Source organism: Iodidimonas nitroreducens, assembly GCA_000710935.1.
GTDB lineage: Bacteria > Pseudomonadota > Alphaproteobacteria > Sphingomonadales > Rhodothalassiaceae > Iodidimonas > Iodidimonas nitroreducens.
This window is the reverse complement of record BAYV01000109.1, coordinates 173015-230165: the sequence shown is the minus strand read 5'-3', so window position 1 is coordinate 230165 and position 57151 is coordinate 173015. Positions and strand designations below refer to the sequence as shown.

The 57151-nt window shown below is 58.7% G+C and carries 55 protein-coding genes and 1 tRNA gene (1 of these 56 only partly in view); 22 read left to right on the top strand and 34 right to left on the bottom strand.

Going from position 1 to position 57151, the window contains the following annotated elements:
* The 4 genes in view from AQ1_RS14095 to AQ1_RS14080 are tightly spaced (each overlapping or abutting the next) and all read right to left on the bottom strand, a layout consistent with a single transcriptional unit that may run on beyond the window.
* Window positions 1–429, bottom strand: partial view of an SAM-dependent methyltransferase gene (locus AQ1_RS14095; protein WP_081837360.1) — the start only. It extends 828 nt beyond the left edge of the window; the window shows 429 of its 1257 coding nt (coding positions 1–429); it begins with the start codon at window positions 427–429; its stop codon lies beyond the left edge, outside the window.
* Window positions 426–1232, bottom strand: a complete 807-nt coding sequence (locus tag AQ1_RS14090) for a DUF1365 domain-containing protein (protein WP_052371317.1) — start codon at window positions 1230–1232, stop codon at window positions 426–428. Before AQ1_RS14090 ends, AQ1_RS14095 begins: the two co-directional genes overlap by 4 nt.
* Window positions 1232–2605: an NAD(P)/FAD-dependent oxidoreductase gene (locus tag AQ1_RS14085; protein WP_042088340.1), complete on the bottom strand. Its 1374-nt coding sequence runs from the start codon at window positions 2603–2605 to the stop codon at window positions 1232–1234. Before AQ1_RS14085 ends, AQ1_RS14090 begins: the two co-directional genes overlap by 1 nt.
* Complete coding sequence (locus tag AQ1_RS14080; RefSeq protein ID WP_042088338.1) at window positions 2602–4092, bottom strand: cryptochrome/photolyase family protein; 1491 nt, start codon at window positions 4090–4092, stop codon at window positions 2602–2604. The genes AQ1_RS14085 and AQ1_RS14080 overlap by 4 nt, the downstream gene beginning before the upstream one ends.
* Window positions 4093–4186: 94 nt before the next feature.
* On the opposite strand from AQ1_RS14080, the gene AQ1_RS14075 reads away from it, so the two are divergent.
* On the top strand, window positions 4187–4525 hold the full coding sequence (locus tag AQ1_RS14075; RefSeq protein ID WP_042088337.1) for a DUF1491 family protein: 339 nt from the start codon (window positions 4187–4189) through the stop codon (window positions 4523–4525).
* A gap of 21 nt (window positions 4526–4546) precedes the next feature.
* Here AQ1_RS14075 and purH read toward each other — a convergent pair whose 3' ends face one another.
* The 5 genes from purH to htpX all read right to left on the bottom strand — a co-directional run bounded on the left by purH (window position 4547) and on the right by htpX (window position 11489).
* Complete coding sequence (purH, locus tag AQ1_RS14070; RefSeq protein WP_042088336.1) at window positions 4547–6136, bottom strand: bifunctional phosphoribosylaminoimidazolecarboxamide formyltransferase/IMP cyclohydrolase; 1590 nt, start codon at window positions 6134–6136, stop codon at window positions 4547–4549.
* Between the two features lie 19 nt (window positions 6137–6155).
* Window positions 6156–8162, bottom strand: a complete 2007-nt coding sequence (locus tag AQ1_RS14065; RefSeq protein ID WP_161760638.1) for a heparinase II/III domain-containing protein — start codon at window positions 8160–8162, stop codon at window positions 6156–6158.
* Between the two features lie 66 nt (window positions 8163–8228).
* A complete protein-coding gene (gene rpe, locus AQ1_RS14060; RefSeq protein WP_042088333.1) occupies window positions 8229–8894 on the bottom strand; it encodes a ribulose-phosphate 3-epimerase in 666 nt (221 codons plus the stop codon).
* Between the two features lie 144 nt (window positions 8895–9038).
* On the bottom strand, window positions 9039–10403 hold the full coding sequence (locus AQ1_RS14055) for an RsmB/NOP family class I SAM-dependent RNA methyltransferase (RefSeq protein ID WP_042088331.1): 1365 nt from the start codon (window positions 10401–10403) through the stop codon (window positions 9039–9041).
* An 81-nt stretch (window positions 10404–10484) separates the two neighbouring features.
* A complete protein-coding gene (gene htpX, locus AQ1_RS14050; protein ID WP_042088328.1) occupies window positions 10485–11489 on the bottom strand; it encodes a zinc metalloprotease HtpX in 1005 nt (334 codons plus the stop codon).
* A gap of 146 nt (window positions 11490–11635) precedes the next feature.
* On the opposite strand from htpX, the gene AQ1_RS14045 reads away from it, so the two are divergent.
* Complete coding sequence (locus tag AQ1_RS14045; protein ID WP_150006651.1) at window positions 11636–11806, top strand: DUF1674 domain-containing protein; 171 nt, start codon at window positions 11636–11638, stop codon at window positions 11804–11806.
* Window positions 11807–11848: 42 nt separating this feature from the next.
* On the opposite strand, the gene AQ1_RS14040 is transcribed toward AQ1_RS14045, so the two are convergent.
* The 6 genes from AQ1_RS14040 to hemC all read right to left on the bottom strand — a co-directional run bounded on the left by AQ1_RS14040 (window position 11849) and on the right by hemC (window position 17464).
* Window positions 11849–12682: an ABC transporter substrate-binding protein gene (locus AQ1_RS14040; protein WP_161760636.1), complete on the bottom strand. Its 834-nt coding sequence runs from the start codon at window positions 12680–12682 to the stop codon at window positions 11849–11851.
* Window positions 12683–12831: 149 nt separating this feature from the next.
* A tRNA-Thr gene (locus AQ1_RS14035) sits at window positions 12832–12907 on the bottom strand.
* 81 nt (window positions 12908–12988) lie between these two features.
* Entirely contained in the window at window positions 12989–14362 is a 1374-nt protein-coding gene (locus AQ1_RS14030) for a heme biosynthesis HemY N-terminal domain-containing protein (RefSeq protein WP_462687154.1), read from the bottom strand.
* A 58-nt stretch (window positions 14363–14420) separates the two neighbouring features.
* Window positions 14421–15680, bottom strand: a complete 1260-nt coding sequence (locus AQ1_RS15595; RefSeq protein ID WP_042088319.1) for a COG4223 family protein — start codon at window positions 15678–15680, stop codon at window positions 14421–14423.
* An 18-nt stretch (window positions 15681–15698) separates the two neighbouring features.
* Complete coding sequence (locus AQ1_RS14020) at window positions 15699–16490, bottom strand: uroporphyrinogen-III synthase (RefSeq protein ID WP_052371316.1); 792 nt, start codon at window positions 16488–16490, stop codon at window positions 15699–15701.
* A gap of 5 nt (window positions 16491–16495) precedes the next feature.
* Complete coding sequence (hemC, locus tag AQ1_RS14015) at window positions 16496–17464, bottom strand: hydroxymethylbilane synthase (RefSeq protein WP_042088316.1); 969 nt, start codon at window positions 17462–17464, stop codon at window positions 16496–16498.
* 90 nt (window positions 17465–17554) lie between these two features.
* On the opposite strand from hemC, the gene tsaD reads away from it, so the two are divergent.
* From tsaD to gcvA, 9 genes are all read left to right on the top strand, one after another.
* Window positions 17555–18661: a tRNA (adenosine(37)-N6)-threonylcarbamoyltransferase complex transferase subunit TsaD gene (gene tsaD / locus AQ1_RS14010; protein ID WP_042088314.1), complete on the top strand. Its 1107-nt coding sequence runs from the start codon at window positions 17555–17557 to the stop codon at window positions 18659–18661.
* A gap of 61 nt (window positions 18662–18722) precedes the next feature.
* Entirely contained in the window at window positions 18723–19724 is a 1002-nt protein-coding gene (locus tag AQ1_RS14005; RefSeq protein WP_042088490.1) for an NAD(P)H-dependent glycerol-3-phosphate dehydrogenase, read from the top strand.
* 4 nt (window positions 19725–19728) lie between these two features.
* Complete coding sequence (locus tag AQ1_RS14000) at window positions 19729–20025, top strand: YciI family protein (RefSeq protein WP_042088487.1); 297 nt, start codon at window positions 19729–19731, stop codon at window positions 20023–20025.
* Between the two features lie 166 nt (window positions 20026–20191).
* A complete protein-coding gene (gene cysG / locus AQ1_RS13995; protein WP_081837357.1) occupies window positions 20192–21664 on the top strand; it encodes a siroheme synthase CysG in 1473 nt (490 codons plus the stop codon).
* Window positions 21665–21675: 11 nt separating this feature from the next.
* On the top strand, window positions 21676–22005 hold the full coding sequence (locus tag AQ1_RS13990) for a DUF2849 domain-containing protein (RefSeq protein WP_042088313.1): 330 nt from the start codon (window positions 21676–21678) through the stop codon (window positions 22003–22005).
* Window positions 22006–22034: 29 nt separating this feature from the next.
* Complete coding sequence (locus AQ1_RS13985) at window positions 22035–23690, top strand: nitrite/sulfite reductase (protein ID WP_042088311.1); 1656 nt, start codon at window positions 22035–22037, stop codon at window positions 23688–23690.
* Window positions 23677–24198, top strand: a complete 522-nt coding sequence (locus AQ1_RS13980; protein WP_042088309.1) for a DUF934 domain-containing protein — start codon at window positions 23677–23679, stop codon at window positions 24196–24198. Before AQ1_RS13985 ends, AQ1_RS13980 begins: the two co-directional genes overlap by 14 nt.
* Complete coding sequence (locus AQ1_RS13975; RefSeq protein ID WP_042088307.1) at window positions 24195–24929, top strand: phosphoadenylyl-sulfate reductase; 735 nt, start codon at window positions 24195–24197, stop codon at window positions 24927–24929. Before AQ1_RS13980 ends, AQ1_RS13975 begins: the two co-directional genes overlap by 4 nt.
* 103 nt (window positions 24930–25032) lie before the next feature.
* Window positions 25033–25992 carry a transcriptional regulator GcvA gene (gcvA, locus tag AQ1_RS13970; protein ID WP_042088483.1) on the top strand — a complete coding sequence of 320 codons (960 nt, stop codon included), beginning with the start codon at window positions 25033–25035 and terminating at the stop codon, window positions 25990–25992.
* Between the two features lie 16 nt (window positions 25993–26008).
* Here the strand turns inward: gcvA and AQ1_RS13965 are convergent, their stop codons facing one another.
* The 8 genes from AQ1_RS13965 to AQ1_RS13930 form a co-directional block, all read right to left on the bottom strand.
* Window positions 26009–27922, bottom strand: a complete 1914-nt coding sequence (locus AQ1_RS13965) for an N-acyl-D-amino-acid deacylase family protein (protein ID WP_042088304.1) — start codon at window positions 27920–27922, stop codon at window positions 26009–26011.
* Window positions 27919–28884 (bottom strand): alpha/beta fold hydrolase, encoded by a 966-nt coding sequence (locus tag AQ1_RS13960; protein WP_042088302.1) that lies wholly within the window; start codon window positions 28882–28884, stop codon window positions 27919–27921. Before AQ1_RS13960 ends, AQ1_RS13965 begins: the two co-directional genes overlap by 4 nt.
* A 91-nt stretch (window positions 28885–28975) precedes the next feature.
* Entirely contained in the window at window positions 28976–29509 is a 534-nt protein-coding gene (locus tag AQ1_RS13955; RefSeq protein ID WP_081837356.1) for an RNA pyrophosphohydrolase, read from the bottom strand.
* 9 nt (window positions 29510–29518) lie between these two features.
* Window positions 29519–30709, bottom strand: a complete 1191-nt coding sequence (locus tag AQ1_RS13950; protein ID WP_052371314.1) for a divergent polysaccharide deacetylase family protein — start codon at window positions 30707–30709, stop codon at window positions 29519–29521.
* A gap of 73 nt (window positions 30710–30782) precedes the next feature.
* On the bottom strand, window positions 30783–32261 hold the full coding sequence (locus tag AQ1_RS13945) for a S41 family peptidase (RefSeq protein ID WP_042088300.1): 1479 nt from the start codon (window positions 32259–32261) through the stop codon (window positions 30783–30785).
* 2 nt (window positions 32262–32263) lie between these two features.
* Window positions 32264–33574, bottom strand: a complete 1311-nt coding sequence (locus tag AQ1_RS14780) for a murein hydrolase activator EnvC family protein (protein ID WP_161760631.1) — start codon at window positions 33572–33574, stop codon at window positions 32264–32266.
* An 8-nt stretch (window positions 33575–33582) separates the two neighbouring features.
* Window positions 33583–34038 carry a 23S rRNA (pseudouridine(1915)-N(3))-methyltransferase RlmH gene (locus tag AQ1_RS13935; protein ID WP_042088298.1) on the bottom strand — a complete coding sequence of 152 codons (456 nt, stop codon included), beginning with the start codon at window positions 34036–34038 and terminating at the stop codon, window positions 33583–33585.
* Between the two features lie 40 nt (window positions 34039–34078).
* On the bottom strand, window positions 34079–35773 hold the full coding sequence (locus AQ1_RS13930; protein ID WP_313977933.1) for an acyl-CoA dehydrogenase family protein: 1695 nt from the start codon (window positions 35771–35773) through the stop codon (window positions 34079–34081).
* A 197-nt stretch (window positions 35774–35970) separates the two neighbouring features.
* Here AQ1_RS13930 and AQ1_RS13925 point away from each other — a divergent pair, with 197 nt between their 5' ends.
* Entirely contained in the window at window positions 35971–36813 is an 843-nt protein-coding gene (locus tag AQ1_RS13925; RefSeq protein WP_042088294.1) for an SDR family NAD(P)-dependent oxidoreductase, read from the top strand.
* Between the two features lie 19 nt (window positions 36814–36832).
* On the opposite strand, the gene AQ1_RS13920 is transcribed toward AQ1_RS13925, so the two are convergent.
* Together AQ1_RS13920 and AQ1_RS13915 are read right to left on the bottom strand one after the other, a co-directional pair.
* Window positions 36833–38311: a glycine betaine ABC transporter substrate-binding protein gene (locus AQ1_RS13920; RefSeq protein ID WP_042088475.1), complete on the bottom strand. Its 1479-nt coding sequence runs from the start codon at window positions 38309–38311 to the stop codon at window positions 36833–36835.
* A gap of 14 nt (window positions 38312–38325) precedes the next feature.
* Window positions 38326–39093, bottom strand: coding sequence for an ATP-binding cassette domain-containing protein (locus AQ1_RS13915; protein WP_042088292.1), 768 nt, complete (start codon window positions 39091–39093; stop codon window positions 38326–38328).
* A gap of 59 nt (window positions 39094–39152) precedes the next feature.
* Between AQ1_RS13915 and AQ1_RS13910 the strand changes: the two genes are divergently transcribed.
* From AQ1_RS13910 to AQ1_RS13880, 7 genes are all read left to right on the top strand, one after another.
* Entirely contained in the window at window positions 39153–40067 is a 915-nt protein-coding gene (locus AQ1_RS13910; RefSeq protein ID WP_462687152.1) for a sterol desaturase family protein, read from the top strand.
* Window positions 40064–40594 (top strand): SixA phosphatase family protein, encoded by a 531-nt coding sequence (locus AQ1_RS13905; protein ID WP_042088291.1) that lies wholly within the window; start codon window positions 40064–40066, stop codon window positions 40592–40594. Before AQ1_RS13910 ends, AQ1_RS13905 begins: the two co-directional genes overlap by 4 nt.
* 96 nt (window positions 40595–40690) lie before the next feature.
* Window positions 40691–41209, top strand: coding sequence for a peptide deformylase (def, locus tag AQ1_RS13900; RefSeq protein ID WP_042088289.1), 519 nt, complete (start codon window positions 40691–40693; stop codon window positions 41207–41209).
* 13 nt (window positions 41210–41222) lie between these two features.
* Window positions 41223–42221, top strand: coding sequence for a methionyl-tRNA formyltransferase (gene fmt, locus AQ1_RS13895; RefSeq protein WP_042088471.1), 999 nt, complete (start codon window positions 41223–41225; stop codon window positions 42219–42221).
* A 2-nt stretch (window positions 42222–42223) separates the two neighbouring features.
* Window positions 42224–42964 carry a tRNA pseudouridine(38-40) synthase TruA gene (gene truA, locus AQ1_RS13890; protein WP_042088287.1) on the top strand — a complete coding sequence of 247 codons (741 nt, stop codon included), beginning with the start codon at window positions 42224–42226 and terminating at the stop codon, window positions 42962–42964.
* 201 nt (window positions 42965–43165) lie between these two features.
* Entirely contained in the window at window positions 43166–44305 is a 1140-nt protein-coding gene (locus AQ1_RS14775) for a DUF2336 domain-containing protein (protein ID WP_081837354.1), read from the top strand.
* Window positions 44306–44400: 95 nt separating this feature from the next.
* Complete coding sequence (locus AQ1_RS13880) at window positions 44401–45471, top strand: ferritin-like domain-containing protein (RefSeq protein WP_042088468.1); 1071 nt, start codon at window positions 44401–44403, stop codon at window positions 45469–45471.
* A gap of 21 nt (window positions 45472–45492) precedes the next feature.
* On the opposite strand, the gene holA is transcribed toward AQ1_RS13880, so the two are convergent.
* From holA to AQ1_RS13860, 4 genes are all read right to left on the bottom strand, one after another.
* Window positions 45493–46524: a DNA polymerase III subunit delta gene (gene holA / locus AQ1_RS13875; protein ID WP_042088285.1), complete on the bottom strand. Its 1032-nt coding sequence runs from the start codon at window positions 46522–46524 to the stop codon at window positions 45493–45495.
* Window positions 46525–46595: 71 nt separating this feature from the next.
* Entirely contained in the window at window positions 46596–47126 is a 531-nt protein-coding gene (locus AQ1_RS13870; RefSeq protein WP_042088283.1) for an LPS assembly lipoprotein LptE, read from the bottom strand.
* A gap of 19 nt (window positions 47127–47145) precedes the next feature.
* A complete protein-coding gene (leuS, locus tag AQ1_RS13865; protein ID WP_042088281.1) occupies window positions 47146–49707 on the bottom strand; it encodes a leucine--tRNA ligase in 2562 nt (853 codons plus the stop codon).
* A gap of 130 nt (window positions 49708–49837) precedes the next feature.
* On the bottom strand, window positions 49838–50275 hold the full coding sequence (locus AQ1_RS13860; RefSeq protein ID WP_042088279.1) for a DUF3576 domain-containing protein: 438 nt from the start codon (window positions 50273–50275) through the stop codon (window positions 49838–49840).
* A gap of 359 nt (window positions 50276–50634) precedes the next feature.
* On the opposite strand from AQ1_RS13860, the gene AQ1_RS13855 reads away from it, so the two are divergent.
* A complete protein-coding gene (locus AQ1_RS13855) occupies window positions 50635–51573 on the top strand; it encodes a porin (protein WP_152550444.1) in 939 nt (312 codons plus the stop codon).
* A gap of 22 nt (window positions 51574–51595) precedes the next feature.
* Here AQ1_RS13855 and AQ1_RS13850 read toward each other — a convergent pair whose 3' ends face one another.
* Window positions 51596–52213, bottom strand: a complete 618-nt coding sequence (locus AQ1_RS13850) for a thiamine phosphate synthase (RefSeq protein WP_052371311.1) — start codon at window positions 52211–52213, stop codon at window positions 51596–51598.
* 88 nt (window positions 52214–52301) lie between these two features.
* Between AQ1_RS13850 and AQ1_RS13845 the strand changes: the two genes are divergently transcribed.
* Window positions 52302–52997, top strand: a complete 696-nt coding sequence (locus AQ1_RS13845) for a YggS family pyridoxal phosphate-dependent enzyme (RefSeq protein WP_313977979.1) — start codon at window positions 52302–52304, stop codon at window positions 52995–52997.
* 9 nt (window positions 52998–53006) lie between these two features.
* Here the strand turns inward: AQ1_RS13845 and AQ1_RS13840 are convergent, their stop codons facing one another.
* Both AQ1_RS13840 and ribA read right to left on the bottom strand, forming a co-directional pair.
* The gene (locus AQ1_RS13840) at window positions 53007–53540 is read right to left on the bottom strand and encodes a L,D-transpeptidase family protein (protein WP_042088276.1); all 534 of its coding nucleotides are present in this window, start codon (window positions 53538–53540) and stop codon (window positions 53007–53009) included.
* Complete coding sequence (ribA, locus tag AQ1_RS13835) at window positions 53537–54685, bottom strand: GTP cyclohydrolase II (protein WP_042088274.1); 1149 nt, start codon at window positions 54683–54685, stop codon at window positions 53537–53539. Before ribA ends, AQ1_RS13840 begins: the two co-directional genes overlap by 4 nt.
* 117 nt (window positions 54686–54802) lie before the next feature.
* On the opposite strand from ribA, the gene AQ1_RS13830 reads away from it, so the two are divergent.
* The gene (locus tag AQ1_RS13830; RefSeq protein WP_042088272.1) at window positions 54803–55501 is read left to right on the top strand and encodes a response regulator transcription factor; all 699 of its coding nucleotides are present in this window, start codon (window positions 54803–54805) and stop codon (window positions 55499–55501) included.
* Between the two features lie 23 nt (window positions 55502–55524).
* On the opposite strand, the gene AQ1_RS13825 is transcribed toward AQ1_RS13830, so the two are convergent.
* Both AQ1_RS13825 and AQ1_RS13820 read right to left on the bottom strand, forming a co-directional pair.
* Window positions 55525–56370 (bottom strand): exodeoxyribonuclease III, encoded by an 846-nt coding sequence (locus tag AQ1_RS13825; RefSeq protein WP_042088270.1) that lies wholly within the window; start codon window positions 56368–56370, stop codon window positions 55525–55527.
* A 49-nt stretch (window positions 56371–56419) separates the two neighbouring features.
* Window positions 56420–57037, bottom strand: coding sequence for a hypothetical protein (locus tag AQ1_RS13820; RefSeq protein WP_042088268.1), 618 nt, complete (start codon window positions 57035–57037; stop codon window positions 56420–56422).
* Between the last annotated feature and the right edge of the window lie 114 nt (window positions 57038–57151).

Sequence of the window (57151 nt, the reverse complement as noted above, 5' to 3'; positions counted from 1 at the left end):
CGCCCGGCTGCGGCTGTTGGCCCGCAAAAGATGCCGCATCCGATCCAAGAGGCGCAGCGCCAAAGAGCCGCGCAAATGATGGGCCATACTATCACGATTGACCGAGGCAAGCGCGCAGACCGCTGCCAGATCCGGAGTTTCCCAATCGCCATCGATATAAGATCGGGCAAAGCCAAGGGCCCCGCCGGTGGCCATCCGCCCCAAAGCCCGCCAATGCAGGATATGAAAAACCGCCGCCGGACCGGGCTCGGATCCGGTAAACAGATGGCTGCTGCCATCGGGCAGAATGAGCCGCGCCGATCCCTTCAAGAGCCTGCCTTCGGCCATCGCGAATAACCGTTCCGCACCATTGGTTTTACTGATCAGCCAATCGAGGGGGGAGTGCCCCGCCCGCTTCACCCGCTTAGCCCTGATGCCGTGATCGGTCATTTCATCCCCCCTTCATGACGATAAACCGGCGCGCCCTTGCGCCATAATCGCAGCGCTTCCCAATGTATGGCTGTGATGACTTTAAGGGTCATCAGCGGGTGCGTCACCAACCGTTTGGCCAAAACCGCATCGCACAGCTTTTCACGGCGGCCATTTTGCACGGCCAGCAGATGTTCGGTGGCATTGGAATGATCGATGGCAATCATCAAACGATCATCGGGGGGGTGGATGCGAAAACGATAGCGCCCGCTGATCGCCAGAAAAGGCGAGACATAAAAGCGTTTATCACACGCCTGTTGGACCAGCGATGCCCGCTGCTGCGGATCATCCACCGGCAAGACATAGCAATGACGCTCGCCAAAGGTATTGGACACCTGATGGATGAGGGCGACCAAAGCCCCCGCCCGATCATAGCAGAAATACACCGCCAAAGGATTGAACACATAGCCAAACAGGCGGGGAAAACACAGCAATCCGATCCGATCCGCTTCCAGCCCCTTGGCGGCAAGGCATTGCTGCGCCCAGGCTTTCAGGCCCGCGCCGCCCGCCCCTTCGTCCTTTGCCCCATGCACTTCGCCCTTTGCCCCAGGCACTTCGCCCTTTGCCAAAGGCCCTTCACCATGATCCTTGTCATGAAAGCTGAAGATATTGAAGCGGTTATGGGAAAATAAGCGGAGCCGTGCGGCCAGCGCGGGTAGTTCATCAAGATCGAGAAACAAGGAAAAAACGGCATAGGAAAAGCGATGCCGCACGGGGCTGAGGCGGCGATGCATCACATGACCTGTATAAAGCGCCGATTGCATCACACTGCCTCATGATAAGGTACCATGGCCCCATGATCGGGGGCCGCCGCATCGGCTTTCACCCAAGGGGCATCAATACCGAAATCACGCGCCACCGCAAGGGCGGAGGCCAGCCCGTCTTCATGGAAGCCATGGCCGAAATGCGCCCCGCAAAACCACAGGCCGCCCATGCCCTGTAATTGGTGAAGCTGCTGTTGGGCCATCAGGGCTTCGCGCGAATATTGCGGATGATCATAGGCGATTTCCGCCAGAATATCCCGTGGTTCCTGATGCGGGTTCAAGGTAACGAACAGATCATGGGCCGGGTCCAGATTTTGCAGCCTGTTCATCCAATAAGTGAGCAACAGCTTTTCCCCATCCCCATCTCCCTTGCGGCTGAGATAATTCCAGCTAGCCCAGCAGCGCCGGGTGCGGGGCATCCATGTGCGATCCCGATGCAAAACCGCCCGATTGGGCACATATTGAAAGGCCGAAAGCAGGCGCTGTTCCATGGCGCTGGGGCGATCGATCACCGCCAGAGCCTGATCGGCATGGCAGGCCAGCACGGCACTGTCATAGCGTTCAGGGGCGCAGCCCTCGGCCTTCACCCATATGCCATCTTCACTGCGGGCAATATTCAAAACCCGCGCGCCTTTGCGGGTTTCTCCTTTGAAAGCGGCATTCAAGGCCGCCACATAAACCCGGCTGCCCCCGGCGATCGTCCGCCAGCGAGGACGATTTCTGAGCTTGAACAGGCCATGATTTTCAAAAAAGCGCACAAAGCTGGCCGCCGGAAAATCCAGCACCTGCTCGATGGGGGTGGACCAGATCGCCGCCGCCATCGGTAGAATATGGCCCCGGGTGAGACCCGCCGAACAGCCAAAGCGCACCAGCAGATCATGCAGGGTCATATGGCTTAAATCATGGCTTTGGGAAAAGGCGATGATCTGTCGATAAAACTGCACGATATCCATCAGCATCCGCCAATGGCCGGGGCGCAACAGATTCCGCCGCTGGGCAAACAGGCCCGATAATCCCTGCCCGCTATATTCCATCCGGCCATTATCGAGGGACACGGCAAAAGACATATCCGAAGGCTGGCTGGCCACCCGCAAATGATCGAGAAGGGCCGTGAAATGGGGATAATTATGATCATTGAACACGATAAAGCCGGTATCCACCGGCTGTTCGCGCCCATCCATACTCACATCAAGGGTATTGGCATGGCCGCCAATCCGCTGATCCTGCTCATAAAGCACCACATCATGGCGATCCGATAGAAGCCACGCGGCGGCGGCCCCCGAAATGCCCGCGCCAATCACCGCAATGCGGCCACGGGGAAATAAATCATCCGGGCTTTGCAGTTTCGATGCCAGAAAGCGTGAGGAGATCATAAGCCTGTTTTCACTTTCTCATAACCCGCCAGCGCCCGGGCCCGGGCCTTGCGATGATCGATCATGGGATGGGGATAGCTTTGCCCCAAAGAAACACCAGCCGCCTGCAGGATCATCGGCGGGGCTTCCCAGGGGGCATGGATATATTCGGCAGGCAGATCGGCCAGTTCGGGCACATAGCGGCGCACATATTGGCCTTCGGGATCAAAGCGCTGGCCTTGCGTGATGGGATTGAAAATACGGAAATAAGGCGAGGCATCGGGGCCCGACCCCGCCACCCATTGCCAGCCCATGCTGTTATTGGCGAGGTCCGCATCCACCAATGTATCCCAAAACCAGCGCTCTCCCTGTCGCCAATCGATCATCAGATGCTTGATCAAAAAGCTGGCCGTGATCATCCGCACCCGATTATGCATAAAGCCCGTGTGCCATAATTCGCGCATCCCGGCATCAACGATGGGATAGCCGGTTTGGCCCCGCTGCCACGCACGTAAATGATCCTCATTCTCGCCCCATGGAAAAGATTGAAATTGTGGGCGCATCGGCTGATCGGGCAGATCGGGAATCATTGCCAGCAGATGACCGGCGAAATCCCGCCAGCCCACTTCCCGCAGAAAGGCCCAAACGCCTTTTTCCACGGTCCCGGCGCGATCAGTATCCGCCCGCTCACAGGCCATCTGCGCCCGATGCCAAATCTGGCGCGGGCTGATTTCACCGAAATGCAGATGCGGCGATAAGGATGAGGTGAAGGCTTCAGCCGGAAAATCCCGCCCGTGTTTGTAATGGGCCACCGCATCATCGAGAAAATCATCGAGGCGGGCCGCCGCCGCGTCTTCGCCAATGCCATAAGAATGAAGCCAGCGCTGGCTAAGACCCGCCGCCCAATCCACCCGAGGCAACAAGGATAAATCGTTCAGATCAAGGCTTGAATGCCGATCCGTTGGGGGGGCAAACACCCCTCTTTCGGGCGCGGGTAAAGGCGCATCGGGCTCCGGCGCTTTCAGCACGGCTTTCCAGAATTGGCTGAACACCTTATAGCCGCCGCCCTGCTGGGTGCGGATGCTGCCCGGCGGATGCAAAAAGGCCCCATCATGAAGCAGCAGGGGCACCGGCAGGGATTTCGCCAGATGATGATCCAAAGTGCGGGCATAAGGCTCGATCATGCGGGTGGCATGAAGGGCGGTGGCCCCGCTTTGCGCCACCAGATCCATCAACTGCGCGGCAGGGTCGCCCTGGCGGATAATCAATCGGCCCCCGCACTTTTCCAGATCACGGCCAAGGCTTTGAAGGCTGTGATGAAGCCACCAGCGGCTGGCCGACCCCATGGCCCAACCGCTATCATCGGGCTGGTTTTGATCCCATATATAAACGGCGATCACCGGCCCGCCCTGGGCCATGGCCTGACCAATGGCCGCCTGCAAAGCCGGATGATCAGACAGGCGCAAATCCTGCCGGAACCACAAAAGAACAGGTCGATCCTGTTTCATATCACCCTTGAATTATCTTTCGAGCCGATGAGGCTTTGCTTATTATGGAAGCATTACGCGCCAAAGAGCGCCCAAGATCACCGGATTTGAAAAGATGCTGCAGCCGCGATTGAAAGCCGAGCTTTGGGTGAAAGCCCATATTCGCCGCTGTCAGGTGGCGGGGCTGGATGCCTTTTTGCGCCATCGCGGGGATCGGGATGCGGGTACGGTTTTATTAAAAATCAATGGCCTGGGGCGCGGCTCGATGCTTTTAGAGCCGATCATCGCCATGGATGGGGGCCGAGCCTGGATGAAATCGAGCGGCCCCCGGCCCGCAGATGATGCCCTGATCGAAGGCATGATCGAAAAGCGCCTGCAGCGCGATAGCGATCTGTGGGTTCTGGAAATCGAAGACCCAAAAGATCGCCATGAACTGGATGATCCGATCCTTTAGGGTTTCCGGCGGTTTCTGCCTTCAATGGCGGAAATGGCGCATCCCGGTCAAAACCATGGCAAGGCCCGCTTCATCGGCGGCCTTGATCACCTCATCATCGCGCATCGAGCCGCCGGGCTGGATCACCGCTGTTGCCCCCGCCTCGGCGGCGGCCAAAAGGCCATCGGCAAAGGGGAAAAAGGCATCGGATGCTACCACCGATCCCGCCGCCCATGTTTCCTGATCCCCTGCCGCTTCGGCGGCTTCGGCAGCGCGGATGGCCGCGATCCGGCTGGAATCCCGGCGGTTCATCTGGCCCGCGCCAATCCCCACCGTCATCCCATTGCGGGCATAGACGATGGCATTGGATTTCACATGCTTTGCCACCGTGAAGGCAAAGAGCAGGTCATCGATTTCCGCATCCGTAGGCGCCCGCTTTGTCACGACCTTCAGATCCTTTGCGGTGATCATCCCGCGATCATGATCTTGCAATAAAAAGCCGCCCGAAATCTGCCGCCATGTCATCATCGGCTGTTTGGGATCGATCAGACCTTCGCTGAGCAAAAGCCGCACATTCTTCTTGCTGGCCAGAATATTGCGGGCTTCATCGCTGATAGCCGGGGCGATCACCACTTCGGTAAAGACCTTGACGATTTCGCTCGCCGTTTCCGCATCAAGACGATGATTGAGCGCCACAATGCCGCCAAAAGCGCTGACCGGATCACAGCTTAGGGCTTTCAGATAGGCTTCATGCATCGTGCGGCCCATAGCCACCCCACAAGGATTGGCATGTTTGATGATCGCCACCGCCGGTTCGGTGTGGCTCAATTCGCTCACCAGCAGAAAAGCGGCATCGGTATCATTGAGATTATTATAGCTCAATTCCTTGCCCTGAAGCTGCCGGGCGGTGGCGATGCCGGGCCGGGGATCGGCAGGGTTGCGATAAAGGGCGGCTTTCTGATGGGGATTTTCGCCATAGCGCAAAACGCCAGACAGGCTCGCCGAAAGGGTTTGACGTTGGGGAAAAAGCTGATCCGTTTGCTGGGCAAACCATGTAGCAATGGCCGCATCATAGGCGGCCGTGCGGGCAAAAGCCGCCGCCGCCAAACGCCGCCTGAGCGCAAGGGTGGTGCCGCCTTCCTGATCGGCCAGTTCATCGAGAAGATCATCATAATCGGCCACATCCGTGACCACCGTCACGGCCTGATGATTTTTCGCCGCCGAACGGATCATCGCCGGGCCGCCGATATCGATATTTTCGATGCACACTTCAAATGATGCGCCCTTCTCCACCGTCGCTTCAAAGGGATAGAGATTGATCACCACCAGATCGATCGGCTCGATGCCATGGGCATCCATCGCGGCACGGTGGGTGGCATCATCGCGCACCCCCAAAAGCCCGCCATGCACGCGCGGATGCAGGGTTTTCACCCGGCCATCAAGCATTTCGGGAAAGCCGGTATAATCAGCCACTTCGGTGACAGCGATCCCGGCATCACGCAGATTTTTCGCCGATCCCCCGGTCGATAAAATCACCACGCCCCGCGCCGCCAGTGCCTGCCCTAATTCGATCAGCCGGGATTTATCGGAAACAGAAACAAGCGCCCGGCGGATGGGGATGATATCATTCATGATGGAAATCCTTATGGGATCATGGCCTGCTGGAAAGGGTTGGATCAGGGGGGGTTATGGTTTTATCGCCGGGCGGGCGAGCCGCGCTCAATCGCTCGAAACGCCAATGAACCGGGCGACCAGCAGCCCCCTTTACCACCCCTTGGCCACCAAAACGACCGGTGATAACGATCTGCTGACAGCGCACCGGCTGGCCCGCCTCCATATAAACGCTTTCTTCCAAAATCAGTTCGGAATCGAGATCATCGGCATCAAGGTCATCAGGATTGAGATGAAACAACCAGCCATGACGATGGGATAAACGCAATAAAACCGCCCGCCCCCCTTGGGTGATCGATGCGCTGACAGCCGGATGCAGATGAAAGCGGATATGAAAGGGCAATCCCCCCCGGGGCAGGCGGCCATGGGCCACGCACAGATCCGTTCCATCCAGCCGATCCCCCCGGCGGCTCAGGCTAAGGCGGCGCTGATGATCCACCTTCAGGCGGCGGCGATAACCATCATGGCGGGCGGTGATGCTCAGGGCATCGGGCTGTTCCACCCGCTCCAATTCGATATGGCTCACCCCTTCGCCCAGATGATCATTGCGGATGCGGGTGGAATTTTTATCCATCAAAATCAGGGTCGAATGGGCTGCGGTGGTGCGCACCAAAGCCCCCAGATCGGCGGCATAGGGGTCGGTTCGCTCATCGCCCCCTTGATCCGCCGATTTGTGGGATGTAGGCGCGCGCGCCACCGGGCCGATATTAACCACCAAAGGATCGGGGCCATCTGCCAGTTCAAAAGACAGCGTCCCGGCATGGGCGCGATGGCTCATAGCCATGGGGGCGGCGGGCATGGCATCGAAAATCACCAGCGTTTGCCGCGCATTAAGGCGCATCAGGCCGCTATAGGGCGCATTCGTCAATGCCCGGCCATGGGCTGCCGATTGCGCCAAAATCAGATCGATCAATTCGGGCGGTTCACCCCCCGCCCCATTGATATGCGCCAGGCGGCCATCGGCATGGCGCAAGGCACGCAAAAATGGCCCCATGCGATCAAGGCATTGTTGCAGATAGGCCGGGCTTTCTTCCTGCCGATCATCATAGGCATGGCGCAGGATCACCAGCAGCTTCATCACCACCAGAAGATCTTCAGGCCGCCGGCTGATGGGGCCGCCATCGGCCAGCACGAACCGATCCAGCACCCGGCGCAACGCGGCCTCGCCCCTGAGCCGCCATGCTTTGCCATGGGGCAGATAAAGCCCGCACAAAATCAGACCTGAGGCCGCATGAACACGGGGCAGGCCATCGACGCTATCCCCCAAAACCCGCATCAGATGCCGTGCCTGACGCGCCATGCTGTTGAGCACCGCGCTGCGATAGACCAGATCATGGCTCGATAAAATGAGGGGGGCATGGATCAGCCAGTGGCGCAGGCGTTCGGCCAATAAAGGGGCAGACCAGGCCTCCGAGTGATAGCGGCCAAAAGCATCCAGCCAGCCGCGCATCAAAAGCTCGGCCACCACCCGGGCGCGCTTTTGATCCTTGATCATCGCCAGATCCGCCAGCCATGAAAAGCCCAAAGCCTTGTGCGATAAAGCCGGACTCCGCGCCGCCCGGCGCCAGAAATCAGGCTGCTCGATCCCCAGCCGGGCCCCCTGCCGACCCCCATGGGCGATCAAAACACCTTCATGCAAAGCGGCACCGGCTGTGGCATCGCCGGGAAAGGGATCCACGGGGCACCCCAACAGCTTTAAAGGGTGCCGCCCCCGCAACCGCCAATCATAAAAGCGGCTGGCATAGGCTTTCTGGCGCACGGCCCGCCACAGGCGCGCCCCCAGATCATCGAACAATCCGGGCGAAGGCATCCGCACCAGATGGCGCTGTTCGCGCAGCATCTCTTTGTCTTGAGACGGGGTTTTGTCAGGGGTTTCAGCAGGCAAGGATTGAGCTGCGGCCTCGGCCACCGGCTTGGCTGCGGACGGCCCGGAAGAAGGATGTGCAGGCGGCTTTACAGGCGGATTTGAAGACGGTGAGACAGCCATATGCACAAACGCCTTTTCCATCATGAAAGCCCATAATCCGCGTTCATCGCAAATCCCGATCCCGGCTCAGATATGCGCCCGCAATGCGGCAAGATTATCACGATACGCCGCCGCCCCGCCCTCGAAACTCGCGGTGCCCGCCACCAGAATATTGGCCCCGGCCTGTCGCGCCAGAGGGGCCGTGCTCCGGGTGATGCCGCCATCCACTTCCAGATCAATGACCCGCCCGCTGGCATCGATCATGCGCCGGATCTCGGCGATCTTGTCAATCTGGCTATCGAGAAAGGATTGGCCGCCAAATCCGGGGTTCACCGTCATCACCAAAATCAGATCCACCAGATCCATCACATGGGCAATCGCCGATATTGGCGTTGCGGGATTAAGGGACACCCCCGCCCGCTTGCCCAAAGCGCGGATGCTTTGCAGGCTGCGATGCAGATGCGGCCCGGCTTCGGGATGGATGGTGATGATATCGGCCCCGGCCAGCGCAAAGGCTTCCAGAAAAGGATCGGCGGGGCTGATCATCAGATGCACATCGAACGGCTTCTGGCTATGGGGGCGCAAGGCTTTCACGATGGCCGGGCCAATGGTGATATTGGGCACGAAATGGCCATCCATCACATCGATATGGATATAATCGGCCCCGGCTTCATCGATGGCGCGCACTTCTTCCCCCAAACGGGCGAAATCGGCAGACAGGATGGACGGGGCAATCTGAATATCGGTGTTCATAGTCTGCTCGTTATCAGTTTATTAAACTTTGCTCAATCCTTCTAGAGCATTTTCCGATCAAAGTGGATCGGATCAAATACTCTAAATATTTGTTTGATCCCGATTTCCTGGCCGCGTCATGATTCCACTCCGCTCGAAATCGCTCTATGGACCTGTCTTTTGCAGGCGGGCAATGAAAAAACCATCCATGCCGCCACGCGCCCCCCAATGATCGGGCCGGGTGCGCACTTCCCCCGCATCGTTGATCGCCTGAGAAAGGCCGGGCAGATCTTCCGCCCGGATCGGCAGCCTGCGAAAATCGCCATGGCGGGTGAGAAAATCGCGCGCCTGATCTTCGCCTTCTTCGGGCTCCAAAGAACACACGCAATAAAGGATCACCCCATCGGGGGCGAGGATGGATGCCACATGATCAAGAATGCGCTTTTGCAGATCCACCAGCTTATGAATATCCGCCGGGCCCTTCAGCCAGCCGATATCGGGATGGCGGCGCAGGGTGCCGGTGGAGGAACAGGGCGCATCCAAAAGCACGGCTGCGGGCGGATGATCGGGGATAAAGCTTGTGGCATCGGCCACGGCAATCTCGGCCGCAAGGCCGGTGCGCGCCAGATTTTGCCGCAACAAGCCAAGCCGCCGGGCGGATCGATCAATCGCCAGAAGATCGGCGGGCTTGGCGCCTGCCGCCGCGCGGGCCGCCAATTGCAGGGTTTTCCCACCCGGTGCAGCACATAAATCAATAGCAGGGCCGGGGGGCAAAAGCCGGGCGGGCAGGGATGCCGCCACATCCTGCACCCAGAAACGCCCGGCATCAAAGCCCGGCAGGCCGGTGACATCGGTGCTCTGTGCCAATCTGATGCTGGCAAAAGACTGTGCATCCTCATCGGCCATCAGCGCGATCGGGGTGGCGGCATGACCGGCATCCCCCCATTCCGCGCATAAAGCCGGGCCATCGGCGGGATTGCGCAGGCTGAGATCAAGGGGGGGTTCGGCCACCAGAATACGGGCCATGGCAGCAAGGGCTGCATCGCCATAAGCCTGCCGCCAGCGATAAGCCAGCCAGGGCGGCAGAACAAGGGCGGGATCAGCTTCAAGCCGCGCCAGAATATCAGGGCGTTCGCGCGCCACCCTGCGCAAAAGCGCATTCACCACCGGCTTCATGCCGCGATCCGCCCGGTGTTTTGATCCGCCGATCAAGGCGACGCTGCAATCCACCGCCGCATGATCGGCCACATCCATGAACAAAAGCTGAGCCAGACCGGCGCGCAAAACCAGATCGGCATAGCGGCATTTTTCGGGCACCCCTTCGGTTAGAAAATCATCGAGAAGATGATCGATGAAACCAAGATAACGCAGGGTGCGGGTGGCGATCATCCGGGCGAATGCGCGATCAAGGCCACCCATCGGCCATGTTTTCAATGCCGCATCAACCGCAAGATCAAGGGTTTGACGGCGGTTCAATACATGATCGAGAATGGCGAGCGCCAATCGGCGCGGAGCGAGGCTGTCTTGCATGGCGGCGGACTATGATGGAAAGCCGCACCGATTGCCAGCCTCGATTTCAAGCCTCGATTTCAAGCCTCAATCACAACAGCCTCAATCGCGTGGCCCCGATGAGGGCACGCTGGAGCGCCGGATGCGGCGAGGCTGTTTTTCCCTTTGCGCCGGTTCGGGGCGGCTGATGGGTACCGAAGTTTTGACCGGGCCCGCAGATACCGGTGCCGTGCGAGGCCGGGACTTTTGCGCGGCGGATGGAGGCAAGCCCACCGACCCCGCCATCGCCTCAAGGGCGGCAATGCGATTTTGGGCGGCCGGATGGGTGGAAAACAGGCTGTCCATCTTTTCGCCCGACAAAGGATTGATGATAAACAGATGCGCCGTAGCGGGATTGGATTCAGCGGCGCCATTGCGAATTTGCCGCGCCCCTTGCTGCAATTTATTCAAGGCACTGGCCAAAGCCAAGGGCTTGCCCGATATTCCAGCCCCGCCCCGATCAGCAGCATATTCACGGGTGCGGCTGATCGCCATTTGCACCAGCATGGCGGCCATGGGGGCAAAGATCATCAATAAAATCACCCCCGCAAAACCCAAAGGCTGATCGCGATTGCCACCAAAAAACAGGGCAAAATTGGCCAGCATCGAAATCGCCCCGGCCACCACTGCGGTCAGGGTCATGATCAGGGTATCGCGATGCTTGATATGGGCCAGTTCATGGGCCATCACGCCTTCGATTTCATCTTCATCAAGCAGGCGCAAAAGCCCGGTGGTGGCGGCCACAGCGGCATGATCGGGATCGCGCCCGGTGGCAAAGGCATTGGGCTGATCCTGATCCACCAGATAGATTTTGGGCATTGGCAGATCGGCCCGCCGCGCCAGATGCGAAACGATCCGATAAAGTTGGGGGGCTTCTTGGGCGCTAACCGGGCGGGCCCCCTGCATTTTCAGCACCAGCTGATCGGAATTCCAATAAGCAAAGCCATTCAAACCAATGGCCAGTAAAAGCGCCATGATCATGCCGCCGGTACCGCCGAGCAAAAAGCCCACGGCCAGAAAAAGCCCGGTCATGGCTGCCAGCAATAGGCCGGTTCTAAAGATGTTCATCGCGCAGCAAACCCCTTCTCAAATGATCGAAATCAGGAAAAAACTGGTATCCGATGATCCCGATCCCTATGTGGGGAGAGAGCGATCGGGGATCAATATCCACCGATCATCCCACCCATCGACATCTGATCCGGAGCCGCGCCCCCATGTCTGATCAAAAGACCCAAAGCCCAAGCGAAATCCCCGATGAAACCCATGATCCTGAGCAAAAGCCGAGGCAAAATCAGAAGCTGCAACCGGAAAAGGGCGGCCCCAAAGGCCCCGAGCCGACGCGCTTTGGCGATTGGGAAAAAAATGGGATCGCCAGCGATTTCTGAAATATGGAATTTTTGGTTTGTGGAACGCCGGAAACAGTCTGATCAATCTGCGCGATCTGCTTTTTCCCGCAGGGCGATGAGTTCATCCATCACATCGATGGCCCGGGCGCCGAATTGATCGGCCAGATCATGATCGAGCCGGATCAGCTTGGCGCGGGGCACCTCATAGCGCTCGGCAAAAGCCTTGATCTGCGCCCGCTTGAACCGTGCGGGCGAGCCATTGAACAGAACCCGATCCACACCCAGAATAAGGCTTTCCGGTTCTATGATCACGGCATCATCAGCGGATTGAAACTGATCTGGGGCCCCCACCAGTTCAAACCGCGCCAGAGCCATCAGGGAACCGGCATAGCTTTGTTTGGCAATGGTTTTATAGGGATTATCCTGATCCAGATAAAGCACCCGGCGCAGGGACTTTGCGCGCATGGCCATTTTCACCCGCGCCTGCGCCGCTTCGAACCGGCGGGCCAGGCTATCCGCCGCCGTGGGCACCTGAAAGACCCCGCCAAGCAGGGTATAAAGATCGAGATTATCCTGCACCATCTGCACATCCACCGCCAAAAGCGGCAAGTCGGCGGCAGCCAGTGCATCAATCACAGGCTGGGGGGTTGCAGATAAATGCACCAGAATATGGGTGGGGTTGAGATCGGCAATTTTCCTGAGATCAAGATCATCGATTTCACCCACCTTGGAAATGGCCACCAGACCATCCATGCTTTTGGCGCAATCTCCGGTACAGCCAACCAGTTTTTCGCCCAAATCAAGAGCAAATAAAAGATCGGTCAAGCCCGATGACAAAGACACGATTCGCGCCGCTCCCTCATGGGGCGCAAAAACCTGCCCGCGCGCATCGAAATAAGATCTGGCCTCGTCCATCATGACTAATCATCAGCCCCGAATTGGTTGATCCGCATATCTGATCTGAAAAATGATAAATACAAGAGGCTCTGGTCAGCCGCACCGGATTTCATTGCCTGCCGGGCACGCTTTGTTTTTCTGGCCTATCCTGCCCATATTTCCGTCACTGGTGCCGCAAGAGGGATTCGAACCCCCGACCCCATCATTACGAATGATGTGCTCTACCAACTGAGCTATTGCGGCCCATGACAAACCCGCACCGCCCTTCAAAAGCAGCGCGCGGCGCAACATAGTGACCATAAGATGATCCCGCAAGCCCTAAGATCAATCCACCCGCTTGGGTCCGTCATCGGGCTTGTCATCACGCTGATCGCCAATACGATCAACGGCCCGCCCGGCCCCCGATGATCCATCCCATATCCTGATCGCCGAGGCCGAGGCCGAGGCCGATGGCAGGGCCATGCCATCACCGCGCACCACATGCCAGCCAAAGCGATCGAAAGCCGCACAAGACGGGCATAAAGGCAACCAGCGATCCCGGGTGAAGCCGCAATTAGCACAGCGCCAGCAGGGGCGATGGACGCCATGCTGTGCTTTTTCGCGCCACAGATGGCCATTATCCTCGTCTTCGGCACGGACCGCCAGGCTCGCCCGCAGCAGAGCAATGCGCGGATCGCCGCTTTCCAAAACCGGCTCCAGCGCCGCCATCGCACGATCCGGGCGCTCAGCCCCCATCGCTGCCGTAGCAAGGGCGAGGCGACTTTCCAGATGATCGGGCTGGCTGGCGATCAATCTTTCGATTCGCTGCAAGCGCGCAAAAGCGGTTTCAGTAGGGAAATGCGCCTGCCATTCCTTTAAAAGCAGGGGGTGAGGCTGCGCTGCCCATCCCGCCAATAAATGCTTTTCGGCCTGTTTTTTCTGATTGGCCTGACGATGAAGCCGCGCCGCCAAAGCCACCGCAGGGGGCAGCCCGGGCCGCAAGCCTGCTGCTTTCTGCGCCAATTCCAGGGCGTGGGGCTGATCATTGGCCAGATTGGCATCCACCGCCTGACAATAAAGCAGGGCGGCGCGATGCTGTGTGCTTTGGGCCTTATCATAAACACCGGCGCGGCTTGCCTTGTCCAAAGTCTCCAAAGCCTCGTCCCAATCAGCGGCCTGCACGGCAAAATCAACCAGCGTGCGCAAGGCCCAATGGCTTTTGGGCCGCAAAGCCACAGCCCGGCGGGCCAGTTCCCGGGCCTTGCCGGAATGGCCATCCGCCCGTTCTTGCAAAACCAAACCGCGCAAACCCAAAAACGCCGCCAGATCATCATCAAGCAGCGCCTGATAATGCTGGCGCACCCGATCCCCATCATCGGATAATTTGGCCGCTTCCGCCGCCATGATATGGGTCAAGGGCTGTTCGGGAAGGAGGCGCACGGCCTTGTCGCTTAAAGCACGGGCGGATTTGCCATCCCCCGATCCCAAAGCCACCATCGCCTGATTGAGCAGGCCATAGCCCTTTTCCGCCCGACGCCGGGCCCGCTTTTCTTTTGAAAAAGGCAGGTCCCGCGCCAGAAAAACCAGAAGCCGCTGCACCGCCATGCCCAAAAAAAACACCAAAATCATGGCAAAGGCCAAAACCGCCATCGAGCTATCGGCGCGATAACCAAGCCAATTGATGCCCAGTTCGCCGGGATGATCAGCAAACCAGGCCATGGCAAAAGCGGCCAAAGTGATCAGCAGCAGATAAACGATAAACCTGATCATCACCGGCTCATAATCCTTCATCCGGTGTTTCAGCCGCCGCAGATGGCCCCGGCTGATCGCGGAAATCTGCTTGGGGATCAACCGGCTGCAAAGCTGCCAGAAGCCGATCATAGGCCGCCCGCGCCGCCACAAAAGCCCGGGCATCCTCAAGCCATGAAACAACCCCCGCCTGCACAGTTTCGGGCAGCGCCGAAAGCTGGGCAACGGCCATCGCCACATCCCCCGCATCCATCGCCGCTTCAGCCCTGGAAATCAGCGCCAGCGGTCCGCCTTTTTCGGCATCCACCCGGCCCGGATCGCTTGGGCGCACCACGATCACCGAAGCCAGCGACCGCTTCAGCCACGAAAACCAGCCGCTTTGCGCTGTGTTGGCATCCGGGTCAGCGGGGCTCGGATTGCCCGGACCGGCTTCAATCTGCACCGCCCGCCGCACCAGATCCGGCACCCTTTGGGCAAAGCGCTTTTGCAGTTCCACCAAGGTGGGAAGCCCGCCATCGGCATGAGCCTTTAATTCCGACAAGGGCGCATAAAGCCCCGCCTGCGCCGCCGCCGGGCGCGCCGCAAGGGCCGCCTCGACCCCATAAAGGGCCGATTGATAGGGCTGCCCCCCCTCGATGCGGCGGCCCAATTCCAGCACTTCGGCCGCCAAAGCCAGTGAGCCGACCCCCGCCCCGCGATCCACCGCTTCAAGGCTGGTCAAGCGCGATGCCAAAGCGGCCAAGCGGCCCTCGATCAGCCGATCCGACTGGCGCAGGGCCGCCAATCCATCATTTAAAGCATCGAGCTGCGCCGTAGAGGCCCCCATCACCCCACTTTCGGATTGCGCCAAAAGCGACCTTAACCCGGCCACATCCTCTTCCAATCCCGCCAGCCGCATCAAAAGCGCACTGCTTTCCTGCGCCACAGCCTGCATCGCGCGATCAAGGCTTTCTAATTGCGTGGTTTTCTCAGACAGGGTGATTTCCAGATCGGCAAGGCGATCCGCCACATCTTCGGCCCCCATGGCATTTGGGGCCGGGCCCGTCCCCTCCGCTGGAACATCAGCCATCAAGCCCCAAGCGGCCATCTGCCGCTCAACAAAGGGGGCCGCAAAAAGGCCGCCAATGAAACAGGCCAAAAGCAAAGCGATCAGCCAGGGCAGAGCTTTCATCAGGCGGCGAAAGCCCGAACCACCCGCCCGGGGCGCATCCGCCGCATCGTGCACTTTGGCCTCGCTGAACTCCCCATCGATCACCGGGGTATCGCCATCATGTTTTTGATCAACCATAAGCCCGCCTATTTTTCCTTAAACGCCAAATGGCTGGTCGTAAAAATCCGTCAAAGCCCGCAGCAAAGACGCTTCATCCGGCTGCCGGGCGATAATCCGATGCCGCCAGACCGATTCCCCCGATGATCCTTTACCCCCATCTGCTGCCCATTCTGCGGCATGAGCCACATCATCGCTCAAACAGCCCACATCCACCCCGGCCAGAAGCGCTCGATCAAGACCGGACGCGGCCATCTGATCGAAAAACAACCGGGCACTGCGGGCAGAATACAATAAGACGAGATCGATGTCGCCCTTGGCAAAGGCCCGAACCGCCGCATCGCTCAGATCCGGCACGGGCCGGGCATCATAGATCGGCAATTGGCGGAGGGTAAAGCCATTGGCGGCAAGGCTTTGGGCCGGTTCGTCCTTCCGCACCACACCACAAGGATGCACCAGCGCCCCGGCAGCGGGCTGACACTGCTGGCTGATCATATGGGCCAGAGCCTGACCATCCCCATCAGCCGACCGCAGCTGCGAAAATCCCGCCCCCCGGGCCAGATCAGCGGTGCGTGTGCCCGTGGTGAAAACCGGAAGGGCCATGGTTTGCTGGCCGATGACCTGACAGCGCTGCAGGGCCCGCACGCCATTGCCGCTGGTAAAGATCAGGCCCTGCGCCTCGGCCAGATGATCGGCCAGGCGAGCACAGAGCCGATCATCCTCATCAGCCAGCCAATGCACCTCCATCACCGGCGCGGCGATCACCTGATGGCCCATCGCCTGCAAAGTGGCAGCCAAGACCTGCTGATCGGAAACTGGCCGTGTGAGCACAATCTTCAGACGGCTTCATCCTTTTGCTGATCATTTTGCCCGATATCGGCAATGTGGGCGAGAAAATCCTCCCCCGCCCGGGCCCGCACGCTTTTCCCCAAAGACCAGCCCAAAGCCGCAGAATCACTGGCCGGGCCCTTGATGCTGTCTTCAAAACACTGGCGGCCATCCAGCCCCAAAAGCCGACCGATCAGATGGATTTGGCCATCGCTGATCTGGGCATAAGCGGCAATCGGGGTGCGGCAATTTCCCTCTAATGCCGCGAGAAAGGCCCGCTCGGCCAAAACCGCCTGCGTCGTATCCGCATCGGCAAGGGGGGCGAGACGATCCTTCATCCGCTGATCATCCGCCCGGCTTTCCACACACACCGCCCCTTGCGCCGGGGCGGGCAAAAGCTGATCCACCGGCAGCACGGCCGTGGCTTTATCCGCAAGGCCCAAACGCTTCATCCCCGCATAAGCGAGCAGGGTGGCATCTGCCGCCCCGGCAGCCAGCTTTTTCAGCCGGGTGCCCACATTGCCGCGAAAGCTGATCACCTTGAGATCAGGGCGAAGCGCCAGAAGCTGGGCCTGCCGACGCAAGGACGCCGTGCCCACGATCGCCCCATGGGGCAGAGCATCGATCCCGCCGCCATGGGCGCTGATCAGGGCATCGCGGGGGTCTTCGCGTTTTAGAAAGGCGGTGATCGCCAGGCCTTCAGGCAGGCTGGTGGGCATATCCTTGGTGGAATGAACGGCACAATCGATCCGGCCATCGAGCAGGGCTTCTTCAAGTTCCTGCGTAAACAGGCCCTTGCCACCGATTTCCGCCAAGGGGCGATCAAGGATCGCATCGCCTTTGGTTTTGAAAACGACGATCTCCACCGCATCCGGCTGCAAAGCGGGATGGGCGGCTAAAAGCGCATCGCGAACGGCATGGGCCTGCCAAAGGGCGAGGGGGCTGCCGCGGGTGCCGATTTTAAGGCCATGTTGCACAGAGTCTGTGTAGCGTGTATCGAAAGCATCCGTCAATCCGGCGCATGTCAGCCCCGCATGCCTTCGTGCAGCTTTTAACGGTATTCTTCCATGGCCAAAGCCCCGATCATCCTTGGCATCGAAACATCCTGCGATGAAACGGCTGCCGCCCTTGTGGATGGGGAGCGGCGGATTTTATCCCATGCCCTGTGGAGCCAGATCGAGGCCCATGCCCTTTATGGCGGGGTGGTGCCCGAAATCGCCGCCCGCGCCCATGTCGATCATCTCGATCATCTGATCCGCAAGGCGCTTTTGGATGCCGAAATGAAGCTGGCCGATGTCGATGCCATTGCCGCCACCGCCGGGCCGGGGCTGATCGGCGGGGTGATGGTGGGGGTGGTGACGGCGAAAGCTTTGGCCTTTGGGGCGAATAAGCCCTTCATCGCGATCAATCATCTGGAAGGCCATGCTTTATCGCCGCGTTTGTGCGCAGACATCGCCTTTCCCTATCTTTTATTGCTGATTTCGGGCGGCCATTGCCAGCTTCTGATCGTTGATGGCGTGGGCGCTTATGAGCGTTTGGGATCGACCATTGATGATGCCGCTGGCGAAGCTTTCGATAAAACCGCGAAATTGCTGGGACTGGGCTATCCCGGCGGCCCGGCGATTGAACAGGCGGCCCTGAAGGGAGAGGTCACCCTGAAGGGAGAGATTGGCCGCTTTTCCCTGCCCCGCCCCCTGACCGATCAGCCGGGCTGCAATTTCAGCTTTTCCGGCCTGAAAACCGCCATCCGCCGCTGTGCCGAGCGGCTGGAAAGCGAACAGGGTGGCCTTTATGAGCGCGATATCAACGATCTGGCCGCCGCCACTCAGGCCGCCATCGGCGATTGCCTGATCAATCGCACCGATCATGCCATCAGCCGCTATCTCGACAGCCGTGGGCCCAAAGCCCCGACTTTAGTGGTGGCGGGCGGGGTGGCCGCCAATGCCACCCTTAGATCGCGCCTTGAAACGCTGGCCCAAGGGCGCGGCCTTTCCTTTATGGCCCCGCCGCCATGGCTGTGTACCGATAATGGTGCGATGATCGCATGGGCCGGGCTGGAACGATTTTTATTGGGGCAAAATGATGGGCTGGCCGCCCCCGCCCGCCCGCGCTGGCCGCTGGATGAAACCGCGCCCCCCCTTTATGGCACCGGACAAAAAGGTGCAAAGGCCTGATCATGCTCATCGAATTCTTGCTTATGTGGCACTTTTCCGCCACCGTTCGGGGATGATTGACATGGGCCATAAATCGCTGGTGGGCATTGTGGGCGGCGGCGCCTGGGGCACGGCTTTGGGCTGCCTGATGGCGAAAAAAGGCCAATCCGTGCTTTTATGGGCACGCAATGAAGCGGTGATCGCGGATATCAACCAGCATCAGCGCAATCGCCTGTATCTGCCCGATATCCCCCTTGATCGCGCCTTGCGCGCCACATCACGGCTTGAGGATCTGACGCGGGCCGAGGTGCTTTTGCTGGTATGCCCGGCGCAATATCTGCGCGCCACCGCCAGCGCCCTTAGCCCCTTTATCAGCGCCGGGGTGCCGCTGGTGATCTGCGCCAAGGGGATCGAGCGTGAAAGCGGCGCCCTGATGAGCACGGTTCTGGCCGAGCTTTTGCCCCACAATCCGGTGGCGGTTTTATCGGGGCCGAATTTTGCCGCCGAAGTGGCCCGGGGCCTGCCCGCCGCCGCCACCCTTGCCACCGCCGATGAAAGCCTGGGCCACAGATTGGTGTCGATCATCGGCGGCCCCGCCTTTCGCCCCTATTATTCCCCCGATATCATTGGCGCCCAGATTGGCGGTGCGGTGAAAAATGTGCTGGCCATTGCCTGTGGCATGGTGGCCGGGCTGCAACTGGGCGAAAATGCCCGGGCGGCGCTGATCACCCGGGGGCTGGCGGAAATGAGCCGCTTTGGCATGGCTTTGGGGGCAAGGCAGGAAACCATGACCGGCCTATCGGGCATGGGCGATCTGATCCTCACCTGCATGTCGGGCCAATCGCGCAATATGTCATTGGGGATGGCTTTGGGGGAAGGCCGCAAGATGGCCGATATCTTGAAGGAAAGGCGCAGCGTGGCCGAAGGGGCGGCCAGCGCCGATGTGGTGCAGATGCTGGCCGCCAAAGCCGGGGTGGATATGCCCATCGTCGATGCTGTTGTGGATATTTTGCATGATCGCGCCCAGGCCGCAAATGTGGTGCAAAATCTTTTGAACCGTCCGTTCAGACATGAAGGAATATGAAGCCATGCTGTTTGTGATTCTGGCCACCGACAAAGACAATGGCAGCGCCATCAGGGCTACCACCCGCGCCGCCCATCTGAGCTATCTGGAAGGCGCGGGCGAGCGGCTGAAGCTGGCAGGCCCCTTGCGCGATGATGCCGACAAGCCCATCGGATCGATGATCGTGATCGATGCCGCTTCCCAAACCGCCGCCCGGCTTTTTGCCGAAAATGATCCCTATGCCAAGGCCGGGCTTTTCCAGCAGGTGCAGATCACCCCCTTTGTGGCGGTGACCGGACGCTGGGCAAAATTTGAAGGCTGAGGCCCGCACGGCGCCCTCATCAATATTTTCTAGGCATCAGGGCAAGATTTCATCGTTTGCCGTGATGGCCATAAATCCATAGCTGTCATCCCATGAATGGGTGTTTGTTGCCTCAGCTTTGATGACTGATCGGCCCAAACTCCACAGGTCTTTTTAGAAAGCCGGGATGATGGAAAGTCTGCCAATCTTTTTCAGAATGGCTGATCGTCAGGTGCTACTGGTGGGGGATGGTGAACCCGCCCGCGCCAAATTGCGCCTGCTTTTGAAAACCCCCGCCAAAATCAAATGGGTCTTAAGCGACCCCGAACTCGCCGATGCAGCACGGGCGGATTTTGCCGGAACCCCATCGCTGGTCATTTCGGTCATCGGCGCGGGCCGGATCACGGCAGGCGATCTGGAAGGCATGTCATTAATCTATGGCGCTTATGGCGAAGCCGGGCCGGATCAGCATCTGGCCGCTTTGGCGCGCCGGGCGGGTATCCCCATCAATATCGTGGATCGCCCCGATCTGTGCGATTTCACCACCCCCGCCATTGTGGATCGCAGCCCCTTGCTGGTGGCGATTTCCACCGGCGGCGCAGCACCTGTTTTCGGCCGCCGTCTGCGCGCCATGATCGAGCGGCTTTTGCCGCAGGGCATTGGCCATCTGGTGGGCCGCGCTGGCGCCTTTCGCGGGCGGCTGGCGGAAATTTTACCCAGCCAAGGGGCGCGGCGGCGTTTTTGGGATCGGCTTTTTGACAGCACGAACCCCCAGCATCTGGTGGGATTGGATGAACCGGCCTTTACCCGCCATCTGGAAGATCTGGCCCATGAGGCCATGAGCGAGCAGAAGCGCGGCCATGTGCAGCTTGTGGGGGCTGGCCCCGGCGATCCCGAGCTTTTGACCCTGAAGGCCCAGCGCGCCCTGCAACAGGCCGATGTCATTTTATATGATCATCTGGTGAGCCCTGCGGTGCTTGATTTTGCAAGGCGCGATGCTGAATTCATCGCCGTGGGCAAGCGCCGGGGGGATCATGGCAAAGGCCAGCCCCATATCCATGATCTGATGGTGCGCCATGCCCGCGCCGGCCGCCATGTGGTGCGCCTCAAAAGCGGCGATCCGCTGATTTTTGGCCGGGCTGGCGAGGAAATCGCCGCCCTCAGGGCCCTTGATATCGAAGTGGAGCTGGTACCCGGCATCACCGCCCTTTCGGGCAGTGCGGCAACCGCCCAGATCCCCCTCACCCATCGCGATCATGCCTCGGCCATCACCCTTGTCACCGGGCAGGTGCGCGCGGGTTCATCCCTTGATTGGCGGGCGCTGGCTGGCCCGGATCGCACATTAGCGATTTATATGGGGCTCAATACCGCCCCCAATATCACGGCGGCACTTCTGGCGGATGGCATCGCCCCGCAGCTTCCGGTGGCGGTGATCGAAAATGGCACCCGCCCGGATGAACGCCGCTTTTACGGCCCCTTGCGCGATCTGCCCGATCTGGTAACCCGCCATGCCATCAAAAGCCCGGCACTGATCCTGATCGGCGCGGTTGTCCCGCTGGCCCGGGATTGGTCGCAAAACCGGTCAGCTTCATCATCGCCCGAATTTCATGATCCGGTGGCTGCAGCCTTGTCTGTGGCAACCCTTGCCCTTGCTGGTTGAAGGATAATTTTATGGCCGATTTGAAACCCGCTTCATCGCAGATGATTTCCGCCAATGATCTGTGGACCGGTCAGGTGGTCTTTCTCACCCGCGCGGCAAGCTGGACCACCGATCCCGCCCGCGCCGCACTGAGCGAAAGCGCCGAAGACAGCGAAGCCTTGCTCGGCCTGGCGGCACAATCCAATGCCCGGGCCGAAGTGGAACTGGTGCATCTGATCGCCGCCAGCCTGCGCGATGACGGCACGCCCTGGCCCAGCCGCAATCGCGAGGATATCCGCGCCCTGGGGCCCACGGTTCGCCGCGATCTTGGCTATCAGGCCGAAGTCCGACCCACGCTCTAGACCCGTCAGATTTTTCAGGACCAAAGTTTATGTATCGCTATGACGATTATGATCAGACCCTGGTGAACCAGCGCATCGCCGATTTCCGCGATGCCGTGGCGCGCCGCCTGTCTGGCCATTTGAGCGAGGAAGAATTCAAGCTGATCCGCCAGATGAACGGTGTTTATCTGCAATTACACGCTTATATGCTGCGCGTGGCCATTCCTTATGGCTCGCTCGATAGCCGCCAGATGCACAAGCTGGCGCATATTGCCCGCATTTATGACAAGGGCTATGGCCATTTCACCACGCGGCAGAATATCCAGTATAATTGGCCATCCTTGCGCGAAATGCCCGATCTGCTTCAGGAACTGGCAGCCGTGCAGATGCACGCCATTCAAACATCGGGCAATCTGATCCGCAATGTGACCGCCGATCAATATGCCGGGGCCACTGCCGAAGAGGTGGATGACCCCCGCCCCTATGCCGAATTGATCCGGCAATGGTCGACCTTGCACCCGGAATTTTCCTTTTTGCCGCGCAAGTTCAAAATTGCGGTCACCGCCTCGGCAACGGATCGCACAGCGGTGAAATTTCACGATATCGGCCTTATTTTGCACGATGATCCCGAGCAGGGCCGGGGCTTTGAGGTGATCGTGGGGGGCGGCATGGGGCGCACGCCTTTCGTTGGCCCCAGCCTGCGCGATCATCTGCCCGAAGCCCAGATTCTCACCTATCTGGAAGCGGTTTTGCGGACCTATAATGAACTGGGGCGGCGCGATAATGCCTATAAGGCACGGATCAAGATTCTGGTTCATGAATTGGGCGCTGAAGCCTTCCGCACTTTGGTCGAGGACGAATTCGCCAAGCTTTTGCCCCAGGCCGATGATCTGCCCCAGGCCGAGCTTTTACGCATCCGCGAGCGCTTCATCGTGCCGGAGCTTGATGCCCTGCCGGCCCGCGATCCGGGCTTTGACGCGGCTTATGAGAAAGACGAGGACTTCCGCCAATGGGTGAAGGTGAACAGCGCCCCGCACAAGGTAGCGGGCTATATCATCGCCAATATCTCTCTCAAGCCCTATGGCGGGATTCCCGGGGATATTTCCGCCGATCAGATGGATCTGGTCGCCGATCTGGCAGAGCGCTATGGCCATGATGAAATCCGCGCCACCCATGCCCAGAATCTGGTGCTGCCGCATGTGAAACTGCGCGATCTTTACGACATCTGGCAGGCGCTGAGCGTGGCGGGCCTTGGCACCGCCAATCTGGATCGGGCGAGCGACATCATCGCCTGCCCCGGCCTTGATTATTGTGTGCTGGCCAATGCCCGTTCGATCCCCATTGCGCAGGAAATCTCGAAGCGCTTTGCCGCCAAGGGCCGCGAGGATCTGGTTGGCGAATTGAAGATCAAGATTTCCGGCTGCATCAATGCCTGCGGGCATCATCATGCCGGGCATATCGGGATTTTGGGCGTCGATCGCAAAGGCGAGGAAATGTATCAGCTCACTTTGGGCGGTTCGGGCGATGAACAGGCCTCCATCGGCCAGATCACCGGGCGTGGTTTTGATGAGGCGGGCATTGTCGATGCCGTTGATACGGTGGTCGAAACCTATCTTGGCCATCGCGAGGATCACGAGACTTTTCTGGAAACCTATCGCCGGCTGGGCCCGGCACCCTTCAAGGAGGCGCTTTATGGAACGGCTTGATCTTCGGAAATTGACCGGGGCGCATCTCAAACCCTATCGCAGCATCGATGATGAGGCCCCCCTGCCCGATGAAGGCGGAGTGTTGGTGAGCCTTGCCCGGCTGAAAAGGGATCGCGCGGCGCTGGCGGCCCGCAAAAGCCCCTATGGGCTTCTGGTGAATGGCGATGAAAAAGCCGCCCATCTCGCTCCCCATCTCGAAGATTTGGCGGTGATCGCCATCAATTTTGGCAAGTTCAGCGATGGTCGTGGCTTTTCCCTTGCCCATCGTTTGCGCGAGGATCATGGCTTTTCCGGCGAAATCCGGGCCACCGGGGCGCTGATCGCCGATCATGCCGAATTTCTGCTGCGTTCGGGGGTGAGTTCGGTGGAATTGGCCGATCCCATCATCACTGCGCAGTTCATCAAGCGGCTGAAGCTTTATTCCGTATGGTATCAAGATGCCCATGATGCGCGCCCCACGGCTTTGGAACTGCGCCATGGGCGGACAAGAAAAAGGCTGGCTTCATGAGTTTCCTTGATCCCGATCTGTCCGGCCCTTGGGCGGCGGTGCTGGCGGATCGCTATGCCCGCGCCGATAGCGTGAGCCTGCTCAGGGCGATGATTTTAGATGTTTTTCCGGGCCGTATCACGCTGGTTTCCTCTTTTGGGGCCGAATCCGCCGTGCTGTTGCATATGGTATCGCGGATCGATCCCGATCTGCCGGTGGTTTTCATCGATACCGGCAAGCTTTTTGGCGAAACCAAACGCTATCGCGATCAGTTGACCCGGCATCTGGGGCTGCGCAATCTTCAGATCATCACCCCCGATCCGGCGCGGCTGAAGGCGCAGGACCCCGATGGCATGCTGTTTTCCCGGAAACCGGATGCCTGCTGCTTCTGGCGCAAGGTCGAGCCCTTGGAGCGCGCTTTGGCAGGCTATGGTGCGTGGATTTCCGGCCGCAAGCAATTTCATGGCGGGGCGCGCGCCGATCTGCAGCGTTTTGAAGCGGTGGATAAACGCATCAAGATCAGCCCCCTTGCGGGATGGACGCGCGATCAAATCGCCGCCTATTTCACAGCCCATGATCTGCCCCCCCATCCTTTGGAGGGAGAAGGTTATCTTTCCATCGGCTGCATGCCCTGCACCGCGCGGGCAGAGTCTGGCGCTTCGGTCCGCTCGGGCCGCTGGCAGGGGCTGGATAAAACCGAATGCGGGATCCATTTATCCCTTTCAGAAGCGCGAAAGCGGGCCAATCTTTGATTGGGGCTTGACGACAGGCGATGAGGGGCACATCAAAAGCACAGCAAAGGTGCCGCCCATCGGCCTTTTGCCCCATGCAATAAGAATTGGAACGATCCCGATCATGGCGGATGACAGCACAAAACCCGGTGCGATCAGGCGGTTGCGTCGGTCGCAGCTTCCTCTCAATGCTTTGCGCGCCTTTGAGGCCGCAGCCCGGCATTTGTCGTTCAAAAAAGCCGCCGATGAACTGGCTGTGACCCCGGCGGCGGTGAGCCAGCAGATTCGCAGCCTTGAAGACTATCTGGGCATCCAGCTTTTTCGGCGCACCAGCCGCGCCCTTATCCTGACCGAACGTGCCCAGGATTCCCTTGAAGCCCTGCATCAGGGCTTTGATCTGATCGAAGATGCCTGCTCGATGCTGCAAAGCCCGGTCGATGACAATATCCTCAAGGTTTCGGTCTCCCCGTCTTTTGCCGCAAAATGGCTGATTCCCCGGCTGGAACGCTATTATGAAGAGCATGCCGATGTGGTGGTGAAAATTTCGGCCAGCAATGAACTGACCGATTTTTCAAAAGAAGATACCGATCTCGCCATCCGCTATGGCCCCGGCCACTATCCCGGCCTTTATGTGGAAGAGCTGATGCGCGAAGAGGTGTTTCCCGTATGCTCGCCCAAGCTCATCACCGGGGAAAATGCGGTTAAAATGCCGCAGGATATGGCGCTTTTAACCCTTATTCATGATGACAGCTCATTAGATGATGAAAGCAATCCCACCTGGCCCATGTGGCTGAAAGCCGCCGGGGTGAAGGTGGGGGATGGCCAGCGGGCCCTGCATTTCAACCAGACCGCTTTGGCCATCGAAGCGGCCATTGCCGGACGCGGGGTGGCCTTGGCCAAGCGCACGCTGGCGGAAACCGATCTGAAACAGGGGCGGCTGGTGCGCCCCTTCAGCGAATCCCATCCGGTGGATTTTGCCTATTATATGGTGTGCCCCGATCAGAAGAAAAACCTGATCAAGGTCACGAGCTTCATGGATTGGCTGCGCTATGAAGCCTGCCAATCCTGGGCCTGGGAAATTTAAACAGCCCTAAACAGACCTAAACAGCCTTGGCCGAGACCGCGCGCAGGCAGCGGCCATAGCCCTGATCCTTGCCCAATTGGGGCGAAAAGTGGCCATCGCGCCACGCCACGCGGCCATTGATCAGCACCAGATCAACCACCCCATCGGATCGGTTGACCCGCTGATGATAGCCAAATTCCGGGCGCTGGATCAGCTGATTATGGGCTTCGCTTTCATAGGCGGCCAAGGCCTCGGGATTGATCAGCACCAGATCGGCGCGCGCGCCCTTTTCCAGCCGACCGGCATCGATGCCAAAAAAATCGGCAGGCTCGCGGGTGAGCCGGGCCACCGTATAGGCCACCGCATTTTCAGCCTGGGCAATCTTCAAAGCCCTGAGATTACCATCATAAAAGGCCATATTGGTGAGATGCGCCCCGGAATCATTGAAGCCGGGCAGAAAAAGCGGATCCATCACCAGATCGCGCACCACCTTTGGATCCCGATTGGCGCTGACGATCGACCAGCATAAATCCGTATCGCAATGGGCCAGAAGGGCGATCAGAAAAGCCGCCTCATCCCGCGCGCCGGATGCCAGATCATCAAGAGCGGTAAAAGCCTCGGCCTCGGCCTCGGACCGGGCCTGATCCTCGCCCGCACCCACCGCCCGCCAATGGCGATAAAGGCTGCCCATATCACGGCCCGCCCATTCGGCCACCGGGGCATAATCGATCTCCATATCCGCGAGATTGCGGCTGATGGCATAATCCTCGCGCCGCAAGATGCGCTTTAGCCGCGCAAAAGAAACACCACTTTTCCCGGCCCGCCACATCGCCCGGAATTCTGCCTGCCAATGGGGATCGGCCAGAATCGCCCGGCGGGCGGCACGATCATCAAGATCGGGCTCATTCAACCGGCGCAGGCTGGGAATTTCTTCCGCCAAAGGGGTGAGCGGCCCTTCGGCCCAAACCCGAAAGGGGGCAGCCAGCGCCTGCATCCGAAACGATCCACGCACAAAACGGCTGTTCAATAGCCGCGCCATCAGCCGCGCCAGCACCACCAGCCCTTTATTGCTCGCCACATCGATGGCGGCCACCGCAGTGAGCTTTAAAGGCTTGCCATAAAAACGCCCGCTGCTAAGGAAAAACGTGCGCAAAACCTCGAGGGGGCGATCCTTGGGCGGGGTCGCCTGCCAGACCCTTTGATGCGCCCGCACAATATCGGTGAGCCGCCGCAATTCAGCAAAACGGCCATATTGCGCCGGAATACGGCTGCGTTCATGGGGGCGATTGGCCAGATAATGAAAGGGCAAGGCATCGGTGGAAAAACCGGCATAGCCTTCGGCCATGGCCTTTTGCAAAAGCGCTTCCATCTTCGCGATTTCAGCATCATCGGGATCGCGGCTGATGCTGTTGTGCAGGCCCATCACCTCGATCCGCAGCATCGAATGGGGCAAAAGGGGCACCATATTGGGGCCAAGGGGCAGCTGCTCGAGATGCGCCAGATAATCAGCGCTCGTTTGCCATATTGCCTTATCGGCCACGGCCTTCAGGATCGGCTTGGGAATATTTTCCACCCGGGCAAAACAATCCACCACCGGATCCTGCCCGTCGCGGCGCTGATGGCCATAAGCCAGCCCCAGGGAACAATTCGCCACAACCACCGTGGTTGTGCCATGGCGCACGGCTTCGGGCAAAGCCGGGGCAATTTCGGCTTCCAGATCGAAATGGGTGTGAATATCAAGCAAGCCGGGCATCAGCCAGCGGCCCTGGGCTTCGATGATCGTTGCGCCCATATCATCGGGGGCGGCAAGATCGGGGGCGGCAAGGTCGGGGCCGATTTCAGTAATCACACCCCCGGCCACCCGCACATCGGCAATGAAGGATGGGCCGCCAGTGCCATCATAAATCCGGGCCCCCCGGATCAGCAGATGGGGTGGTGGGGATGCTGTCATGAGGGCGTATCCCGATTTTGGGGCGGATGGGATGAAAAAGCGGCGCTGTGTCGATCAAGAAATTCGCGATAAGCCGCGGCCACCTGATCGGGTTGTTCGACCTGAGGATAATGGCCGACCCCATCCAGCGCACGGATCTCATCGCGATCCCCCATAATCTGGCGATAGCGGGCCACCATATGGGCCCCGGACACCGGATCGGCGCTGCCATTGATCAGCTGAATGGGACAGGGGCAGTGGATGAGCGCCCCCACCCAGCGTTCCCGATTGATCCGGCGTTCGTGCATATAGCCGATCAGCGAGGTGAAAACATGCCGCCCATCATTTTCGGTGATCAGACCCCAGAAATCATCAAGGGCCCGGGCATCAGGCTTGCTATCGGGACCAAAGACCGCAGAAAAGCTTTTATCAAAGCGGCTTTTGGTGGTCAGCCGATTGACCAGCGATCCCAATGGGCTTGCCAGCAGCTTTTGAATGAGCCGGGCCCGGTGGGTTTCGGGAAACAGCCCGCCATTCAACAAACACACGGATTTGAACAAACGATCATGGCCGGTGCGCGCCTGATCGCGGGCCAGCAATTCCTGCGCAACCGTATCGCCATAATCATGGGCCAGAATATGCACATCCGAAAGATCGAGCCGATCCATCAGGGCTTCCAGAAGATCGGCCTGTTCAAAAATGCCATAGCGATGGGGACAAGGCTTGGCCGAAAAGCCAAATCCCAGCATATCGGGGATGATCAACCGCATATGCGGCACCAAAAGCGGCCAAACGCGATGAAAATCCCAGCCCGCCGTGGGAAATCCATGGATCACCAGCACCACCGGCCGATCATCGCGCCCCCCATCAAGGCCAGCCAGATCATCATCAGCGCTATCGACATAAAAAATATCATGGCCCCGCAGCGATGCCATATGCCCCGATGCGCGCCAGGCTTTTGGTGATGTCAATCTGTTGCTCATTGATGAAGTCTATCCTCATCCATCAAAAGCACAGCCCGCCAGTTCCGTGATGATCGCTTTCGTGATGATAGGAGCCTCTATCCCGCAGCCCTTATCCTGATGGCCCCAGAAGATGGGCAAAACCGGCCATCACCTGTTCATACATCGGCCGTTTGAAAGACACGATATGATCGGGCAAGGCCGCCGGTTCCTGCCAGCGCCATGCACTGAATTCCTGATGCGGGCCGCCCAGATCAATAGCCTGATCATCACCTAAAAACCGCATGGCAAACCAATGCACCCGCTGGCCCCGATAGCGGCCTTTCCAGGCCTTTCCCAAAAGTTCATCGGGCAGATCATAAAAAAGGGGCTGAGCCAGTTGATCGAGAATTTGCACATCATCGATGCCGGTTTCTTCTTTCAATTCACGCAAGGCCGCCTGTTCGGGGCTTTCCCCGGGATCGATGCCGCCCTGGGGCATCTGCCATGCCAAAGCGGCGGTGTCTATGCGCTTGCCGGTCCATACCAGCCCCTGATGATTGAGCAGCATCATCCCCACACAAGGCCGATAGGGCAGATCATCGGCCCTGATGGATTTGGCCCCGATGGATTTGGCCCTGATCGTTTCAGATTGGCGATCGTTCATTCATCGCTCCTATCTTGCGCGGCTTAAAGAATCCGGCCCATAAAGCCCGACAAGCGATGTGACCGGGGCCAGATCAATGCCTTTCAGCTCCAAACCCTGCGCCCAGCGTTCGATTCGCTCTACCGTAACCGGATAAGGGCGGCCAAAACCCACGGCATGCCCACGCTGCAGGGCAATGGTTTCAAGATCTGCCAGAAAACGATCAATTTCCTCGGCGGTGGCGGTATTATCGATATAGCGATCATTTTCAGCATAAGGCAGGCCGGTTTTCCCGGCGATTTCAGGCACCACGGAACGGGCGCTGGTGCGGGCATCAACAAACATCAGGCCCCGCCGCGACAGGTCCGCCAAAATCGGCTCCAAAGCCGCAGGGGTGGCGGTAAAGCGCGAGCCCATATGATTGATCACCCCGGCATAGCCTTGGGCCCGGCTCATCACATGATGCAGGCGGCTGATATTTTCCGCCGCCGACAAGGATACCAAAAGGCTATGGGGGCCGGGATCACTGCGGGGGAAGGACACCGGCTCCATCGGTACCATCAAAAGCACTTCATGCCCGGCATCGCGCGCCGCTTGCAAAACAGCCTGCGGATCGGCGGCATATGGCGACAGGGCAAGACTGACGGCTTTGGGCAGGCGATTGATGGCCGCCGTGCTGGCTTCACGCGCAAGGCCAATTTCCTGAATCACCAAAGCGATCCGGGGCCGATTGCCATTGGGCAGATAGGGCCGGGCATAAACATTGAAGGGCTTTCGGCCATCCACCGAAATCACCGGTAAAGGCCCGGCGGATGTTTGTTCCACCAAAGCCGGATCGGGAACCGGCCCCATCCTGATCAGGGACAGGCCCTCTTCCTCAGCCGCGGGCGTTTCGGCTGACGTTCTCGGAGCTGTATTGGCAGATGTATTGGCTGGCGTTTCCGCCGGCGATTTGGTGGGCCCGGAAACCGCAAGGGAGGCGGTTTCATCGGGCTTTGCCGCCAACTCCGCGCCCGCATCCCCAACGGATGCAGACGGCACATCACCCGCACCTGCTACTGAACTGGGCCCCACTTTCGGTAAAGGCGGCTGATAGCTGATCTGCAACCAGATGGCGAGAGCGGCCAGCACGATCAGGGTGATCGCCCACACAGCAATAAGGGGCCCGGCACCGCCGAGCCCCCCTGCCAACAGATCTGTTTTCTGGCGAGAAAAGACCATCAAACCGGCCTGCCTTTTCGCATCGGGTGGATCTTTTCCAACATGCCGCTCTCGCGCCGTTTTAGCTGCACCTTTACTCCTTGATGTCTGCGGAGGCCGTTTGTTCCTCAACCGCTTTTCTGACCCCGAGCAAAAGATCAAGGGCATAGTTAAGCTGATAATCGCCCTTTTCCTGCTCCGATTCCGAGCCTTCTGCCGTTTCTTCTGTCATCTGCGGGGCGGCATCGCCTGCCGCTTCATCCGATTTTGGCTCTTTCGTCGAGGCAATCACTTCAGCCGGGCTGACATCCGCCGCATCCTCGGCCCCAGATTGATCAGAGGATTGATCAGGGGACGGCTCAGCAGCTTCATCCGCACTCTGTTCGCTATTGGCTTCGTCTTTCAGCAGTTGCTCATTCCGCAAATGGCCCAAAAGATCGCGTTCCCGGCGGGGCTTTAAAACCCGTCCGCTGGCGGTGACACGCGGTTGGGTCACCTCGATATCCGGTTCGATCCCCCGTTCCTGAATCGAGCGGCCCGAAGGCGTGTAATAGCGGGCTGTGGTCAGGCGCAAAGCACTTTCCGCCCCCAGGGGGATGAGGGTTTGAACGGTGCCCTTGCCAAAGGTTCCATCGCCCAGAATGGTCGCCCGGCGATGATCTTGCAAAGCTCCGGCCACGATTTCCGAAGCCGAAGCCGAACCAGCATCAACCAGAACCACCACCGGCTTGCCATTCACCAGATCTCCCGGCGTTGCATGCCAGCGCTTGGTATCGCGCGGATTGCGCCCCCGGGTGGAAACCACTTCGCCCTGATCGAGAAAGGCATCAGACACCGAAATCGCCTGATCGAGCAGGCCACCGGGATTGCTCCGCAGATCGAGCACCACACCAACCATATCAGGGCCCAATTGCTTTTCGATATCGGCAATGGCTTCCTTCAGACCACGGGTGGTTTGATCATTGAAAGTGCGCACCCGCACATAGCCCACCGCATCGCGCTCCACCCGATGCGAGACGGATGTGAGGGTGATGGTATCGCGCACCAGATCGACATCGAAAATCTCGTCTTCTTCATCGGGAACGGGCCGCACCACCGTGATGGTGATCGGCGCCCCCACCGGGCCTTTCATCTTATCGATGGCTTCGGTCAGGGTCAGCCCCAAAACCGGTGATCCATCAATCTGAGTGATATAATCGCCGCTTTTCAGCCCGGCGCGCGAGGCGGGGGTATCATCGATCGGCGAGACCACCTTCACCACGCCATTTTCCTGCGTCACCTCAAGCCCAAGGCCACCATATTCGCCCCGGGTTTGCACCTGCATGGCGCGAAAGCTTTCCGGGCCCATATAGCTGGAATGGGGATCGAGAGACGCCAACATCCCATTGATCGCCGCTTCCAGCACTTTTTCATCCTCGACCTCTTCGACATATTCGGCGCGCACGCGCTCGAACACCTCCATCAACAGATCGAGCTGCCGATAGGTATCGGCATTATTGCCCTGGGCAAAAGAGCTGGCCGAACCCATGAAAGCCAAAACAGCGGCGCTGGCGCCCAAGAAAAATCCACGCATCTTCAACTCACCTTTCCTAGTCCTGCTGCCAACCATGGCACAGGATCCACTGGTTCGCCCCCTTTACGCAACTCAACATACAGTTCCTGAGCATTTTTTGCGGGGACATCCGCCGTTTTTGCCCTTTGCGGCACCGCACGCGCCTCATCTTGCATCATCCCGACCGGCTCACCGGCCAAAACCCACTGACCAACCGAGGCATAAACCTCATCCATGCCAGCCAGCAGGGTATGGTACTCTTCGCCATGGGCAATGATCAAGAGCTTGCCATAACCACGAAACGGACCGGAATAAACCACCCGCCCATCATATGGGGCCACCACCTGCGCCCCCGCAAGGGTGGCGATCGTGATTCCTTTTTCATGAAGGCCCCCATTGAGCGCCCCGAATGTTCGCAAAAGCCGCCCGCGCGCCGGTAAAGCGAGGCTACCCCGAGCCTCGCTCAAGGGAACAGATGAAGACGGAGCAGACGCGGGGGGAGCCGCCAAAGCCACAGCCTTATCCCCCGGCGCTTTGGGCATCTGCGCAAGCCGTTCCGCCGCCGCATTGGCCGCCGCCAACCGCCGGGCGCGCTCGGCCTCGATGGCTTTGAGCAGGTCTTCAAGGCTGCGCGCCTGATCTGCCAGCCGGGCCATGACCCGGCTTTCCTCCTGCGCTTCTTGCGACAATTTCTGCTGTTCGGCCTGCCGTGCCTCGCGCTGGAATTCCAGATCCCTGCGGCTGGCTTCCAAAGCCTTTTGATCGGCCTTCAGGGTTTCGCGCTCGGCCATCAATTCTTTGCGAAGATCAAGGATTCGAGCCACCTGCTGGCCCACGGCGCGGGCTTCATCTTCCAATTGCGGGGCGAGTTCCCGCAAAAGAATGGCCCCCTTGATGGTTTCATCGGCATCGCCGGGCCGGAGCAGGGCCAAAGCCTGCGGCCGACGCGACAGGCGCTGCAAGGCAGCCAGCGTGCGGGCCATCTGATCCTGTTTGAGTTCGAGCAGGCTTTCCTGTTCCTGCAAAAGATCACCCACCGTTTCGATTTTCAAGGCCACCGCCGTCACCCGCTCTTCAAGGGCCTGTACATCGGCGGTGGCAGCGATGATCGAACGGGCGATGGCCTCAGCTTCGCGGCCCGCAGCCCGGGCTTTTTCCGCCAATACGCGCTGCTGTGCTGCCCGCTGCGCCAATTCCTGCTCGATAGCATCGAGACGGCTGCGGGGATCGCCTTCGGGGTTTTGGGCCGCACTGTTTGGCACGGCACAGGCCATCCCCAACCCAAGGATCAGGAGCGTGAGGGCAATGCGTCCGGTATAAATCGACAAAGGCATGCGCGCCCTCATTCCCGGTGATAAGGATGACCGGCGCTGATCGAAACCGCCCGGTATATTTGTTCTGCCAGCATGACCCGCACCAGCATGTGCGGCCAGGTCATTTTCGACAAGGATAAAAGCGCATCGGCGCGGGCCCGCATCGCCTCGCCATGGCCATCGGCCCCGCCAATGGCAAAGGCCAGCGGCCGCCCCTGCTGCCGCCAGCCTTCCAGCTTTTGCGCAAAGCCAAGGCTGGTCAGATCCGGGCCCTGTTCATCCAAAAGAATGAGAAAAGCATTGGCGGGCAGGGCGGCGAGGATCTTCTCCCCTTCGCGGTGTTTTCTTTCCGCCACAGACAAGGGCTTGCGTTCTTCCACCTCATGGATGTCGGCCCCGAAAGGCAACCGGTCGAGATAAGCCCGGGCAAGCTGCGCTTCCGGCCTTCGCCCGGCCTTTCCCACCGCATAGATCGTCAGCGCCATGCCGCAGCCCCATGTTTAAACCAGCATCATGCCTGGTGTTTTAAGCGAGTGGGGCCGCGCGTTCAATGATGGCGTCGAGATCAAGGCCATCGGGCAGGGTGCCAAAGGCCCGCCCCCAATCCCCGCCAAGGCGGCTGGCGCAAAAAGCATCGGCCACAGCAGGGGGCGCATATCGCACCAAAAGCGACCCCTGCAAAACAAGGGCCATATCTTCGACGAGACGCCGGGCGTGGCGCTCATCAACCGACCCTTTGGCAAGCTTTGTGCCCAGCTGATCCATGGCCCGATCCAGAAACCGATCCGTGCCTTTTGCGGCATGGATTTCCGCCATCAGGGCTTCAACCGATTGCGGCGATTTATGAAGCGAGCGCAGCACATCAAGGGCGATCACATTGCCCGAGCCTTCCCAGATGCCATTGAGGGGGGCTTCGCGATAGAGCCGGGGCATCACCGTTTCTTCCACATAGCCAACCCCGCCATGCACCTCTAAAGCCTCGGCAATCAGAGGGGCCACCCGTTTATTGAGCCAGTATTTCGCCAAGGCCACTGCCAAGCGGCTGAAAGCCCTGGCCTCATCGCGGTCGCCGCCCGCTGCTGCATCCTCCCCGCTCTCCCCGCTGCTGTCATCATAAGAACGGGCAATCCGAAAGGCTAGGGTGGTGGCTGCTTCCTGCTCGATGGCCATATCCGCCAGCACCATCTGCATCAGGGGCTGATCCACCAGCCGCTTTTGAAAAGCCGTGCGATGACGGGCATGATGGATCGATTCAGCCACCGCCCTGCGCATCAGGGAGGCCGCCCCGATGGTGGTATCAAGGCGGGTATGATGAACCATATCGATGATCGTGCGCACCCCCGCCCCTTCATCGCCAATGATTTCGGCATAGGCCCCATGATATTCGATTTCCGATGAGGCATTGGCCTTATTGCCCAATTTGTCCTTCAGTCGCTGAATGAACAGGCGATTGCGCTGGCCATCGGGGGTCCATCGCGGCACGAAAAAGCAGCTCAATCCCCCCGGCGCATAGGCCAAAGTGAGAAACGCATCCGACATCGGTGCCGAACAAAACCATTTGTGCCCGGTCAGTTCATAAGCCCCGGACGTCGCTACAGCCTTCGTGCTGTTGGCCCGCACATCCGAACCGCCCTGCTTTTCGGTCATCGCCATGCCCATGGTGGCCGATGCCTTATCGGCCACCGGCCGCGCCGTCCCATCATAATGACGGGAAAGCAATTTCGGCTCCCACAAGGCTGCCAGATCAGAATGATGGCGAAGGGCGGGGATGACCGCATAGGTCATGCTGAGGGGGCAGCACACTCCGGCTTCCACCTGATGCATCAGATATTCCAAAGACGCATGACGCACATGCCCGGCTTTTTTCGCGGTCCAGGCCACCGAATGCTGGCCATGCGCCATGCCCAGCGCCATCATCTGATGATAGGCCGGATGAAAGCGCACCTCATCGATGCGCTGGCCATAGCGATCAAAGGGATGAAAGTCCGGCGGATGGCGATTCGCATCATCACCGGCCTGCAAAATCGCCGCATCCCCCAAAGCCGCACCATAGGCATCTGCGGCTTTGGGGGCATCGGCATCGCCCTCCCGGCCCACGGCTTCGATCAAAGCGGCATCGGCGGCATAAAGATTATAATCCACCAAAGGCGGGGGCTGATTGGTCACCGCATGGGTGGGCAGATCAGCCATAGGACGATAAGGGGGGTGAGAGAGGGACATAAGGCGTTCCTTCAACAAAGGACCAGAATCCTGATCGCGACCGAACAGGAAAAGCTGAACAAGCTTAAACCCCCAAACAAAGCGGGAAAAGGGCGCAGCCATGCTTGCCTGCCGATGATGGCGGCGCTATGCAGCCTTGTTCGGGCCGTGGAAAGCCCCAAAACCATTGAACACGAAATCCCAAAAGGACCAAAAGCATGAACCCAGCCGCGCCGCCCTTGCGCTTTCACAATGCCCGCGCCGTGGTCACCGGCGGCACATCCGGCATCGGGGCGGCGGTGGTCAATGCCCTGATCAAGGAAGGGGCGCGGGTGGTTTATTGCGGGCTTCCCGAACCCGAAGGGTCCACGGCCCAACATTCGGGTGAAACGGCAATCGCGCCGGTTCGGGTGGTGCCCCATGATCGCGCTTTGTGCCAGCCCTGCGATGTGCGCGATGATCGGCAAACCGGGGCTTTCATCGCCGCCGCCCGCCAATGGATGGGGGGCCTTGATCTGGCGGTGAATTGTGCGGGCATCAGCCATGCCCCGCAAAAGCTGGCTGATCTGAGCCCCGAAACCTGGCGGCAGGTGATGGCGACCAATGCCGACGGGATTTTTCATGCCCTGCGCCATGAAATCCCCGCAATGCTGGAAAGCGCCCAATATGATCGGGTCGCCGGCCAACCGCCAGAAGAAGTGCGGGGCCGCGCCATCGTCAATATCGCCTCGATATTGGGCACCCGGGGCGCACCCTGGATGGCGGCTTATGGGGCCAGCAAACATGCGGTGGTGGGCCTGACCCAATCGGCGGCCCGCGATTATGCGACCATGGGGCTGCGGATCAATGCCATCTCCCCCGGCCCGGTGGAAACCCCGATGCTGCACAGGGCTTTAGCGGATATCGGCCATGATCACAGCAAATATGCGGGCGGCTTTCCCCCCGCAGGGCCGGGGCAGCCAGCCGATATCGCTGCCGCCGTCCTGTTTTTGCTGAGCCCGGATGCCCGCTATATCAATGGGGCGAATCTGAGCATCGATGGGGCCATCACCGCGATCTGAGGCCCCTTTGCTCGTGAAATCAAAGACGCAATCCACGAGGAATGAGCCAGCGCCCCGCCAGATCGAAGGAGCCCGTAACCAACAAAGCAAGCCCGGCCGCCGGGATCGCCCCTTCTAAAATGAGGCCCATATCATTGAGGCGGATACCCGTTAAAATCGGCTGACCCAGACCGCCTGCCCCGATCAAAGCCCCCAAAGTGGCGGCCCCCACATTGATCACCGCTGCGGTTTTGATCCCCGCCAATAGGGTGGGCAAAGCAAGGGGCAATTCGATCCGCCACAAGCGCGCCCATGATGATAAGCCAAGGGCCCGCGCCGATTCCTGCAGATCCCCACTGATGCCTGTCAGCCCGGCATGGCCATTGCGCACGATGGGCAGCAAGGAATAAAGAAACAAAGCGGCAATGGTGGGGGCCGCCCCCACCCCCAAAAGCGGGATCATGAATACGAAAAGGGCCAGAGCCGGAACCGTTTGCAAAAGCCCCACAAAGCCCAGAATCGGCCCCCCCAAAGCGGGCAGGCGAAAAGCCGCGATGGCCAGCGGAACCGCCACCAGCAAAGCCGCCCCCAAAGACACGGCAACCAGCGCCAGATGTTCGAGACTGCGGCCCCACACGCGTTCAAGCCTTGATTGCTGGGCAGCAAGGATGGGCGCCGGACCGCTGCCATCATCCACGAAATCCGCCGCCACCCGGCTTTCATTTTGCCGATCGATCTTCACCGCCTTGTTCATGGCCCGCATCTGATCGCTGCTGATCTGCCCTGCCAGATCCTGCAAGATGGGGATCAGCGCGGGCTGGCTGCGGGCCAGATCGAGGCGATAAAGAAACACCGCCTCATAACGGGGAAAGAATCGCCGATCATCATCCAGAACCGCCAGATCGTAAAAGGCGATTTCCGCATCCGTACTATACACATCGATGATATCGAGTCGGCCCGCCGCCAGCCCGCGATAAGATAATTCATGCTGCAGGCCATTGGCGGATTGAGGCAGATCATAAGCCCCCTTCAGCGCCCGCCAGCCATCGCCGCGATCAAGAAATTCATTGGAGAGACCGAACACCAGATCGGGCTGCGTGCGCAGATCGGAAATCTGCTTTAACCCACGCTTTTGCGCCATTTCCGACCGGGTGGCGAGGGCAAAGCTGTTTTCAAAACCCAAAGACCCGGTGATCCCCAGCCCATCGCGGGCCAGCCGGTCGCGCAAGGTTTGCGCATCGGGCAGATCCTCACCGGCATAGATTTCATGGCGGATGGTGCCCGTATAATCGGGATAGATGGCGATTTCACCGGATTTGAGGGCATCAAACACAATGCGCGTGCCCCCCAAAGCCCGACGATGGGGCAGATCGATCCCCGCCGCCTGCAGCTTCAAGCGCAGGATTTCCGATAAAATAATCGATTCGGTAAAGGCTTTCGAGGCAATCACCGGCTGATCGGCCTGCGTTTCCTGCCCCATGGCAAGAGGGGGTAAAAACAACAGGACCCCTATCAGCATGATGACCGCTGCTTTCATTCCGCCCCCCCGATCATCAGGCCCCGCTGGGCGCGGACAAATTCGCTGACGAACGGCTCGGCGGGATGATGGCACAGATCATCAAAGCTGCCATCCTGAACCACCAGCCCATCGCGCAATAAGATGATCCGATCCGCCAGCCATGCGGCTTCCGCCAGATCATGGGTAACCAGAATGACCGTTGCCCCCACCGTCTCGAAAATCCCGCGCAAATCCGCCTGAAGCTGAAAGCGGATCATGGGATCAAGGGCCCCCAAGGGCTCATCCAGCGCCATCACATCGGGGCCGAGCATCAAGGCCCGCATCAGGCTCACCCTTTGGCGCTGGCCGCCCGATAATTCCACCGGATAGCGCGCCAGTTGATCGGGCTCCAGATGCACCAATTGGGCCAGTTCATCGAGGCGGGCGGCGATTTTTTGACGTGACCAGCCCGCCTGACGAGCCATCAGAACCACATTCTGCGACGCCGTAAGATGGGGAAACAAACCCCCGCTTTGGATCACATAACCAAAGTGCCGACGATAAGCGCGGATATCATGCGCCCCCAAAAGCTGCCCGCGAAACAGAATTTGCCCGCCGCTGGGGGCCACCAATCCCGCCAGCAGGCGCATCAGCGTTGATTTGCCGCAGCCCGAGGGGCCGATCAAAGCCACCCGCTCCCCTTCATGGATCGCAAGATCCAAAGGCCCAAGCGCCCGGTGCGCGCCATAATCGCGGCACAATTTTTCCAGCCGATAAAGGGGATCATGATCGGGTGCTGTCATCCCATCAGCTTAATGGGGCTTCGCGCAAAGCGCTACAAGGAACAGCAGGGCGAAAGGCTGTGGCAAAACAGGATTCGACATTCAAAGCCCTGTTCTTCGCAGCTGTTCGCTTTTATATAAGCGCCATGGAAAATCTGTTCATCCAATATGAAGCGACCATGCGCCTTGCCGCCTTTCTTGGCATGTTCGCCCTGATTGCCGGAGCGGAAATCATCCGCCCCCGGCGGGCTGATGTGGATCGCCGCCATCGCTGGCCGCTCAATCTGGGAATGGTGATGCTGGGCAGCCTTTCCCTGCGGGCTTTGGGGCCGTTGATCGCGGTTTCTGCGGCGATCTGGGCGCACAAGCACGATATCGGCCTTTTTCATGCCCTTGATTGGCCCCATGGCATCGAAATATTCCTGATGGTCGTGCTTTTGGATCTGGCGATCTATGCCCAGCATGTGGCCTTTCACAAAATTCCGTTTTTATGGCGTTTGCACCGGATGCATCATGCCGATCTCAGCCTTGATGTGACCAGCGGGCTGCGCTTTCATCCCCTTGAATATCTGCTGTCGATGCTGATCAAAAGCGCCGTGGTGGTGGCTTTGGGGGCGGATCTTTTAGCGGTCATTCTTTTTGAAATCCTGCTCAATGCCACGGCCATGTTCAATCATGGCAATCTGCGCCTGCCCCGGCGCCTTGATCGCTTTTTGCGGCGGCTGATCGTGACGCCCGATTTCCATCTGGTCCATCATTCTGTCACAAGAGATGAGCATGATCGGAATTATGGCTTCAACCTGCCCTGGTGGGATTATGCCTTCAAAACCTATAAGGCCGCGCCCGATCTGGGGGTGGATGGTATGATCATCGGCCTCAAGCCCTGGCGTCGTCAAAAGGAACTGGGCTTTTGGCCGCTTATGATGATGCCCTTTTTGTCGGACAATCTTGATGACGGGAAAAAGCCGGACGAGGGCATGAGGACTGATTCATGAAAACCGGCAAAAAGCTTTATCTGATGCGCCATGCCAAGGCCGGCGACAAAAGCCCCGAGGGCCGCGATTTTGATCGGCCGCTCAATGCGCTGGGGGTGCGGGCTGCGGGATTGATGGGCATGCATCTCAAAGAGTGCGTGAACCCGCCGAAGGTTTTTTTATGCTCGCCCGCCTTGCGCACCCGCCAAACGCTGGAAATCGTGCAGGCCAAAAGCGGCTGGCAGGCTCCGATAAACCATGCCCCCGATCTTTATGCCGCCACATCCGATGCACTTTTGGCCCAGCTTGCGCAATTGGATGAAAGCATCTCGATTGCCATGATCATCGGTCATAATCCCGCCATTCATGATCTGGCCCAGCTTTTTGCGGGGCGCGGCCGCACCACCCTCATTGAACGCCTTGAAAAGCGCTATCCCACCGCCGGATTTGCCGAGATCGAGCTTCATGAAGGCCCTTGGGCCGAACTGCGCACACAGGCGGGCCATGGCCGTTTGGTGCGATTCGATCTGCCCCGCCATCTGCCCTGAAATTCATTGGCCATCATCACCTTTCTTGACGGATGCGATCACTGCGCCTAGGTATTCCGGCAAACCCCCCGGCAAACCCCTATGAGCCCGGATATCATGACAACACGCCCCATCCTCACCTGCCTTGATCCTGTTCTGCGACAGAAAAGCGCCCCCATCGAACGGGTGGATGCCGATCTCGATCATCTGATCGATGATATGCTGGAAACCATGTATGAAGCCCCCGGCATCGGGCTGGCCGCCGTGCAGCTTGGGATTTTGCGCCAGCTTCTGGTGGTTGATGTGGCCGATGATGATGAAGGCCGCCAGCCCCATGTGCTGATCAATCCGCAGATCATCTGGTCATCGGATGAACGCTCGATCTATAATGAGGGCTGCCTTTCGGTACCGGATTATTATGCCGAGGTGGAGCGCCCCGCTTCATGCCGGGTTGCCTTCATCAATCGCGAGGGCAAGGCCGATGAAATCGCCGCCGATGGCCTGCTGGCCACCTGTTTGCAGCATGAAATCGATCATCTGAACGGGGTGTTGTTCATCGATTATCTATCGAAACTGAAACGCAATATGGTGATCCGCAAGCTGGCCAAGATCCAGCGCGATACCGTGACGGTGTGAGCCGATGACCCCCTTGCGCCTTGCCTTTTTAGGGACGCCGGATTTCGCCCTTCCCACCCTGCGCGCCCTGCATCAGGCGGGCCATGAGATCGCCGCCGTTTATACCCAGCCACCGCGCCCCGCAGGAAGAGGGCAAGCCCTGCGCAAAAGCCCCATCCATCTTTATGCCGAACAGCATGGCTTGCCGGTTTTTACGCCCAGGCGATTGAAAAGGGCGGACAATGTGGCGCAGTGGCGGGCTTTGAAGCTTGATTGCGCCATTGTCGTTGCCTTTGGCCAGATTTTGTCGAAGGATATTCTCGATGCTCCCCGGCTGGGCTGCATCAATGTTCATGCCTCGCTTTTGCCGCGCTGGCGGGGCGCCGCACCCCTGCATCGGGCGATCATGGCGGGGGATCGCCAGACCGGGCTTTCCATCATGCGCATGGACGAGGGCCTTGATACCGGGCCGGTGCTGATGCGCGAAACCCATGCCATCGCCCCTGATGACACCACCCAAAGCCTGCATGATGCGCTGGTGGAAAAAGCCGGGCCTTTGCTGCTGAAAGCGCTGGATGGCGTGGCGAAGGGCAGGCTTGAAGCCATCCCCCAAGCGGAAGAGGGCATCTGCTATGCCCATAAGATCGACAAAAGCGAATCGATGATCAACTGGGATGACAGCGCCATCGCGATCGACCGCAAGATCAGGGGGCTGACCCCCTTCCCCGGGGCCTTTACCCTTTTAAACGGCGAGCGACTGAAGATCTTGAAGGCCGAAATCGTCTCCCCAACCGATCCATCTCTTAAAGCCCCGCCTAAAGCCCCGCCTAAAGCCCCGCCCGGAACAGCGCTTGATGATGCCCTGACCATTGCCTGTGGGCAGGGTGCCTTGAAGCTCATTCATCTGCAAAAACCGGGCCGGGGGGCCATGGATGCCGCCAGCTTTCTGCGTGGCCACGCCATCCCCAAAGGCACCCGCTTCGGCCCGGCCATCGCTGTGCCCGCCAAGGCCATGCACCCCGGGGATGAATGAGGATGGCCCGGCGGTTCAAGCTGCTCATCGAATATGATGGTCGCCCTTTTGCGGGCTGGCAAATTCAGGCCAATGCGCCCAGCATTCAGGCGGCCCTGACCAAAGCCATCCATGCCTTCACCGGCGAACAGGTGATCGTGCATGGCGCCGGGCGCACCGATGCCGGGGTTCATGCCAATGGGCAGGTGGCCCATGTGGATATCGAAAAGGCCATCAGCCCCCAGCGCTTTCTGGGGGCGATCAATCATCATCTGAAGCCGCATCCCATCAGCGTTTTATCGGCTGAGATCGTGGGCGATGATTTTCACGCCCGTTTTTCCGCCCGCCGCCGCAGCTATCGCTATGAGATCATCAATCGCCCAAGCCGGCTAAGCTTTGCCGAGGGGCTGGCCTGGCATGTCAGCCGCCCGCTGGATGCAGATGCCATGCAGGAAGGGGCCAATCATCTTTTGGGGCAGCATGATTTCACCACCTTTCGCCACAGCGCCTGTCAGGCCAGATCGCCGATCCGAACCCTTGATCTTTTGCGGGTGGAACGCCTTGATGATCGCCTGCATATTCATGTTTCTGCCTTATCGTTTCTGCATCATCAGGTGCGATCCATGGTGGGCAGCCTTGAATTGGTGGGGGCGGGAAAATGGCCGCCGATCATGATGAAAGAAATTTTGGAAGCGAAAGACAGATGCGCTCTGGGCTTTAACGCCCCGCCCTTCGGGCTTTATCTCACCCGCATCGATTATTAGAGTCCTGACCCTAGATAATGTATAAATATTTCGCAATATAGTGTCTGTTTATTCCAATATATTTAAGTACATATTTTATCTATATTTCCTGAAGTCCCTATAAAAATTCTGAATTTATAAACCCCCCTTAAAGATTAAGAATTTATTCTTATCTCCTGATTCAAATATCTGTGATCACCATCCTCGATCGGTAGCCTTTTTATGTCTGCAAACAGTCCAGACAACGCGATTCCAACCAGCGCAATCAAAACGCTTTTGGCGCAAGCCGGAACCGCCGATGAAGCCCAGCGCCAATCTTTAGCGGAATTTGTGGCAAATTCTTTTGCCCGCAATGATCTGAGCGATGATGAAAACCGGATCGCGGTGGAGATTTTGCATCGCTTTGCCCGGGATACCAGCGAAAGGGTGCGCACGGCTCTTGCCCATTGTTTGGCCCATACCCCGATTCTGCCAACGGATCTGGCGCAAAAGCTGGCTTATGATGTGGTGCATGTAGCCGAACCCATTTTGATGCACAGCTTATCACTCACCGATGCGGATCTGATAGCCATCATCTGCATGGATGATGGCCAGAAACAAACCGCCATCGCCAAACGATCCGATCTGTCGCGTTCGGTGGTTCATTCCCTGATCGAAAGGGCGCAGGAACCGGCGGTTGAAGCGGTTCTGGACAATAAATCAGCCCGGATCGAGGGCGATGATGCCCGCCTTGCGGCCCGGCGTTTCAGCAAAAGCACGGCTGTTCTGGCGGCCATCGCCAAACGCCATGATCTGCCCGCTGATCTGGCCGCCGATATCGTGCTTCATGCCAGCGCCGGGATCAGGGCTTTGATCGAAGATCAGCTCGATCTGCCAACACCCTTCATCGAAAATCTGGTTCTTCGCGTGCGCGATGAAGCCCTGCGCGGGCCCTTGGGATCGGCTGTGGGGAATCATCTGCTCGTCATTTTGCGCCGCCTTCATGATCGCCAACAGATCACCGACAGCCTTGTTTTGCGAATCACCCTTTTGGGCGACAAGGACATGCTGGAAGCCGCCATTGCGGTGCGCGCGGGCATGGGTTTGGTGGCTGCCCGTTTGCAGCTTTATCATCGGGGGCCCCAGGCTTTTGCCCATCTGATCCAGAAGGCGCGCTTTGCCCGGATGCTGCAACATATCCTGAAGCTGGCCCTGCCTTTATTGCGCGAAGCCGAAGATGGCAGACATTTCGACAGGGCCCGCTATCAAACCCGCCTTTCCTATAAGCTGGTGCATAATTTCAGGACCATAGCCCCCGGGCCGCCGGAAAATCTGATCGCCCAGATTCTTCATCATGCGGAATGGCAACAAGCCAAGACCTGATGATAAAGGCTGCCAGAACCGCTGGTTCGGCGGGTGCCTGTGGCGTGCTATCATCATGGGGTCGTTTGTTTTGCTCTTGCCCGAAAGGCCGCGCCATGAGCCTCAAAGATCTGTATCCGATCGACGCCCCCGACCATCATGATGTGATCAATCGCTTTGCCACGCGCTTTGACTGGCGCTTTGATGATGGCCGCGAAAGCCTTTTGGGGCTTTATGAAAAAGGCAAGCGCAAGCAATGGAATGCTGTGGATCGCATCGACTGGTCTTTGGAGCTTGATCCCGAAAACCCCCAGCAGCTTCCCGAGCAGGTTCTGCCCATCTATGATGCCCCCTGTTTTCTGCAGCTCAGCCGGGCCCGTCAGATCGAAGTGCGCTGCGCCCATCAGGCCTGGACCAATTCCCAATTCCTGCATGGCGAACAGGGTGCGCTTTTATGCGCGGCCAAAATCGTGCAAAGCGTGCCCGATCTGGATAGCAAATTCTATGCCGCCACGCAGGTGATGGATGAAGCCCGCCATGTGGAGGCTTATAAAGCCCTTTTGCATAAATTCGGCCGCGCCTGGCCCATGAGCAAGCCCTTGCAATCGCTGCTCGATCAGGTGCTGGAGGATAACCGCTGGGATATGACCTATCTGGGCATGCAGGTGGTGATCGAAGGATTGGCGCTGGCCGCTTTTGCCATGGTCCGCGATCAGGCGCAAAATCCGCTGGCCCAACAGGTGAATGCCTATGTGATGGAGGACGAAGCCCGGCATGTGGCTTTTGGCCGTTTGGCCCTGCGCGATTATTATCCCCAATTGAGCGAGGCGGAACGCCGGGAGCGCGAGGATTTTCTGATCGAAGCCTGCTATCTGATGCGAGATCGTTTTGAAGCCCGCGAAGTGTGGGAAAGCCTTGATCTGCCGGTGGAAGACTGTGTGGCGCATCTGCGTGACAGCGCCACCATGCAGCAATTCAGGGGCTTTTTATTTAGCCGCATCGTGCCCATCGTCAAGGATATCGGGCTGTGGAGCCAGCATGTGCAAAAAGCCTATCACGAGATGGGGGTGATTTCCTTTGCCGCCATCGATATCGATGCTTTGCAAAAGCGCGATGAAGATATTGCCGCTGAATTCGATGCCCGCCGCCAGCATGTAGACGCCACCATCAAGGCCGCCCATGGTTAAAGCCTGACCATCAGGAGGCCCTTAACGGCGGCCCCGCACCGACAAGGCGAGCTTCAAGCATAAGCGCGCGGTAAGGGTTTCCGCCGGCATGCCGGTGGATTTGCACTGGATTTCCGTTTCCAATATCAGATCAAGGGCGGCGGCCAGACGATCCGGGGGCCAGCGCCCCACATCGCGCAAAAAGCCATCGCGTTCCTTGAAAAACAAGGGCGGGGCCAGCCGCCCGGCCGCTTCATTGGCAGACAAACCCTTATCCATATGGCCTCGCACCAGATGCAGCCGCATCAGCCGCGCCTGCAAAACCCGCAGGACGGCAATCGCGCTTTCACCGCTGATCCATGCCTTTTCCAGCAGATAATCAAGGGCCGCTGCCTCACCACCCGTGACCGCTTGCGCAATTTCAGCCAAGGTGAGCGCCGCCGCATCCCCCACCGATGCCCGCACATCATCCATGCTGATCGTGCGGTCAGGATCATCCCCTTTATAAAGGATCAGCTTTTCGATTTCGCTGCGGGTGACCATACGATCATTGCCCAGATGCGCCCCAAGCCAGATCAGGGCATCGGGGCTGGGATCGAGCCGGGCATCGTGAAAAGCCCGGCGCAAAAGATCCACCAGATCGCGCCCCTCATCGGCATAGCAGGCAATTGCCAGCAGATGATCATCCCCCTCAAACAGCTTTCTCAGTTTCGAGCCTTTGCCCAGATCCCCCGCCATCGCCAGCAGCAGGCTATCGCCCGCATGCAAAAAGGCATCTTCAAGGGCGGGAACCATCGCATCGCTGGCCCCATCAAGGCGGATCAGCCGCCGCCCGCCAATCATCGACAGAGCCGCCATTTCATCGGCAAGAATCGATCCCGTGGCCTTGACCATATCCGGGCCAAGGCGCGCCACCCGAAAGGGATCGGCCAGATCATCCACGATCTGCCGCCCGATAGCATCGGCATATTCGCGGCCCATCCCTTCATCCGGGCCATAAAGCAAAACGCCCCGAATATGGGGTGACAAGGCCCGCAAAGCCTTTTCGGTCTGCTGTTTTGTGGCCTTTACCATGGCGGGTCCCTATCTACGATCTGGAATGGCCAAAAACCATTGCGGCCACCATCCCCCGATCCGGCATGGGATTATGATGGGTCTTTCTGGCGGAAATGCCGGGCAAGCCGGGCTACGATCCGATCAACGATCTGATTGGCTGTGCGTTCGCGCGCATCCCTTTGAGCCGAGAGATTGGCGAAATCCGATTGCACCACATCATAGGTCATCCACGCACTGAGATCATCGGCCACGGCCACATCGCCGGTTTGCAAATCCACCAGCGTGATCATGGCATCAAGCTGAAGCTTCTGGCGGGTGATCGCCCGATCCTGACGAAAGGCAAAGCCTTCGAGCTTTTCATCGAGATCGACCCGCAAGCCATAGCGCGGCACATCCGGCGTGCCCCGGGGGCTGAGCATCCCGATCAGCCGATTGCGCACCTGCTGGCCCAAACGATCCCCGGGCTGGGCCACCTCGATCATGGCAAACTGGCTGGCCAGATCCTGATAAGACTCGCTTTCCCCGGCAGGCTGGGGCGCATAAATCGGCGAAAAGCCGCAGCCCGCCAAAAGCAGGCTGGCCAAAAGGGGCAGGATACAACGATGAAGGCAAAAGCGCATGGCGGATATCACATCTGGTTTAAATCACGATATTGACGATACGATTGGGCACGACCACGATCTTGCGAATGGTTTGATCGCCGATGGCGCGACGCACCTTGTCGGATGCCAGCGCCAAGGCTTCCACATCGGGGCCGGACGCATCTTTCGCACAATCGATGGTATCGCGCAATTTGCCGCCCACCTGCACGCCGATGGTCACAGAGTCCTCAACCAGCAAAGCCGGATCGGCCTCAGGCCAAGGGGCCCCCGTGAGCATGGTTTTATGCCCCAGGCTTTGCCATAGCTCTTCGGCCAGATGCGGCATCATCGGCGAAACCAGCCGCACCAGCATTTCCAAAGCCTCGCGGTAACAGGCGGGATCGATATTCGGCACATCGGCTGCAGCAATGGCATTGGCCAATTGATAAAGCCGCGCCACCGCCCGATTGAGATGAAGGCCGGTGATATCGCCCGTCACGCCCTCGATCGCCTTATGTACCGAACGCCGCAAATCAAGGCTATCACCGGAAAGATCGGCGCGCACCGGCGTGCCCGGGGCCACCAAAGCCCCTTGGGCTGCCGAAACCAGACGCCATAAACGCTGGGTAAAACGCCACGCCCCTTCGATGCCGGTTTCGGTCCAGATCAGATCGCGTTCCGGCGGGCTATCAGACAGCACGAACCAGCGCGCCGTATCGGCCCCATATTGATCGATGATATCATCGGGATCGACCACATTGCGCTTGGATTTGCTCATTTTTTCGACCCGACCGGCGGTGATTTTCAGGCCGCTATCGGAACGGATCAGGGCACCCGCATCATTTTCCCGCACAAGGCTTGGGAAAACCCATTGCCCGGCTTCATCGCGATAGGTCATGTGATTGACCATACCCTGGGTAAACAGGCCCGCAAAAGGCTCATCCAGATCGAGATGGCCACACCGCTTCAGGGCGCGGGTGAAAAAGCGGGCATAAAGCAGATGCAAAATCGCATGTTCCACGCCGCCGGTATATTGATCCACCGGCAACCAGTAATCGGCCGCCGCCCGATCGATGGGGCGATCGCTTTGGGGCGCGGTGAAGCGGATAAAATACCATGAGCTATCGACAAAGGTATCAAGCGTATCGGTTTCCCGCAGGGCCGGTTTCTGGCAGCGCGGGCAGGTGGTGTGCTTCCAATCGGGATGATGGGCGATGGGATTGCCCGGCTTATCGAAAGAAATATCTTCGGGCAGCACCAAAGGAAGCTGATCGCGCGGCACCGGCACGATACCGCAATGCTCGCAATGGATGATCGGGATGGGGGTGCCCCAATAGCGCTGGCGGGAAATCCCCCAATCGCGCAAACGAAAGGTCACCTGACCCCGGCCCCAGCCGCCCTTCTCGGCCAAGCCAATCACATGGGCCTGGGCATCCTCGATGCTCATGCCATCGAGAAAATGGGAATGAGCGAGCCGCCCCGGCCCGGTATAGGCTTCCGCCCCCACGCTGAAGGCATCGGGTGATTGATCATGAGGCACCACCACCGGGCGCACGGCAAGGCCATATTTGCGGGCGAAATCCAGATCGCGCTGATCATGGGCCGGGCAGCCGAAAATGGCCCCGGTGCCATAATCCATCAACACGAAATTAGCCACATAGATGGGAAGATCAGACCCTTCATCAAAAGGATGCCGGGCCACAAGGCCGGTATTGAAACCTTTTTTCTCCGCCGCTTCCAAGGCTTCCTGCGAGGTGCCGGAGCGCTGACATTCTTTGATGAAGGCCATGAGATCGGCATTGGTTTCCGCCAGCTTCAAAGCCAAAGGATGATCCACGGCCACAGCACAGAAACTGGCCCCGAAAATGGTATCGGGGCGGGTGGTATACACCTCCAGCCGATCCTCAAGACCCTCGATTTCAAAGCTGAACTGCAGACCTTCCGAACGGCCGATCCAATTTTCCTGCATGGTCCGCACTTTTTCGGGCCAGCGTTCCAGCGCTTTCAGATCATCGAGCAGTTCATCGGCAAATTCGGTGATTTTCAAAAACCATTGCGATAGCTTGCGCCGCTCTACCGGGGCCCCGGAACGCCAGCCGCAGCCATCGATCACCTGTTCATTGGCAAGCACGGTTTGATCCACCGGGTCCCAATTCACCCAGGATTCCCGGCGATAAACCAGCCCGGCTTCCATGAAATCCAGAAACAGCGCCTGTTCATGACCATAATAAGACGGATCGCAGGTGGCGATTTCCCGGCTCCAGTCGATGGCCAGCCCCACCTGTTTCAACTGGGTGCGCATGGCGGCGATATTGTCATAGGTCCAATCGGCGGGATGGGTGCCTTTTTCCATCGCCGCATTTTCGGCAGGCATTCCAAAGGCATCCCAGCCCATGGGATGCAGCACATTATAACCCCGGCTCATATAAAAACGGCTGAGCACATCGCCGATGGTATAATTACGCACATGCCCCATATGAATCCGCCCCGAAGGATAGGGAAACATTTCCAGCACATAATATTTCGGCTTGTCGGGGGTCTGTTCTGCACGAAAAAGCGCAGCTTCATCCCACTGGCGCTGCCATTTTGCTTCCGTGACTTTAGGATTATAACGCGACATATATCTTCCTGGCTTTTCTTCGGCTGATCTTGATGATGGGCCCCTCAATCAAAGGCTGGCAGGAACATGATCAGCATTTTGTTTTTTGACGTGGCGCAAAGCCCGGCCCGTTTCGGCGGATCATATTGCCTCAATTCCCTATAGAATCGATCCGCAATTCCCGCGCGCGATTCAAGATAGCATCTTCAATCTTAAGCTCGGTGCCGGCCCGAAGCGGTTCATTCACCCAGATGGATGATGCATTGCGCACCTGCCTTACCACGCTCACCTTCAAGGTATCGGCACGCAACTGGCCCCCCAGAATAAAGGCGGAAACCTTCATCCGTTCATTGGGCACATCGGGATGCGCATACCAATCGGTGATCAAAGCCCCGGCGCGGGGATCCACATCAACCATCGGCATGAAAGACAGGGTTTCCACCGCCGCCCGCCATAAATAGCCATTTACCCCCGATGATGTGGGTTCAATGCGCACATCTTCCTTTTCACCGCCAAAAATGCCGCAGGCAGAGAGTGTGGCCGCTGAAAAGGCAAGGCCGATGATCGTCAGGAAGAGTCTGATAGTCATGATATCCCTTCACACACGTCGTTATCCGGATTGTTATCCAGACTGCTGTCAAATGCGGCTATATAACGGTCCTTAGGGCAATTGACCAGCGTTAGAAACCCGAAGCTCCACATCGCCCCCCAAGATCATGCCGTGCACAAGTGCAACAGGCCATGGCAAAAATAAGGGTGGCATCTGGATTTCGTTGAAATGAAATGGTAATCTCTCACCGTTATCCTTATCTAAGGTTCGCTCTCATTTATGCTTTTGCCCATGTGCAGATCAAAGCGGGTGCGGATGAAAGCAGGCTTGATAATTCGGAAACACAATCAACATAAGAGATCCGCAAAGGACTCTGCAGGGAAGAAGACGCTTTTACCGTGAAACAGGCATTCCTCAAAGCATTGGCTCTTTTGGGTATGTTCGCCATCTGTATCACAGATGGTGCTGCGGAACAGGTGCCGCGTTTCAAATCCAGCGGCTTCCTTCAATCTCTTGATCTTTTTGCTGATCAAAGCGCCACTTTGCAAGGTGACGATCAAAAGCCTGATCGCCTGAAAATCGATTTTGCCTTTCGCGGCGAGCAAATGAAGGAAGAGCCGGGCTTTTTATATCTGCGCGATGAAAGCAGCGATCAAACGGGCGATATCGCCCCCTTGGAATCGGCGTCTCATGCCCGCCCCTCCACCAGCTTCACGCCGCGACTCAGCGCCTTGGGTGGTCTTGATCGCGGGGTCGATCCTAATGGCCGGGCCCGCACCCTGAGCAGCTTCACCCCGCGCTATGCCGGTTCTGAAATGACCCTGAGCTTTGCGCCGCGCGAAAACAGCACCCCCCGCGAACAAATCAGGCTTAAGATCAATTCCGAATATCTTCTGGAACAATCCCCCGGTTATCTGGCTGCGGGCCCCGGAAATTTTGGATCAGGGGCAGCGCTTTCTCCCTATGATCGGGAATCCCTTAATATGGGGATGAGTGTGGGCTATCTGGGCTTTATCATCGCGGCCAGCATGACCCGCGAATCGGGCGGACTATTGCAGGATATTGATGGATTCGATATTGGCTTCGGCTATGCTTGGTCGGCCTTTACCACCCAATTATCGGTGGGGGAATATCATCTGGGTGGGGATACGCCCGGCTTTGAGACCGGCTATGATCGCTATCACAAGCTGGAATTGGGGGCCGCCTATGCGGTGTCTGAACGGCTGCGTGTATCGGGTGGGGTTCGTTTGTTCGATTATGGTGCACGCTTTAGCATCAATGGCGATGCGGCAGAACGTTCGGGCCTGCTTTATCTTGGCACCCGCTTCAATTTCTGATCCCGTTTTAAAGGCTATTCCCTCAGCGTCTGTTCTGGCGGCATCTGGCGGCCAGATGGCCAAAGCGATCTTCGTGGAATCCACTGATCGCGGCAATGCCGCACAAGCCGGGGGGCAGGCGGTGGATATTTTGGCTGTTGATCCCGCCCAAGGCATACACCGGCAAGCGGCTATGGCCGATCATGCGTGCCAACCGATGCGGCCCCAAGGTTCTGGCACCAGGGTGGCTCGATGTTTCAAAGACCGGCGAGCACAAAACCGCATCACAGCCCAGCCGCCAGGCCTGCGCCACAGCCCGCTGATCATGGGCCGCTGCAGTCATGATCCAGCCCGGATGTCTCCGTATTCCCTCCCTATTTTCCAGCACCCCCCCTTTTTCCAACATCCATTGCGGCCAATGAACGCCTTGCGCGCCACAGGCCCGGGCCAAAGCCGGATCACCCGCCACCAATAGCACCAAAGACCGCGCCGAAGTGACAGCCGCCAGCCGCTGCGCCAGCCCGGCCCGATCCGGGGCCTGGTAAGCCCGCAACAAAACCCCGCTGCCCGGCAAAAGCCGATGCAAAACTCCCATCATGGCCGGGCTCAGATCGCGATCAATGATATAAAAACAAGGCGGCAGGGCCTTGACCAAAGACATTTTGTGTTTCACCTGAAGCCAGAGAGTGATGTACCCAGAAAAGAGTTTGGCCAGAGAATGATTTGGCCAGAGAAGAATTTGAAACGGGATGATGATGCCAAAACAACCCTATCGCGCTGATGATGTGGCTGGCAATCTTGCTGATGTCAAAGCCCGGATCGATGCCGTGATGATGGCTCAGGGCCTTGATCGCCCCCGCCCTTTGATCATTGCCGTTTCAAAACGCCAAAGCGCCGATCACATCCGCCGGGCGTTGGCGGCCGGGCATCGCCATTTCGGCGAAAACAAAGTGCAGGAAGCCCAGGACAAATGGCCCGCCTTGTTGCGCGATTATCCCGATGCCCGGCTGCATCTGATCGGCCATCTGCAAAGCAACAAGGCCGCTGATGCCGTGGCCCTTTTCGATGTCATTGAAAGTTTGGATCGGCCCAAACTGGCCCATGCCATCGCCAAAGCCATGGGGCAACACACCAAACAGCCCAGCCTTTTCATTCAGGTTAATACCGGCGATGAACCGCAAAAAAGCGGCGTGGCCCTTGATGAATTGGATGATTTCATCACCCTGTGCCGCGATGATCTGGAACTGCCCATCACCGGTCTGATGTGCCTGCCGCCCGTGGATGATGATCCGGCGCTCCATTTTGCCCTTTTGGCAAAGCTGGCCCGGCGCCATCATCTGCCGCAGCTTTCCATGGGAATGAGCGGGGATTTTGAACTGGCAGCCCTGATGGGGGCAAGCCAGGTGCGGGTGGGCACGGCAATTTTCGGCCCCCGCCCCGATTAGGAAAGGCGATCAGATCGGCACGATATCGATTTCCTGCACTGCGCCCATAAGGACGGCCAGCTTTAAAAGATCATCAGGCCGACAGGCCACACAGCCCAAAGTGGGCGGCAGGCTTTCATCGGTCATATGCAGGAAAATCGCGCTGCCCCGCCCCGGCACCACCGGCTGGCGATTGAAATCGAGCACAAAGAAAAGATCATAGCGATGATCGGCCCGCCATAAATCCTCATGGCTGGCCGCAAAGGAGGGCTTTTTGATGAGCCGATTATAATCCGGGCTTTGGGGATCATCACACCAGCCCCAATGCGCCTCGATCGCCATGAGCGGCAAAGCGCAGTGGGGCGGGGTCAGGCGATCCGCCCGGTAATAGCCCATCTCCAGCCCATAGCGCCCCGCAGGTGTGGCCCGATCCCCTTCCCTCGCTTTATCTGCGGGCACGATCCCCGCCCCACCCAAGGCGCAGGGCACCACCAGATCCCCAAGGCTGAGCCAACCCCGGCTGGACCCAATGGCCGCCCGCACGGTGATGATCGGGCTGGTCATAGAAAATGCCCGGTTTTATCGCGCTTTGTAGCCAGATAATGGGCATTGTGATCATTGGCGGGGAAGCTGTGTTCCACCCGCTCCAATATCGTGATGCCCTCATCCTCCAGCCCGCTGACTTTTGCCGGATTATTGGTCAGCAGCCTGATTTTCGTAAAGCCCAGGGCTTTCAGCATCGCCGCTGCCGGGGCAAAAACGCGCTCATCCGTGGCAAAGCCCAAGCGCAGATTGGCATCCACCGTATCATGGCCAAGATCTTGCAGGGCATAGGCTTTCAATTTAGCGATCAGGCCGATCCCCCGGCCTTCCTGCGCCAGATACAAAAGAAGCCCGCCACCCGCCGCCCTGATGCTTTCAAGGGCCCCGCGAAACTGGCTGCCGCAATCGCATTTCAAAGACCCCAGCGCATCGCCGGTGAAACATTCGGAATGAAGCCGCACCAGCACCGGTTTCGAGGGGGCCGGATCACCCAGCAGAATGGCGAAATGCTCGATCCCCCCGCTGATCGGGCGAAAGGCAATGATCCGGCTGTCCACCGCCCCCTCGATAGGCAGGCGGGCATCGGCAACGATGCGCAAATCCGCTGTCTGGCGATCATCGGCCAGGGCGATCTTTTCTTTTTCAACCCATAAAACGCCGTGATGATCGGCCAGTGATTGCGGATCACCATCCAACGGAAAGATGAGCGCGGCTGGCAAAAGCCGGGCAATTTTCAAAAGCCGCAGCGCCGCCTCGTGAAGATCGGTGGTGGCCAGATCATCATCGATCATCTGAAACGGCCCTTTTAAGGGGGCGGCCAGATCGAATGTGGGATCGGCCAGCGCCCGCATCTGCGCCGGGCTCAGCCAATCGGGGCAGGCCAAGGGCACGGCGGCGCGGCCCTTATGACGAATTTTCAACACCGCCGCCCGTTCGCGGCTGATCAAAAGCTGCGCCCTTCCAAAAGGGGCAAGCTGCGCCAAGCGCTGGAGATCAGCCATTTCCGCAGGGAAAACGGCGAAAACCGGCGCGCCTTTCCCCCTGCTTCGGGCCCCCATGTCACCGGCGATCAAAACCGGCAAGCCCCGGCGCAAATCCCCCGCTGCCCGACCGATGGCGACTATGTCACGCTGTTGTGTCTGTAAAAAGGCTTTACCCATCGCCATATCCGGCTCGCTCTGGTTAAAATATGTTCTGTGTGTCATAGATAACGGGTGGCGTGCCGAAAGGCACCCTGAAGCTGTGACTTTCTTTAAAGCCCTTAACGGAAAGACGCATTCCCTATGTCGGTCAAACGAATTTTGCTTGTTGATGATGATGATGATCTGCGGAGCGGGCTGGCCGAACAGCTTGCACTGCATGAGGAATTTGAACCCGCGGAAGCAGAAACTGCAACCCGGGGCATAGAAAAAGCGCGAGAGATCAGCCCTGATCTGATCATTCTGGATGTGGGGCTGCCTGATATAGATGGTCGTGAAGCCTGCCGCATGATGCGCAAAGCGGGGATCAAGGTTCCCATCATCATGCTGACCGGTGCCGATACCGATGCCGATACCATTTTGGGGCTCGAATCAGGTGCCAATGATTATATCGCCAAGCCCTTTCGCTTTGGTGTTCTGCTGGCCCGGATGCGGGCGCATCTTCGCCAGCATGAACAAAGCGAGGATGCCGTTTTCCAGATCGGACCCTATGTTTTCAAGCCCGCCAACAAGCTTTTGGTGCAAGAAGACAAGGGCACCAAATTGCGGCTGACGGAAAAAGAAACATCGATCCTCAAATATCTCTATCGCGCCGGGGGTCAATCGGTCAGCCGGGAAGAGCTGCTCAATGAAGTGTGGGGCTATAATGCCGGGGTGACCACCCACACGCTGGAAACCCATGTTTATCGCCTGCGCCAGAAAATGGAGCTGGACCCATCCGATGCCCGGCTTCTGGTCACCGAACCGGGGGGCTATCGCCTCAATGCGGCAAAAGACGACTGAGCGAGCGGGCGCCAAAAACCCCCTCAAGACAGAGGCAGATCGATATCGACGATGACCGGGGCATGATCCGATGGACGATCCCAGCTCCGGGCATCGTCGAACACGCTCATCCCCCGCAAACCATCCTTGAGGCAGGGGCTGACCCAGATATGATCGAGCCGCCGCCCGCGATTGGACGCCCGCCAATCCCGCGCCCGATAAGACCACCAGGAAAACAGCGGCTCATCATCCGCCACGAAATGGCGCATGGCATCCACCCAATCATGGGCTTTTTGCAAGGCGTGCATCCGTTCGGTTTCCGGCGGGGTGTGGCTGACCACCTTCAATAATTGCCGGTGCGACCACACATCGCTTTCCAAAGGCGCGACATTGAGATCGCCCACCATGATGCTCGGCTCATCCAGCGTTTTTGACCAGCCGATCATTTCATCAAGAAAATCAAGCTTATGAGCAAAGCGGGGATTCACCTCGCGGTCTGGCTCATCGCCCCCTGCGGGTACATAGAAATTATGCAGCTTCACCCCGCCGGGCAGGCGTGCCGCGATATGCCGGGCATCGCCCTTCTGGCACCAATCGGCGCTTTCAATCTCTTCGAGGGGCAAGCGCGATAAGGTCGCCACGCCATGATGATTGCGCTGTCCGGCGATGGCCTGATGAACATAGCCGCGCTCTTCAAACCAGCTGCGGGGAAATTGATCGGTTTGCACCTTGATTTCCTGAAGGCATAAAATATCAGGGTCCTGCAGGCTGATGAAACGATCCACAAGATCAATCCGGGCCCGCACGGAATTGACATTCCATGTGACCAGACGGGCGCGTTTCGATGGCCGATAAGCCTTCGATGCTGTGTCATAGGCTGAAGCTGTCATTAATCGGGGTCTCTTTTCAGGGAAAATAATTCAAAAAAAGCGCCATTCATCAGAAAATATTGAGCGTGCCGCCCATGATGCCCACGGGCCAGCGGCCATGCTCGAAAATCCTGAATTTATGGCTGATGGCATGATCAGAATCGCCGCCCGAGGCCAAAAGCAGGGCCGCCTGATGGCACATCTGAACGGCGGCACCGGTAGCCGCGCGAACGAAGGCTTCATCATCGATCAACAGAAAATCCCGCACCTCCTGGGCAGCAGCCTCGGCGCTTTGGGCGGCTTTAGCGGCAATATGGGTGAGCACCAGTTCCAGCGTTTCTTCATCCACCTCGGCCAAAGCATCCTGCAAAACCGCCATCCGCATCAATTCTTCCGCTTCCCAGGCGGGGCTGTTGAGATCGATGCTTTCCGCCGCCCCGGCTGCATCCTCCCACAAGGGCAGGATCGCCGGCTGTGCCTCGGGAAAGCCCAAAGCATCGCAATAGTTTTGGCTATCGGCCATGAGGGCTTTGCTCATGGGATCGCCCACCGCCCGAAACCACGGGCAGCGCTCGATCAAGGCGGTGAGCCGCCCCACTCCCGCTAAGGTCGGATAGCGTTCAAAAACCTCGAAAGTCTCTTCGTCTGATCCGGGATCTGAAGGGATATCTGATCGGCGATCGGTCACAGGATCAAATCCTTTGGTCCAGTCATGAAAACCCCGGCATGGGGATATCCGACGCCTTCATGCCACAAGAAAAATGCCCGGTCGAGGGGGGTATCGACCGGGCACCGACGCTCA

What these genes read in the sequence shown, in the direction of transcription:
- AQ1_RS13925 (WP_042088294.1), top strand. Translation starts at nt 35,971, where the DNA reads ATGAACCCAGCCGCGCCGCCCTTGCGCTTTCACAATGCCCGCGCCGTG.
- AQ1_RS14090 (WP_052371317.1), bottom strand. Translation starts at nt 1,232, where the DNA reads ATGCAATCGGCGCTTTATACAGGTCATGTGATGCATCGCCGCCTCAGC.
- htpX (WP_042088328.1), bottom strand. Translation starts at nt 11,489, where the DNA reads ATGAACATCTTTAGAACCGGCCTATTGCTGGCAGCCATGACCGGGCTT.
- AQ1_RS13955 (WP_081837356.1), bottom strand. Translation starts at nt 29,509, where the DNA reads ATGAACGATCGCCAATCTGAAACGATCAGGGCCAAATCCATCGGGGCC.
- gcvA (WP_042088483.1), top strand. Translation starts at nt 25,033, where the DNA reads ATGGCGGATGACAGCACAAAACCCGGTGCGATCAGGCGGTTGCGTCGG.
- rpe (WP_042088333.1), bottom strand. Translation starts at nt 8,894, where the DNA reads ATGAACACCGATATTCAGATTGCCCCGTCCATCCTGTCTGCCGATTTC.
- AQ1_RS14055 (WP_042088331.1), bottom strand. Translation starts at nt 10,403, where the DNA reads ATGCAAGACAGCCTCGCTCCGCGCCGATTGGCGCTCGCCATTCTCGAT.
- AQ1_RS14780 (WP_161760631.1), bottom strand. Translation starts at nt 33,574, where the DNA reads ATGCCTTTGTCGATTTATACCGGACGCATTGCCCTCACGCTCCTGATC.
- AQ1_RS13950 (WP_052371314.1), bottom strand. Translation starts at nt 30,709, where the DNA reads ATGGTCTTTTCTCGCCAGAAAACAGATCTGTTGGCAGGGGGGCTCGGC.
- truA (WP_042088287.1), top strand. Translation starts at nt 42,224, where the DNA reads ATGGCCCGGCGGTTCAAGCTGCTCATCGAATATGATGGTCGCCCTTTT.
- AQ1_RS13870 (WP_042088283.1), bottom strand. Translation starts at nt 47,126, where the DNA reads ATGCGCTTTTGCCTTCATCGTTGTATCCTGCCCCTTTTGGCCAGCCTG.
- AQ1_RS13845 (WP_313977979.1), top strand. Translation starts at nt 52,302, where the DNA reads ATGATGATGCCAAAACAACCCTATCGCGCTGATGATGTGGCTGGCAAT.
- AQ1_RS13985 (WP_042088311.1), top strand. Translation starts at nt 22,035, where the DNA reads ATGTATCGCTATGACGATTATGATCAGACCCTGGTGAACCAGCGCATC.
- AQ1_RS15595 (WP_042088319.1), bottom strand. Translation starts at nt 15,680, where the DNA reads ATGGTTGATCAAAAACATGATGGCGATACCCCGGTGATCGATGGGGAG.
- AQ1_RS13990 (WP_042088313.1), top strand. Translation starts at nt 21,676, where the DNA reads ATGGCCGATTTGAAACCCGCTTCATCGCAGATGATTTCCGCCAATGAT.
- AQ1_RS13840 (WP_042088276.1), bottom strand. Translation starts at nt 53,540, where the DNA reads ATGACCAGCCCGATCATCACCGTGCGGGCGGCCATTGGGTCCAGCCGG.
- AQ1_RS14030 (WP_462687154.1), bottom strand. Translation starts at nt 14,362, where the DNA reads ATGGCCTGGTTTGCTGATCATCCCGGCGAACTGGGCATCAATTGGCTT.
- AQ1_RS13935 (WP_042088298.1), bottom strand. Translation starts at nt 34,038, where the DNA reads ATGGCGCTGACGATCTATGCGGTGGGAAAGGCCGGGCGAAGGCCGGAA.
- AQ1_RS14775 (WP_081837354.1), top strand. Translation starts at nt 43,166, where the DNA reads ATGTCTGCAAACAGTCCAGACAACGCGATTCCAACCAGCGCAATCAAA.
- leuS (WP_042088281.1), bottom strand. Translation starts at nt 49,707, where the DNA reads ATGTCGCGTTATAATCCTAAAGTCACGGAAGCAAAATGGCAGCGCCAG.
- AQ1_RS13975 (WP_042088307.1), top strand. Translation starts at nt 24,195, where the DNA reads ATGAGTTTCCTTGATCCCGATCTGTCCGGCCCTTGGGCGGCGGTGCTG.
- ribA (WP_042088274.1), bottom strand. Translation starts at nt 54,685, where the DNA reads ATGGCGATGGGTAAAGCCTTTTTACAGACACAACAGCGTGACATAGTC.
- AQ1_RS13850 (WP_052371311.1), bottom strand. Translation starts at nt 52,213, where the DNA reads ATGTCTTTGGTCAAGGCCCTGCCGCCTTGTTTTTATATCATTGATCGC.
- AQ1_RS14085 (WP_042088340.1), bottom strand. Translation starts at nt 2,605, where the DNA reads ATGATCTCCTCACGCTTTCTGGCATCGAAACTGCAAAGCCCGGATGAT.
- AQ1_RS13960 (WP_042088302.1), bottom strand. Translation starts at nt 28,884, where the DNA reads ATGAGCAACAGATTGACATCACCAAAAGCCTGGCGCGCATCGGGGCAT.
- AQ1_RS13880 (WP_042088468.1), top strand. Translation starts at nt 44,401, where the DNA reads ATGAGCCTCAAAGATCTGTATCCGATCGACGCCCCCGACCATCATGAT.
- AQ1_RS13905 (WP_042088291.1), top strand. Translation starts at nt 40,064, where the DNA reads ATGAAAACCGGCAAAAAGCTTTATCTGATGCGCCATGCCAAGGCCGGC.
- AQ1_RS13980 (WP_042088309.1), top strand. Translation starts at nt 23,677, where the DNA reads ATGGAACGGCTTGATCTTCGGAAATTGACCGGGGCGCATCTCAAACCC.
- AQ1_RS13930 (WP_313977933.1), bottom strand. Translation starts at nt 35,773, where the DNA reads ATGTCCCTCTCTCACCCCCCTTATCGTCCTATGGCTGATCTGCCCACC.
- AQ1_RS14075 (WP_042088337.1), top strand. Translation starts at nt 4,187, where the DNA reads ATGCTGCAGCCGCGATTGAAAGCCGAGCTTTGGGTGAAAGCCCATATT.
- AQ1_RS13825 (WP_042088270.1), bottom strand. Translation starts at nt 56,370, where the DNA reads ATGACAGCTTCAGCCTATGACACAGCATCGAAGGCTTATCGGCCATCG.
- def (WP_042088289.1), top strand. Translation starts at nt 40,691, where the DNA reads ATGACAACACGCCCCATCCTCACCTGCCTTGATCCTGTTCTGCGACAG.
- AQ1_RS13915 (WP_042088292.1), bottom strand. Translation starts at nt 39,093, where the DNA reads ATGACAGCACCCGATCATGATCCCCTTTATCGGCTGGAAAAATTGTGC.
- AQ1_RS13830 (WP_042088272.1), top strand. Translation starts at nt 54,803, where the DNA reads ATGTCGGTCAAACGAATTTTGCTTGTTGATGATGATGATGATCTGCGG.
- tsaD (WP_042088314.1), top strand. Translation starts at nt 17,555, where the DNA reads ATGGCCAAAGCCCCGATCATCCTTGGCATCGAAACATCCTGCGATGAA.
- cysG (WP_081837357.1), top strand. Translation starts at nt 20,192, where the DNA reads ATGATGGAAAGTCTGCCAATCTTTTTCAGAATGGCTGATCGTCAGGTG.
- AQ1_RS13920 (WP_042088475.1), bottom strand. Translation starts at nt 38,311, where the DNA reads ATGCTGATAGGGGTCCTGTTGTTTTTACCCCCTCTTGCCATGGGGCAG.
- AQ1_RS14000 (WP_042088487.1), top strand. Translation starts at nt 19,729, where the DNA reads ATGCTGTTTGTGATTCTGGCCACCGACAAAGACAATGGCAGCGCCATC.
- AQ1_RS14080 (WP_042088338.1), bottom strand. Translation starts at nt 4,092, where the DNA reads ATGAAACAGGATCGACCTGTTCTTTTGTGGTTCCGGCAGGATTTGCGC.
- AQ1_RS14045 (WP_150006651.1), top strand. Translation starts at nt 11,636, where the DNA reads ATGTCTGATCAAAAGACCCAAAGCCCAAGCGAAATCCCCGATGAAACC.
- AQ1_RS14040 (WP_161760636.1), bottom strand. Translation starts at nt 12,682, where the DNA reads ATGGACGAGGCCAGATCTTATTTCGATGCGCGCGGGCAGGTTTTTGCG.
- AQ1_RS13945 (WP_042088300.1), bottom strand. Translation starts at nt 32,261, where the DNA reads ATGCGTGGATTTTTCTTGGGCGCCAGCGCCGCTGTTTTGGCTTTCATG.
- AQ1_RS14065 (WP_161760638.1), bottom strand. Translation starts at nt 8,162, where the DNA reads ATGGCTGTCTCACCGTCTTCAAATCCGCCTGTAAAGCCGCCTGCACAT.
- holA (WP_042088285.1), bottom strand. Translation starts at nt 46,524, where the DNA reads ATGGTAAAGGCCACAAAACAGCAGACCGAAAAGGCTTTGCGGGCCTTG.
- AQ1_RS13860 (WP_042088279.1), bottom strand. Translation starts at nt 50,275, where the DNA reads ATGACTATCAGACTCTTCCTGACGATCATCGGCCTTGCCTTTTCAGCG.
- purH (WP_042088336.1), bottom strand. Translation starts at nt 6,136, where the DNA reads ATGAATGATATCATCCCCATCCGCCGGGCGCTTGTTTCTGTTTCCGAT.
- AQ1_RS13965 (WP_042088304.1), bottom strand. Translation starts at nt 27,922, where the DNA reads ATGACAGCATCCCCACCACCCCATCTGCTGATCCGGGGGGCCCGGATT.
- AQ1_RS14005 (WP_042088490.1), top strand. Translation starts at nt 18,723, where the DNA reads ATGGGCCATAAATCGCTGGTGGGCATTGTGGGCGGCGGCGCCTGGGGC.